This is a genomic window from Acidimicrobiales bacterium, from assembly GCA_041394265.1.
Lineage (GTDB): Bacteria > Actinomycetota > Acidimicrobiia > Acidimicrobiales > SZUA-35 > JBBQUN01.
Window position 1 is genome coordinate 461373 of sequence record JAWKIO010000006.1, and the last position, 57671, is coordinate 519043.

Genomic DNA, 57671 nt, shown 5'->3' on the forward strand with positions numbered 1-57671 from the left:
CGAGCTCGCCATGCGCATCCGTGAGCGCGCCAAGGCCAAGGGCGTGCCGATCGTCGAGGCCCGCCCGCTCGCCCGGATCCTCCACGACCGGGTCGAGGTCGGCGAGACCATCCCGAACGAACTGTTCCGAGCCATCGCGATCGTGCTGGCGTTCGTCATGCGCAACCCCAACACCTCGTTCTCCGACACGATCCGCCGAGTGAAGATCCCGGCCTCGGCGATGCGCATGCCCGACGAAGACCCAGTCGAGGCCCAGAAGCGCCGACGACGCCGAGCCGCCTGAGCCGGTGAACCCTCACAACCTCCGGGGTAGCGCGCGCTGAGCGCAACGCAGGTCCGGAGGTTGCGAGGTGGTGTGCTGAGAAATCCTCGCCGGCGGGCTCATACCGGCGAGCGAGCGGTCGACGCTGCGCGTTGACATTGATGTCAACCAGGACCGCCATGGACGGCCGGCCCACGGGTTGTTCGTGAAATCTCGCAGTTCCGGCGGTGCATTCCTCTCCGCCATGATGATGGGCGTTGTTGCGCTGATGGTGATCCCGCTCCCGGGATTCATCCTCGACATGCTCATCTCGGTCAACATCGCCATCGGCGTCATGCTCCTGCTGGCCACGATGCTGACCTCGAAGGCGCTCGAACTGAGTGCCTTCCCCTCGTTGCTGCTGATGGCGACCCTGTTCCGGCTGGCGCTCAATGTCTCGTCGACCCGTCTGATCCTGACCACCGGTGAAGCCGGCGGAGTCATCACCGCCTTCGGCACCTTCGTGGTTGGCGGATCGGTCGTCGTCGGCCTCGTGGTCTTCATGATCCTCGTGGTCATCCAGTTCGTCGTGATCACCAACGGTGCGTCCCGCGTGGCCGAGGTGGGTGCCCGCTTCACGCTCGACGCCATGCCCGGCAAGCAGATGGCGATCGATGCCGACCTCGGCGCCGGTGTCATCGACGAGGAGACCGCCCGCAAGCGACGCAGCGAGATCACGTCCGAGGCCGACTTCTACGGCGCGATGGACGGTGCGTCGAAGTTCGTCAAGGGCGACGCCGTCGCCGGCGTGCTGATCACGCTCATCAACCTCATCGGCGGCCTCGTCATCGGCGTCGTGCAGATGGGGATGCCATTCGGCGACGCCGTCAAGAACTACTCGGCGCTGACCGTCGGCGACGGGCTCGTCTCCCAGATCCCGGCACTGTTGATCTCGATCGCCTCCGGCATCATCGTCACCCGGGCCTCGAACGACCAGGACCTCGGCTCCGACATCGGTTCGCAATTCCGCGGGCAGGCCACGGCATTCTTCTACGCCGGCATCGCCATCGTCGCCCTCGGCCTTGCGCCGGGACTCCCCAAGATCCCCTTCTTCGCCACGGGCGGTGCGCTCATTGCGCTCAGCCGACGCTTCGAGTCCGACGCCGAGACCGCAGCGCTGGCGGCTGGCGGCACAACCGCCGCCGTCGAGGAGGAGACACCGAACGAGGACGATCCTCGACAGATCGCCATGGACATCCGGCCCGAACCACTCGGTCTGGAGCTTGCGGTCGACATGGTCGACCTCGTCGACCCGACCATGGGCGGCGATCTCCTCGACCGGGTGCGGGCTCTCCGGCGCAAGATCGCCATGGAAATGGGCCTGATCATCCCGCCGGTGCGCACCCGCGACAACATCGACCTCGGCTCGGGCGACTACCTCATCACCATGCACGGCGTGGAGCTCGCTCGTGGCAACGCCCCGCCGGGCCATGTGCTGGTCATCGCCGACCAGCTCGACCGATTGCCCGGGATCGAGACCACCGAACCCGTCTTCGGTCTGCCGGCGAAGTGGATCCGGTCGGAACAGCGAGCCCTCGCCGACGCGATCGACGGCACCGTGGTCGACCGGCCGTCGGTCATCGCCACCCACCTGGCCGAGATCGTCCGCCAGCACGCAGCCAAGCTTCTCAGCCGCCAGGAAGTCAAGGACCTGGTCGATCTGGTCCGCCAGTCCGACCCAGCGGTCGTCGACGAGCTCGCTGCCAACGACCTCACGATCGCCGAAGTCCAGCGAGTCCTCCAGGATCTCCTCGACGAACGTGTCCCCATTCGCGACATCGTGCGCATTCTCGACGTGCTCGGCGAACGGGCCCGACTCACACGGAACCAGTTCGATCTCTCCGAGGCCGTCCGCACCGCGCTCGGCTCGTCGATCTCGGCGAGCAGCGCCACTCCGCAAGGCGTGCTCCCGGTCATCACCTTGGCCCCGCAGCTCGAGCAGGCCCTGCTCGGCAGCCTGCGTGAGGGCCCGAACGGCTACGAGTTCGTGCTGGCCCCAGACGAGATCGGACGGCTGGTCAACAACTTCCGCACGCAGATGCACGCCGCCGAACAGTCCGGGCTGATGCCCGTGATCCTCACCTCGAAACCCCTGCGTCGGCCCCTGCGTCGACTGCTCGCCCTGACCGACCTCGACCCGACCGTGCTGGCCATCGACGAACTCGGCAGCCATCTCCGCATCGAAACCCTGGGAACCGTGAACCATGACAACACAGCAGCGCTACACCGGGCCTGAGCTGAGCGCCCTCCTTCGCGAGGTGCGCGCCGAACTCGGCGATCAGGCCACCATCCACGAAGCCAACCGGATTCGCACCGGTGGCATCGGCGGGTTCTTCCGCAAGGAAGGGTTCGAGGTGCTGGCTTCACCTCCGGCCTCGGGGCGTCGCAGCGAGAGCTCCAGTGCCGGGTTTGTCGGCCGTCCGCGGACCAGTGGCGAGGGAGCGATCGCGATGGGCGCCGGCACCGGACACCTCGCGGTGAGCGAATCGCTCGAAGCCGACGAGGAACTGATCGCCAAGCTGACCGCGGCCATGGCGTCCGAGCAGGCCTGGATCGACGCCATCGGGGCGAGCGCCACGCTTCCTCCCCCGGTGATCGAGAAGCGGCCGGTGCGCCGGTTCGGACCCGAGGACCTTGCTCCCATCAGCGACGAACTCGATCGCATCGCACCGGCCACGACCCTGCTCGACGACCCACAGCCACAAGTGGGCTGGAGCCCCGAGGCTGCGACCCCTGGCCAGGCCCTCCTCGAGCGAGCCGACGCCGTCTCGGCACACGAGCGTGTCGGTCAACTGTTGGAAGGTGCACGCGGCTTGATCGATGACGCGACGATCAGCGACCGCACTCGCACCTTCCACCGTGCGGCGCAACCGCTTGCCGCCGAACGGCCGAAGCCGACGACCTCGACACTGCCGGTCACCCAGCCGATTGCTCCGACGGTCAACCCGCCGGCTGCAGCGAATGCCAGCGAGTCGGCGACACCGCCGAAACGATCAACCGCCATGGTCAGCGAGACTGCCGCTACCGACACCACGGACGACGCCACCGATTTCTGGGCCGACCTCGCCCGCCTCGAGACCATGCTTCCGATCCGCCCGACGACCCAGGCCAGCGTGCAACTGCTGGTCGGTCCGCTCGACCTCGCCCTCCCGCTCGCGACCCGCTTTGCGAGCGACGCATCGATCGAACTGTCGGTCTTCACCGAAGAGGTCGAACTCCCCGGACTCGAGGAGCACCAGCTGGCCGACAGCAGCCACGATCTCCATCGACGGTTGCTCGATCGCGCCGACACCGACGCTCGGGCCATCGGTGTCATCGAGGCCGACGACGCCCGCCGCTCGCCGGGTGCCTCATTGGACACCATGCTGACGCCACGACTGCTCGCCATGATCGATCGGGTGTGCGATGCGGGCGCGGTACACCTCGTGCGACTCACCCTGCGCTCGTTGGGTCCCATCGACGAACTGCAGCAGCTGCTCGGCTCCTTCGCCGTTCCGTGCGCCATCGATCTCGGGACGGCACCGAGCGCGGCCGACCTCGACGCCGCCCTCGATGCCCAGCTCCCGATCATCTCGGTGGCCGGACGCCAGCTCACGCCGTCGCTCGCCATGGCGCTGAAGCAGCGCTGAGTCGACCATGGCTGCCGACTCGTCCTCCGGACTGCCCGACGGCGCCGCCGAAGGCGTCGTCTCGACCAATCTTCGCCAGCGCGCCACGGCGATCCAGGTCATCGGCGCGCCCGAGGTCGACCGGTCGGCGCAGCGCCAGCAACGCCTCGGAGCCTCGCTCCTCCTGGCGTTGGCGCTCGGCTGGGATTCCCTGATGGTCGCCGCTAACTCGACCGGCCCATTCCATCTGGCCATCGGCCGGTTCCTGCTGATCTTCGCCGTCACGGTCGGGACGATCCGCGCCCTCGGCAACATGTATGACCGGTACCTCGATGATGCCGACCTCCAGGACAAACTTGCCCGCGCCGCCCGCCACCGCGCCGACGCTTCGACAAACCTCGACACCGACCAACCCGCAACCTGAGCTGACGAAGGACTAGGGTCACAGCGATGCAGATCTCCTCCACCCGATTCGGCGACTTCGAGGTCCCCGACGACCGGGCCATCTCGATTCCCGACGGTCTCCTCGGTCTTCCCGACTCCACGAACTACGTCGTGGTCGAGATCGACGACGAATCGCCGTACTTCTGGGTACAGAGCGCCGACCAGGCCGAGCTGGCGTTCCTTGCCACCACGCCGTGGCTGTTCTACCCCGACTACGAGTTCGAGATCGATGATGCCGTCCAGGCCGAGCTCGAGGTCGAGACCATCGAAGACGTCCAGGTCGTCGTACTGCTCACCGTCCACCGTGACGGCGACGACGTCACTGCCCTCACCGCCAACCTGCTCGGTCCGATCGTGGTGAACACCGAGTCGCGGATCGGCAAGCAGCTCGTGCTGGACTCGTCCCCCTATTCCACCCAGGAAGCGCTGGTCTCGTAGATGCTCGTCCTCAGCCGTCGCCAGAACCAGTCCATCGTCATCGGGTCCAACATCGTCGTACGCGTCATCGAGATCCGCGGCGACCACGTCCGTCTCGGTATCGAGGCCCCCCGGTCCATCACGGTGCACCGCGAAGAGGTGGCGCGCGAAATCGCCGCTGCCAACCTGGCGGCGGCCGCGAACACGGGCGCCGTCGACTTCGGCAAGCTGCCACTGCCCAAGCCTCGCAGCTGACGTTCCCGCCCCTGGTCCGCCCTCGCGGGATCGGACCGATCAGGTGGTGTGCGCTCGAAGCCGACCCAGGGTGTTGAGGCACACGGTGGCGATGCCGAGCATCGAGTCGGGATCGATCGGCCCGAAGCTACGAGAGTCGGTGCCGACATCGGCGTTGTCGCTCCTCACCACGAGCTGACCCGAGGGCAGGACCGAATCGAGCCGCTTCACGAGCACCGTGTCGCGCACCGGATCCGGGTGGGCGACCACCACGATGTCGCCGTACGATGGTCGGCCGGCAACGATCAGGAGATGGTCGCCGTCGCTCAGCGTCGGCTCCATCGAACGGCCCGTGACGCGAACTCGCCGCCGGTTCCCTCGGGCCCAGGCCACGAGTTCACCGACGGCGAAGACGGATCCCATTCGGACCGAGCGGGAGGTGACCGCTCGAACGATGATCAGGAGGCGGTGTACCACGGGACCTCGCGTCCCTTGCTCTCCCAGAACATGTTGTGGATGTTCTCGATCTGCTTCAGCAGCTCTTCGGCTGCCGCGACGTCGATGGTGGTCTTGCAGGTTGAGCACTGCTTCTCGACGTTCCAGAAGGTGGTGTGGAGGTCGGGGTAGGCCTCGAGGTGGTTCGGCTTGAAGTAGTCGGTCCACAGCACGGCGAGCTCGTGCTTGGCCAGCTCGGCCTGCTCTTCCTTGATGGCGATGTAGCGGGACTTGGTGTTCTCGGCGGCCAGGTCGCCACCGTCGCCGAGGTCGACGAGCTTCTTGGTCATGGACAGGACGGCTTCGGCCGCGATGCGGGCCGAAGCGGGGTCGTACACACCGCAAGGGCCATCGCAGTGAGCCTCGACGGTGAGAGCGGCAGATCGACGATCGAGGAGGTCGAGGAGGCGACTGAACATGGTGGATGCTCCTAAGGAGGTAGGCGGTGTTGTGGGCCGAGGCTAGCCGGTCCGGCTCGCGGACCGGAAGCCAAGGACAGACTAGGGTCTGCCCATGTCCGACGGTCGCGAAACGCCTGATGCCGACACCAGAGGCGATTCCGACCCGCACGCCCGCTCGGTGGTCGACGCCGCCCATTCGATGCTCGCCGCCGATGCCGCCGCGATGTCGTTGGGCATCACGATCGACGAGGTGTCGGTCGGCCACGCCGTCCTCACCATGACCGTCACCGCTGGCATGGTGAACGGGCTCGAGGTCTGCCACGGCGGCGTCATCTTCACGCTCGCCGACACGGCCATGGCCGTCGCCTCGAACGCCTGCGGCCGCCGCACCCTCGCATCGTCCGCCGCCATCGAGTTCCTGGCGCCGGCCCGCGTCGGCGACGTACTCACCGCCACCTGCGACGAGCGGATCAAGCCGGGCCGCAGTGCGCTCAACGACACCACGGTCGTGAATCACGAGGGCGTGACCATCGCCGAGTTCCGCGGCCGCACCGTCACCGTCGGCGACCGCTGACCTCGAGATCATGCCCACTCCCGACGACGCGGCGACCAACGCCACCGCCGAAACCTTCGAGGCAACGGCGCGAGCACGCGTGAGCGAGCTCGCCGACGACATCGATCTGGGCACCTTCGCCGCTGCCTTCAACCTGTTCCGGGCAGCGAGCCAACTCGTGCAGGACCTCGAGCCCCAGGTGCATCGACCCCTCGGGTTGTCGATCGCCGGGTTCAGGATTCTCTTCACCGTCTGGACGCTCGGTGAGCTGCAGCCTCGGCAGCTCGCCCGACTCGCCGGTGTTTCTCGAGCTGCAATCTCAGGGGCGCTCAAGACGCTCGAGCGAGACGGATTGGTCGAGCGCCACCGAGACGACCTCGACGGACGACTCGTCAACGTGCGCCTCACCCCGCTCGGAGCGACGACGGTCGAAACCGCCTACATCGAGCAGAACCGCCGCGAGCGACTGCTGTTCGAGTCGCTCGACCACGACGAGCTCGAGGCGCTCGCCTCGATGATTCGACGTGTGCTTGCCTCCCCCGTGATCGCCAACGACAACGCCGCGTCCTGACGGCACAACGGCGCGCCACCAGATCATTAAGGCCTTGACGATCTCGTCGACCGTCCCTAGGGTCTGTGACATGCGTAACATCGCCGCCGGGTTCCATCGGCCAGAGGTCGAGACGATGCCGCGAACCGAGCTGGAGGCCCTCCAGCTCGAACGTCTCCGGGCCACGATCACCCGGCTGCGGGACCATGTGCCGGTGATGGCCGAACGCCTCGACGGCATCGCCGACCCGACGTCACTCGACGACCTCGCCCACTTCCCGTTCCTCCGCAAGAGCGACTTGCGCGACCACTACCCGTTCGGGCTCTTCGCCTCACCCCGCTCCGAGCTCGCCCGTATCCACGCCAGCTCGGGCACCACCGGCAAGCCCACGGTCGTCGGCTACACGGCCGACGATCTCGACATCTGGCACGAGTGTGTCGCCCGGTGCCTGCGAGGCGCCGGTGTCGAGCCGGGATGGATGCTGCACAATGCTTACGGCTACGGGCTGTTCACCGGTGGGCTCGGCCTCCACGGAGGCGCCGAGGCTGCGGGCATCAACGTCGTGCCGGTGTCGGGCGGCAACACCGAGCGCCAGCTCATGCTCATCGAGGACTTCGAGCCCGAGGCCATCTGCTGCACGCCGTCGTATGCGCTGACGCTCGCCGAACTGCTCGGTCCCGACGGTGGTCCGGCCTCCTCGATGCAGGTCGCCATCCTCGGGGCCGAGCCGTGGACCGAGAAGATGCGGGTGGCCATCGAGGCCGGCCTCGGACTCCGAGCGGTCAACATCTACGGGCTCTCCGAGGTCATCGGCCCCGGTGTGTCGTGCGAGACCGCCGACCGTGACGGACTCGTCATCATGGAAGACCACTTCCTGCCCGAGATCGTCGATCCGGACAGCGGCGAACGGCTCCCCGACGGCGAGGTCGGCGTGCTCGTGCTCACCAGCCTGACCAAGCAGGCGTTCCCGGTCCTGCGCTACTGGACGGGCGACCTGTGCTCGCTCACCCGCGAGCCCGCGCCCTGCGGCCGCACCCACGCCCGGATGTCGGCGATCGTCGGCCGAGCCGACGACATGCTGGTGATCCGAGGCGTCAACGTCTACCCGAGCCAGGTCGAGCACACACTCCTCGGCGTCGACGGGGTCAGTGCCCACTTCCAGCTCGTCGTCCGCCGCGAGGGCACACTCGATCAGCTCCACCTCCGGGTCGAATCGGCGTCGCCCCTCGGAGCCGACGACTCCGACCGCCTCGAGCGCACGATCGTCGAACGGTTGCGCTCGAGCCTCGGGCTCGGCGTCACCGTCGACGTCGAACCGGCGGGCTCGGTCCCCCGGTCCGAGGGCGGCAAGCTGTCCCGCACGCTCGACCTCCGAGATCTCTAGCGATTCCCTCCCCCACCACACCCCAACCAAAGGACCCCCGATGACCTCCTGGTCCGACATGGCCGAGTTCGAAGCCTTCGTCGCCGGCGGCGGCATGGTCGAAGCGACCGACGACATCCCTGCCCCCTACCGCGACGAGGTGTTCCGCTTCATCGAGTTCCACGCGAACTCCGAGCTCATGGGTGGGCTCACCGAACGTGACTGGATCCCGAAGGCTCCCGGCCTCCGACTCAAGCAGGTGTTCCTGGCCAAGACCCAGGACGAGATCGGCCACGCCCACCTGCTGTACATGGTCGCCGCCGACATGGGGGTGAAGACCCGCGACGAGATGATCGACCAGCTCTTCCGGGGCGAGTCCCGCTTCCACAACGTCTTCCACTACCAGGCCGTCACCTGGGCCGATCAGGTGGCGATCGCCTTCCTGGTCGACGCCGCTGCCTTCGCCAGCCAACGTGCGGTGTTCGCGGAGTGCAGCTACGGCCCCTACAAGCGCATCCTCAAGCGAATCGTTGCCGAGGAGGGCTTCCACATGCGTCACGGCGAGGAGATGTTGCTGCGCCTGGCCGAGGGCACGCCCATCCAACACACCATGTTCCAGGAGGCGCTCGAGCGCTGGTGGTGGCCGGCCGTGCAGCTCTTCGGCCCCGACTCCGCGCCCGACGATCCCCTGCTGCGTTGGAAGATCAAGTCGGAGCGCAACGAGACACTCCGCGACGCCTATGTCCAGAAGTACGTGCCACTGCTCCAGGGCTACGGCTTCGACATCCCCGACCCCGACCTTCGCTTCGACGAGGCGACCGGTCGCTGGATCATGGGCGAGATCGACTGGGAGCCGTTGAAGGCCACCATGCGCAACGGGGGGCCCGATTCTCGTCGCCGGATCGAGAACGCCGCCCGCCACTGGAACGACACTGCCTGGGTCCGCGAAGCGCTCGACCGCGTGGCGGTGCCGGCATGAGTCGTCGTGGAGGCATCCCGCCCCTCGTCGGTGGCCACGACATCGGTGCTGCCATCGAGCTGTCCCGCCGCATCGACGACGCCCTCGAAACGGTCGACGACCCGGAGTATCCGGGCGTGTCGATCGTGGCGCTCGGGATGTTCGAGTCGATGTCGGTGCAGCACGACGACACGACCGGCAAGCCTCATGTCACCATCTCGCTCGTTCCGACGTTCGCCGGCTGCCCGGCACTCGGGATGATCGCCGACGACGTGCGCCAGGCCGTTGCCGGTGCCGTCGATGCCGAGTCGGTGGCGGTCGAGTGGCGCAGCGATGTCGCCTGGAGCACCGACCGCATCAGCGCCGATGCCGAGCAGGCGCTCGCCCAGGAGTTCACGGTGGTGCTGCGAGGAGCCGACGGCACCCTGCGCTGCCCGGTCTGTGGGCACGACGCGGTGACCGATCAATCGATGGCCGGACCGACCCGCTGCCGAAGCGTGGCCTGGTGCCCTGACTGCCGCAACCCCGTGGAGGTGTTTCGAGCGTGAAGACCTACGAAGTTTTCATCAAGAAGACCGGCAAGGACGAGTTCCGCCACGCCGGTGCGCTTTCGGCTCCCGACCCGGACATGGCCCGCCTCTACGCCCGCGAGGCGTATGTACGCCGGGCCGAAGGCGCCGAGTTCTGGCTGGTCGATCGCAACGACCTCATCCTCGGGGACGAGACCTTCGTCGCCCCGAACGCCGACAAGCCCCACCGACACAACGACGGCGCCGAGGTGGCGGCCCGACGCAAGCGGATCCGAGCCGAGCAGGAGGCCGCTCGATGACCATCATCACCGACCCCGAGGTCGCCGAGTTCGTGCTGGCCTTCGCCGACGACGAGCACATGGTGGGCGCCCGCCACGCCGAATGGATCGGCACGGCACCCTTCCTCGAAGAAGACCTCGCCTTCTGCTCGATCGCCCAGGACGAGCTCGGTCACGCCCTCGGGTTGTACGCGTTGCTGACCGACGACATCGATCGCTTCGCCCTGCTGCGCGACCCCGCTGACTACCGCTCGTGCCACCTCGCCGAGCGAGATGCTGCCAGTTGGGACGACGCCCTGGTTCGCCACTGGCTCTACGACACCGCCGAGGCACTGCGGTGGGCCGCCCTCGAGTCGTCGTCGATTCCCGAACTGGCGGCGCTGGCTCGGCGCCCCCTGCGCGAGGAGGCCTTCCACACGACCCACGCAACGATGTTCCTCGAGCGGGTGGTGAACGCCGCCACCCGTCCGGCGATCGTCGCCGCCGTCGAACGTCTGCTCCCGGATGCGCTCGCCCTGTTCGAGCCGGTCGCCGGTGAACAACGAGCCCTCGAACTCGGCGTGGGCAGCCGGTCGTCGGGCGAGCTGGCAGACGAGTGGACCGCTTCGATCCAGGCAGCGCTGGCCGACCTCGGCCTGATCGTGGCCTGGCCGCCCGACAGCGCTGCGGCGTCGCACAGCGCGCAGGCCGGTCGAACGGTGCGGAGCGCAGGCTTCGCCGAGTTCCTCGACTCGCTACAAAGCGTCATCTCTCTCGACCCCGCCGCCGTCTGGTAGCAACCCCCGGCGCGCGTGGATCAGATCGCCGACGGCGGGACCGCGTGGTGCGCGCGCAACGAAGTGAGCACGCCCTGAGCGTCTGGGTCAGATCGCCGACGGCGGGACCGCGTGGTGCGCGTGCGCAACGAAGTGAGCACGCCCTGAGCGTCTGGGTCAGATCGCCGACGGCGGGACCGCGAAGCGGTCCAAAGGTGATCGCGACAGATACTGCATGGCGATGGCTTGGTCGTCCATCGGGCGGCACAGGTGGTAGCCCTGGGCCAGGGGGATCTTGGCGCCGCGGACGGCACGCAGCTCCTCGTCGGTCTCGATTCCTTCGACCATGACGGCCAGATCGAGGGCCGAGCCCATCTTGGCCATGGCGTTGAGGAGTGACTGCTGGCGGATCGAGGGCGACCGTACGAAGGAGCGGTCGATCTTGAGGAGGTCGAACTCGAGTGACGGCACTTCCGACAGCGACACCGCACCCGTCCCGAAGTGGTCGATGGCGATCCGCACCCCGGCGCTACGAAGGGCCCTCGTCGCCACGACCGCAACGGGCGGCTGGTGCATGAAACCGCTCTCGGCCCGCTCGAGGATGACCTGGTGCGGGTCGAGCGACGACTTCGCGATGGCAGCCAGGAGTTCGTCGGCGAAGGGGCGGTGGTGGAAGTTGATCGTGGCCAGGTTGAAGCTGATGAACCAGTCGCGAACGATGTCGTCCACCTCGGTCCACTCGGCCATGGCCGCCAGCCCCTTGGACACCACGATCATGTCGATCTGCGAAATGAGGCCGCTCTTCTCGGCCGGACGCAGGAAGTCCGACGGCATCACCAGACCGCGACGTGGGTGTTCGAGGCGCACGAGCGCCTCGACACCGACGATCCGGTCGCGGTCGTTGGCGTCGAACACCGGCTGGTAGTGCACGACGAAGCGATCGGCCTCGATCGCCTCGAGCAGTTCGTCCTCGGAACACTCGGTGTTCTTCGGCTCTGACGGCAGGCGATCCTCGGCGACGGTTTCGAACTTCACCAGTCGATTCCGGCCGGTGGTCTTGGCCTGGTACATCGCCTGGTCGGCTTCACGCAGGACCTGCTCGGGGCTCGTCACCCCCGACGTGATCGCGAGGCCGATCGATGCCTGGACCGGCACGTCGACGTTGCCGATCACCATCGGCACGCTCAGGGCCTCGTAGAACCGTTGGGCGCAGCGCTCGGCGTCCTCTTCGTTCTCGAGCCCTTCGCAGATCACGACGAACTCGTCGCCGCCCAAGCGAGCGACGGTGTCGGACGAGCGGGAGACGCGACGGAGTCGTTCGGCCACCTCGATGAGGAGGAGGTCACCGGCTTCGTGGCCGTGGGTGTCGTTGACCTCTTTGAACTTGTCGAGGTCGACGAACATGACGGCGAGGACGTCGCCGTTTGCCTGCTCCGCTTCGAGCGCCCGGTTGAGACGGGCGGTGAGGTTGGCCCGGTTGGGCAGGCCGGTGAGATCGTCGAAGAGCGCCTTGCGGTGCAGTTCGGCCCGGGAGCGACGTTCGTCGGAGATGTCCTCGGCCTGGATCAGCACGTGGCGGCGATGCTCACCGAGCTCGAGCACACTGGCGGATTCTCGAACCCAGACCGCTCCGCCGTTGCGTTCGCGGTATCGGCGTTCGGACTGGTCGGCGACCCGTTCACCGTTGAGCAGGTGCTGAAGGCGACCTCGGGCGGCTGGTCGGTCTTCGCCATCGATCAGGTCGAGGAGTTCGGTCCCGTCGAGCTCGTCGACGTTGTAGCCGAGCTGTGAGGCGAAGCGGGGGTTGACCGCCACGATGCGACCGCTGCTGTCGACCTCGACCACGCCGATCGGGGCATTGGCGAAACTGGTGCGGAAGCGCTGGGCCGCCTGGTCACGAGCAGCGTCGGCTTCGTCGCGTTCCTCGATGACACGGAACAGCGAGCGGCTCCCGCCCATCGCCAGGGCGGCGAGCGAGACCGTCAGTCCCAGACCGACCACGAGCAGGAGCGTCGTCGAACCGCGGTCGTCGGTGACGAGTTGGCTGGGTGTCGCCATCGTGCGCAAGACCACGTCCTCACCGAGGAGCACCTTGTTGCGGGTCGAGGTCAGATCGCCGGTGACCTCGTCGATCGACAGACCGCCGCCGACATCCGAGGAGGTGATCGGCAACGGTTCCGCTTCGTCGCCGCCCGGCAGTCCGAACAGCGCCACTTCGAGCGGCAGATTGCGCTGCACCCGAACGAACAACATGTCTCGGTCGATGATCAGCACCGACGCCACGGCGCGAGTCGACGGGTTGACAGCGGCGTAGGCCAGCTTGTCCTTCAGCTGGCCGCGATCGATCACCTGGAAGCCTGGCTCCTCGATCGGCATCGGCCCCTGGTCGATGGTGCCGTTGAAGGTTTCGCAGCTCAGCTCGCCCGCCACAGGCACGCAGATGGCTTCGACGAGCGAGCTCGACTCGAGCAGGCCGGTGGCGTCGATCTGCGCTCCGACATCGTCGACGGTGGCGGCGGCGACGTTCTTGCCGGCTGCGGTCAGGCGATCCGAGATGCCGTCGAGCCGGCTTTCGGCGGCGGACGCAACAGCGGCGACATACGCCCGATTCCCGGTGGCGGTGGCGCGCTCGCTGTCGGCGGCGTCGGCACGCGCCGAGGAGACCATGCCGGCGGTCAGGGCCAGACCGGCAAGCAAGATGACGACCGGGAGCAGTCGAATGAGAGTGGAACGCCGCACGTTCTCTCAGTCGGCAGGAACGTGGCGATCATGAGACGAAGATGCGGGATCTGCCCACGTCGTGCCCTTGCTTGTCGCCCTCTCGGGTGTTGCGCCGTCGCCTGTCGGAGCCTGACGCTCGGTGCCTCAGTAGCCGGCGTCGATGTCGACCACGCCGTTGAGCGCCGTTCGAGCGGCGAATCGACGAACGTTGTCGGTGATGTGATCGGCGAGGAGCGGGATGCCCATCTCGGGGGTGTTCCCGACGTGCGGTGTGATGATGGCCCGCGGTTCGCTCCACAAGGGGTGGCCCGGAGGGAGCGGCTCGGGGTCGGTGACGTCGAGGGCGGCGCCGCCGATCGACTCGTTGCGCAGGGCGTCGACCAGGGCGTCGGTGTCGATGTGGCCACCTCGAGCGACGTTCACGATCCACGCCGTCGGCTTCATCGCCGACAGTTCGGCGCGGCCGATCACACCCTTCGTCTGACTCGTGAGCGCAAGGGCCAACACGACCAGGTCGGCGTCGGCGAGCACCGATAGACGGTCATCGAGCGTGACCACGTCGTGGACCCCGGCGACCGGTTCGACCTGGCGGCGCACCACCGTGATGCGGCACCCGAACGGTTCCAGCATCGGGACGAGCGCCTCGGTGATCCCCCCGGCGCCGAAGATGACGACGTTCGCACCTACGAGGTTCGTACCCTGCGGCGGCGACCACGAGGCGGCGCGGGCGTAGGTCGCGAGCCCGCGCATGCCGGCCAGGCCGAGCATCAGGGCGTGCTCGGCCACCGGCGTGGCGTACACCCCCTTGGCCGCCGTCCAGATCCGCCGCTCCCCGTTGGCATTGTGATCGTCGAGGTACGGCACGAAGGGCTCGATACCGGCGAAGGGCAGGCCGATCCAGCGAACACCTGGGCCGTTTGCGATCACGTCGGGCAGTTGTGCGGCCGCATGTGGGTCGGCCCACACCAGCGCTTCGGCCTGGTCGATGGAAACGACCTCGCCGCCACCTTGGGTGACGGCGAGTTCGAGTGATTCGTAGCGACCACTCTTCGGCTCGACTGCGACCCTGGGCGTGTGCCGAGGATCGGACGGTGGCGACGGGTCGGATGCGGGTGAGGCGCTCACCCGAGTGTTCTTAGCCGGTTCAGACCGAGAGTGCGAGGTGTGCGGGTGCAATCGACACGTCGGCGGTCACGGGATCGGCCGCAGTGCCGAGGTCGACCGCCTCGGCGATGCGGTAGCGACCCGACGGGTCCTGGGCCAGCCAGAGCATGCCTTCACGGCGCTCAGGGCGACGCACGCCGAGCAGGCGCCCGTCGCGGTCCATGAGTCGACGTTCGGGGTGATCGACGGTGATGGCAATCGTGACCGGCGACGACGAGTCGACCGCCTGGACCTTCACCAGTCGGGGGCCCTTGCCGACGACTCGGAAGCCGTTGGTTCGCAGCGCCAGGTTGTGCTCCACGAGCTCGCTGTACACCGGGGTGTCCTCGACGAAGACGGTCGAGAGCTCGGCATCGGCCGGGTCGTTCTGGAAGCTGAACTCCGCACGGAGCAGACCCTGCACGATGCGCCGCCACTGCGGATCGATGAGCGGACGAGGCTCACTCGCCGCGAGCTCGCCTTCCGGGCGGTCGGTCGAACGACGATTGTGGAGCATTTGCGAACCTCCGATGGAGTCCATCATCTGTGCGTTGCTGCTCCCATCGGACGACAGGACCAGATCGTGAACGTTTGCGAGCGACGAGGCGGCGGCCGCATTGGCCGCACCCGCGGCCAGCACCGCACTCGGCGCGCCCTGCCCGATGGAGCCGCCCGATGGCAGAGCCGTCGGATCGAGCGAACGCTGTGCGGCGTCGGCGTCGAGGAACGAGACATAGAACAGGCGATCACCGAGAAGGGCGGGTCGCAGCAGCCACGTGCCGATCAACAGCTCCACGATCATCACGGCGGCAAGACCGATGCCGAGGCGACGAGCGATCTCGAGATCGCTCGCCAGGAGGCCCATCCCGCAGACGGCAACGATCGCCATGCCCAGGACCGCAGCACGCCCCTCGCTGCGGATGGCGTCGGTCATGCGGTCCTGCTCGATGTCGGCGTAGTCGAAGCCCGACTCCTCGGCCGAGGCCATGGCGTCGGGATCGCCGGCGAGGGCATCGGGAATGCTCGACTGCTGCACGGCCAGCCGTCGCAGCACGCCCAACTCGAACAGACCGACGCCGAGTGACACCACCAGAGCCACCAGCTGGAGTTCGCCCATGGTCGCGTCACCGACCACGACGTTGTAGACGCCGAGCGCACTACCGACGCCCATGATCCGCATGGCAGCCACGATCGCTGCGGTCTTCGGCGAACGGACGATGACGAAGGCGGCGATCGCGCCGCCGGCCGCAAGGGCAAGCACCAGCAGGATCAGCAGGCCGGCACCGTCGCCGGCCGCTCCGACGGCGTCGGCGGGAACGCCCGACAGCGAAACGGAGATGCCGGGCACGTCGACCCGCTGCACCAGCTCGGCGAGCTCCCGGGCGCCCTGTGAGCGAGCGGCGACCGCCGGGGTCACCACGGCGAGCACATCGTCGTCCTGCATGAATCGATCGCCACGAGCGGCAACGACGAGCGAGCCGTCGACATAACGACCCGAGGCACTCTCGACCCATCCGACGCTCGGCATCGCCGAGACGGCTCGGGCCCACGCCGACACCTGCTCTTGCCCGACGCTGCCGTCGTCACTGCCGATGGTCGCGAGCAGTGCCGACGTGGGATCGCCACCGGTGGAGCGGAGGGTGTCGGCCACCGTGCGGGAGGTGACGCCGGACGGAAGGGCCGATTCATCGAGCAGCTCACCGCTGGGCAACCGGGTGGCGAAGGCACCGAGGCAGAGCAGGAAGATGGCAAAGTCGGCGAGGATCGCCGTGGGAACGTCGCGACCGTCAGGAAGGTGCAGTCGGAAAAGGCGGTAGTCGTCCTCGTCGGGCACCTGCGGCAGGGTGGCGAGCATGGCGGGAAGGACGGCGAAGGTGACGACGGCAGCGACGATCGACCCGGTCGCCACGCCGATGGCGGGCGTGCGGGAGGCGCCGACGACCTCGAGCAGGATGGCGGCGCCGATGAGACCACCGACGAGGAGCGAGAGCTCGGGGAGCAGCGAGCGAATCGCCGAGCGGATCGACTCGGCCTGGTCATCACCTTGCGGATGCTTGAACCATTCGAGGAGGCGGAAGCCGAGCACGGACGACACGAGAACACCCGCCAGTACGGACGGGACGCCGGTGGTGGCGAGCGAGCCGTCGAAGTGACCGACCGACTGGGCGCCGAGCAGGCCACCGGTGAGGGTGGCAAGGGCGACCGAGGCGGAGACGGCCAGACCGTAGCGGCCGCCGACCGACACGGTCACCATCACCGCCAGCAGGATCATGACCGGGGCAATGGCCACCAGCAACGACCGGTTGAGCCGGTCGAGCAGGTCGCGGTCGGCCACGGCTCGACCACCGACGAGCGCCGGAGTACCGGGGAGGACGTCGGCGACGGTGGTCGAGATCGTGCTGAGGAGCTCACCGTCGGCGGTGTCGTCGATCGAGATGTAGACGGCCTGACGGCCGCTCGACACCGCTTCGGTGGCGACCGAGTGGACCCCGTCGAGTTCCGCCAGCGCCGGGAGCAGCTCACCTCGCACCGAGGCGGCAACGTCGCTCGAACCCCTCGACCCGACGAGCAGGGTGACGTCGGGAAGATCGCCGGGCTCCACGCCCGACATGCCCAGCTGCTGGGTGGACATCATCGGGCGGGCCGTGCCGATCGATGCCAATGCCGTACCGGCCAGCAGCAGCAACACGATCGAGGACAGCACGATGAAGGCGAAGCGCCGCAGATAGGCAGGACTCGCCGGGAAGGTCAAAACACGAGCTGGGGCCACAGAACATCCTCGTCGGCACCAACTCCGCCCGCTGGGTAGCGTAGTCGGCACGTTCCGTGGTGGTCTCGCTTCCGCGCAAAGATGGCTCCGACCAGGACAAAGACTGCGGAGAGCGGTGACACCAACGCCCCAGGTGAGACCTCGGTGGCAGGCACCGAAGCTGGACTACCATCGGGCCCGGCTCACGCCGCCCGGGTGTGGGTCCGCGGCGAACCCGCTCACCGCAGCGAATCAGGGAGCCGCGATCCGCTGGTATCCCTGGAAAGGCAACTGATCATGTCCAATCTCACCGACGGTCTGCTCTCCCAGCTCGGGTCGGGCGGTATCGCACAGATCGCGCAGGCACTCGGCACCGACGAGTCCAAGGCCCAGGGGGCGATCGGCTCGGCCCTGCCCGCCATCCTCGCCGGCCTGGCCAACAACACCCAGAAGCCCCAGGGCGCCGAAGCACTCGCCTCGGCGCTCGAGGACCACAGCCCGAGCGTGTTCGACCAGCTCGGCAATGTGGTCAAGAGCGCCGGCGGTGCCGACGGCAACGCCATCCTGGCCCACGTCCTCGGGCAGAAGCGTGGCGGCGTCGAGCAGCAGCTCGCCGGCCAGACCGGGCTCGACCTCGGCGCCATCTCGAAGCTCCTGCCCATGCTCGCTCCCCTGGTGCTCGGCTACCTCTCGAAGCAGAAGAGCGAACGGGGCCTCGACGCCGGCGCGCTCGGATCGATGCTCGGCGAGGAGCGACGGGCGAGCGAGGCGAAGAGCCCCGGTCTCGGCGGCCTGGCCTCGATCCTCGACGCCGACGGCGATGGCTCGATGATGGACGACCTCATCGACCTGACCAAGGGCGGCGGTGCGAGCAAGGGAGGCCTCGGCGGCCTGCTGTCCAAGGTGCTCGGACGCCGCTAGCACTGCCCAACGGGCAGCACTGGCACTGCCCAACGGGCAGCACTGGCACTGCCCAACGGGCAGCACTGACACCGCCCAACGGGCAACACTGCTGAGACTGCTCGGGGCAGTACGGTGTCGCCGTGCTTTCCGTCTCGATCGACCACCTCCGACTGTTCGTCCACGTCCTTGCCGCCTCGGTCTGGGTTGGCGGCCAGGTGATCCTGGCCGGACTCGTGCCCCGGCTCCGCCCGTTCGGACCCGAGGCCATCAAGACCGCGGCGAACGGCTTTGCGATCGTCGCCTGGCCGGCATTCGTCATCGCCTTCGTCACCGGCATCTGGAACATGTTGGCCGTGGACTACTCCAACGTTCCCGGCTGGAACGCCACCCTCGGGATCAAGATCCTGCTGGTGGTGGCGGCCGGGGCGTCGGCAGCGCTGCACTCGACATCGCAGAGGCGGGCGATCATGGCGATCACCGGGGCCGCCGGTGGCATCTTGGCCCTGGTCATCTTGTTCATGGGCATCATGCTGGCCAACCCGACCTCCTGACGCTCCGAGCGTCGGAGCCGTTGGGCTCTACCGTCGGAGCCGTTGGCTCGTGACCGGCAGACCGCGCTAGACATCGAGCCATGACGCTCTCACCTTCCACGCCCGTCATCGTCGGTGTCGCCCAGCAGGGCCACCGCCTCACCGATCCCGCCGATTCGGTCGAGCCGGCCCAGCTGATGATCGATCTGACCCGCGCCGCCGCCGACGACGCCGGGTCCGCCGACCTGCTGCGCCGGATCGACGCCGTGGCCGTGGTCGATGGCGCGTGGAAGTACCCCGATCCCGGGCGGATCGTCGCCGAGGCCGTCGGTTCACCCGAGGCCACCACGATCCAGTCCTACGGCGGCGGCAACACTCCCCAGTCGTTCGTCAACTCGCTGGCGGCGAGGATCCAGGCCGGCGAGTTCGAGGTCGCCGTGCTCACGGGAGCCGAAACCATCTGGAGCCGTCGCCGCCGCAAGTCCCTCGGTCTCGACAAGAACACGCCGCTCCTCGACGCGGCGCTCGCCCAGTCGACCGATGCCGAACCCGACGAGCGCTTCGCCGGCGACATTCCGATGTCGAGCGACTTCGAGCTGCGACGCGGCATGGAAGCGCCGATCAACTACTACCCGGTGTTCGAGTCGGCGATCCGCCACGCCAACGGCGAGTCCATCGACGACCACCGCACCCGGGTCGCCGGCCTCTGGGCCCGATTCAACGCCGTCGCCGCCAACAACCCCGAAGCCTGGTCGCCCGACCCCATGACCGCCGAGCAGATTCGTGAGGCGACACCCGACAACCGGATGGTCGGCTTCCCGTACACCAAGGCGATGAACTCCAACTGGGACCTCGACCAGGGCACGTCGATCATCCTGTGCTCGGTCGCCGCTGCGGAGGCCGCCGCCGTGCCGCGCGATCGCTGGGTCTTCCCGCTCGCCGGCACCGACGGCCACGACACCTACGCCGTGTCGGAACGCCGCGACCTCCACTCCTCCCCCGCCATCGCCGCCTGCGGCCGCGGGCTCCGCGAACTCACCGGCATCGACCCGGCCGACGCCGACCACGTCGACCTCTACTCCTGCTTCCCTTCGGCGGTGCAGATCGGCGCCACCGAACTCGGCCTGGGTCTCGACCGAGACCTCACCGTCACCGGCGGTCTGCCGTTCGCCGGTGGCCCGCTGAACAACTACGTCAGTCACTCCATCGTCACGATGGTGCAACGCCTCCGGGCCCATCCCGGCGATCTGGGATTGGTCACCGCCAACGGCGGCTACACCACCAAGCACGCTGCGGGCTACTACTCGACCGAGCCCCGAGACGGCGGCTTCGTGTCGGCCGACATGCAAGCCGAGATCGACACCGTGCCACCTCGCCCGGTGGCCGAAGATCACGTCGGCCCCGCCACGATCGAGGGCTACACCGTCATGCACGATCGCGAGGGACCGTCGGTGGCGCTGGCCGCCCTGTTGACGAGCGACGGCGCACGCACCTGGGGCTCGTCGAAGGACCCGGCGGTGATGAGTGAGCTGATGGCCTCGGAGGGGATCGGCCGCACGGTCACACTCGACCCCGACGGCGTCTTCGTGCTCGCTTCGGACTGATCGCTCACGCCACACTGGCGCCGGCCTGCCAGGTGACGACTCCTCAGCTTTGCCGCTGAACATCCGACCAGGTGGAGGTGGATTCCGCTTCTCCCCTCGCACCGCTGACGGCCTCGCCGGCCGAGCACCGCCTTCGCCGTCTACTCTCCGCCGTCGCACTCGCCGCCGGCACCCTGCTCTTTGCGTTCGGCGTCGACCCGGCCGGCGCTGAGCTCGCCTCCGACGCCGAGCCCACCTGGGGCGTGTCGGGCCAACTCGACTCCGCGTCGAACAATTTCGCCGCCGAAGTCTGGGACTTCGCCCAGCGGGGCGACGTCATGTACGCCGGCGGCAAGTTCACCACCGCCGTCTCGGGACCGGGCGGCCGCACCGTGCCCCGCAACGCGCTCGCCGCGTTCGACTCGCGCAACGGCACGCTGATCGAGTCGTTCGACCCCGACGTGCGGGGCGGCGCCGTCTACGCCGTCGAGCTCTCGCCCGACGGCAGCCGGCTCTTCATCGCCGGCGAGTTCACCTCGGTCGAGGGCGTCGACAACACCGCCGGGCTCGCCGCACTCGACCCGGTGACCGGCGCGCTCGATCCCACCTGGCGAGCCGGGCTCGAACGCCCGTGGACCGACGCACCCCCGGTCGGCCGCGCCCTCGACGTGTCGGGGCCGTGGCTCTATGTCGGCGGCAACTTCACCCACATCGACGCCGGGACCGTCCGGCGCCAGCTCAGTCGCGTCGGCCGGGTATCGCTCGCCACCGGCGAGCCCGATGCGGCCTTCGCTCCCCAGGTCGCGGGCGGCGGGGTGTGGGACATCGAGCCGAGCGTCGACGGCAGCCGTCTCTACCTCGCCGGCTTCTTCAGCACGGTCAACGGCGACGCCACCTACGGCGATCGATTCGCGGCGGTCCAGACCTCGAACGGCCAGCTCGTCCCCGGCGTGGCGCCGTTCGAGCCCAACCTCGACCGCACCGGCCGGCAGTACGCCATCGCCGTCACCAACGACCTGGTCTTCGTCGGCGGGGAGGAGCACATGCTCCAGGTCCTCGACGGCCAGACCCTCGAACGTCGCCAGCTCTACTTCGGTGGCTCGCCGTCGTTCCTTGCCGCATCGCCGCTCTACGGCGGCGGTGACTTCCAGGTCCTCGAGACCGTGGGCGATCGGGTCTATGCCGGCTGCCACTGCTGGAACTACCTGCTCGAATCGTCGCAGGGCCCGACGCTCTTCCCGACGAACGTCTTCTCCCCGGGCACCTGGACCCCGATTCGTTCGGTCGCCGCCTTCGATGGCGCATCGGGGGATCGCCTCGACGACGTCCAGTTCGACCTCTCCGGTGCGGGCGGGGCCTGGGCCCTGCGGGGCGCAACCGACGGCTGCCTCTGGGTCGGCGGCGACATCACCCAGTCGGGCGGCAAGTGGCTGAGCGGCATCGGCCGATTCTGCGACGAGTCGGTCGCCACCGACACCGAGCGGCCCACCACGCCGAAGGGCTTGAAGGCGACCGCAACCGCCGAGGGCATCGAGCTGAGCTGGACCACATCGTCGGACAACATCGGCGTGACCGGCTACGAAGTTCGCCGTTCGACCGACGGCACCGTCGGCCCCGTCATCGCCACCGTCGCACTCCCCTCCTACCTCGACGCATCGACCGTGGCGACCGAGATCTACACCTACGCCATCACGGCGATCGACAACGGCGGCAACCGGAGCTGGCGAAGCAACTTCGCCACGATCCAGGAGACGACATCGGTGGACACCGAGCGTCCTTCGCCGCCGCAGGGCCTCGTCGTGGACAGCGTCGCGGCCGCCGAGGTGGTCCTGTCGTGGAAGCCGTCGACCGACAACGTCGGTGTGAGCCGCTACATCGTCTTCCGGTCCGAAGCCGGCGCAACGGCGGTCGAAGTCGGGCGATCATCGACCACGGCGTTCAGCGACGCCACCGTGGTCGCCGGCAAGAACTACACCTACACCGTGAAAGCCATCGACGCCGCCGCCAACACCAGCTGGCGGAGCAACACGGCAGTGGCGTCCACCAAGGCGGCCTCGACCGACGCCGAGCGACCGAGCACCCCGAAGGGACTCAACGGGCTCGCCACGGGCGGCACGGTCGTGCTCACCTGGACCAGCGCCACCGACAATGTCGGTGTGACCGGCTACGAGATCTACCGCTCGACCGACGGCACCGTGGGCTCGTTCCTCGCCACCTCGCCGACCTCGTCGTTCACCGACGTCGGGGTCGAGGTGGGGGTCGCCTACACCTACACGGTCAAGGCATTCGACGAAGCAGGAAACGTGTCCTGGCGGTCCAACCTCACGACCATCAACAGTTGATCGTCTGATCGACGGCCCCATCCCACAATCCGACGGCGACGCGGCTTTACTGGAGGGATGTCGCAGCTCGCCGACCTCGTGATCGTCGCCAACCGTCTCCCCGTGAGTCGAGTCGACGGCGAAGAACGCCGCTCCAGCTGGGAGATCTCACCGGGCGGACTCGTCTCGGCTCTCACCCCCGCCATGGCCGAATACGACGGGGTGGCCTGGCTCGGCTGGGCGGGCTCCGAGGTCGAGAGCGATCTCCAACCCTTCGATCATGGTGGGCTTCGGCTGGTCCCGATCACGCTCAGTGAGGAGGAGCGGGAGAACCACTACGAGGGGATGTCGAACGGCACCCTGTGGCCGCTCTATCACGACAAGGTCGAGCCCGCGGTCTTCCACCGCCACTGGTTCAACAGCTACCGCAAGGTGAATCGACGCTTCGCCGAGGCGGCGGCCGCCGTGGCCAACGAGGGCGCCTCGGTCTGGATCCACGACTACCAGCTCCACCTGGTGCCCGGCATGCTGCGGGAGCTGCGGCCCGATCTGCGGATCGGCTTCTTCCTCCACATCCCGTTCCCTCCCCCCGAGCTGTTCCTCCAGATCCCGTGGCGCAACACGCTGACCAATGGTCTCCTCGGCGCCGATCTGGTCGGGTTCCAGTCGCCGGCCGACGCCGCCAACTTCCACCGGTTGGCCCTCATGCTCGGCGCGGTCGACGAGATCGACCCAACCACGGTGTCGCTCGACGGGCGCCAGATCGGCATCAAGGCGTTCCCGATCGGGATCGACGCCCAGCGGTTCGAGACCAAGGCCTCGGAGCACACCGTCACAGAAGCCGCTCGTGATCTGCGGGCCCGTCTCGGCAACCCCCAGTTCGTCCTGCTCGGCGTCGACCGCCTCGACTACACCAAGGGCATCGACGTCAGGCTGCGGGCGTTCAAGGAGCTGTTCGAGGAGGAGCGACTCCACCCGTCACAGATCGCCATGATCCAGATCGCGCAACCGAGTCGAGACAACGTCGAGGCCTACGTTTCGCTCCGTGAGCGGGTCGAGCGGCTGGTCGGCGAGATCAACGGTGACTACGGCCGCCTCGGGGTCCCGGTCATTCACTACCTCCACCAAACCCGCTCGTTCGACGAGCTCCTCGCCATGTACCGAGCGGCCGATGTCATGCTCGTCACCCCGTTCCGCGACGGTATGAACCTCGTCGCCAAGGAATACGTGGCCTGCCGCATCGAGGACTCCGGCGCCTTGGTGCTGTCGGAGTTCGCCGGCGCCGCTCACCAGATGCACGAGGCGTTGCTCGTGAATCCGTACGACATCGATGGCGTGAAGTCGGCCATCATGGCGGCGGTCGAGATGTCGCCCGACGACGCACGGCGTCGCATGGTCGCCCTTCGTGAGAACGTTCGGGCCACCGACGCGATCGCGTGGGCCCGAGACTTCCTGGGCGAACTCACAGGCTGAGCAACATCTTTCCGGAGCCGCAGGTTCGGGTCACAGGTTCGGCGCCACCAGGCGCTTCGATCGCCCGAGCGGCGCCTCTTCGTATTCGGCGAGGGTCGGCCCGACGGCATCGAGCGGGACCGGTTCGGGATCGATCATCGATCCGAGGCGCAGGCGGTCGTCGGCCATGAGGTCGAGCACCCGGCGCATGTCGCCGATGTTGTAGCCCAGTGACGCTCGCACGGTGATCTCACGCTCGTGGGTCTTGGTGGTCCACGGCAGGTGTGACCCGACGCCGACACCGATCACGACCACACCTCCGCCCCGCCGCACCAGGTCGACGGTCGAGGCGAGTGAGTCGGCGGTGCCTGCACAGTCGTAGACGAGGTCGGCGCCGAGCCCGTGGCTGCGCTCGGCCAGCCATCGCCACGCGCCGGCTCCCGGAGCGAAGGCGGCATCGGCCCCCAGATCGCAGGCAATCTCTCGCCGCATCGGATCCGGCTCGATGACCACGACTCCGGCTGCGCCCGAGGCCCGGACGATCTCGGCCACCAGCATGCCGATGGTGCCGGCCCCGATCACGACGGCGAGATCGCCAAGTCGCACCGGGTGGCGACCGACGGCGTGAGCAGCGACCGCTGCCGGCTCGGCCAGGGCAACGGTCGCGTCGTCGAGGGCTTCGGGGGCACGCACGAGGCGCCGAGCGTCGACGCGGAGGCGCTCGGCAAACGCGCCGTGCCCGCTGGCGAGCGGATCGACACCGACGATCATCTCCAACACGAGGTCGCAGTGCTCGGCCAACCCGGCCCGGCAGGGTCGACAACGCCCGCACGGAGCCGGCACGCCGCCGAGCACTCGCTCGCCGATGAAGTGGCCGGTCACGTCGTCGCCGAGGGCGACGACCCTCCCAACCCATTCATGACCGAACCACGCCGGTCCCGGCAGCTCACCGGTGATCCACGCGACAAGATCGGACCCACCGATCCCGCAACGATCGATCTCGACGACGACACTGCCGGGTGCCGCTTCGGGTTCGGGGAGCGACACCAGTTCGACGGATCGAGGCCCCCTGAGCAGCACGGCTTGCATGAGATCGAGACTACTGCGCTGCCGGGCGCCGGACGTCAGCGCAGCTGATCGAGCTCGGCGAAGAAGTGGGGGAACGTCTTGGCCACGCACCCGGGGTCGGCGATCACGATGCCGGGATGGATCAGACCGAGAAGGGCAAAGCTCATGGCCATCCGGTGGTCGTCGTAGGTCTCGACGACACCGGGCTGGGGCACGCCGGGATGGATCGTCATACCGTCGGCGTCTTCGGCGGCATCGATACCTCGACGCGCCAACTCGGCGACGACGGCCGCGATCCGGTCGGTTTCCTTCCGGCGGATGAAGTCGATGCCGGTGATCACGGTCGGCGAATCGGCGAAGGTGGCGACCACCGCCAGGGTCTGTGCGGTATCGGAGAAGTCGGCCATGTCGACGGTGACACCGTGGAGTGAACCGGTGCCGCTGACCTCGGTCCAGTCGGGGCCCTGTGTGACCTCGGCACCCATGGATGCCAGGACATCGACGAAGGCCAGGTCGCCCTGGATCGAGTGCGATCCGAGGCCCTCGACCCGAACTCGCCCACCGGTGATCGCAGCAGCGGCGAAGAAGTACGAGGCGGCCGACGCATCGGGCTCGAGATCGATCGTGGTGCCGACGTAGCCGGTGTTCGCGATGGCAAAGGAGCGGTGGTCGTCGGCTTCGACCTCGGCGCCGAAGTGACGCATCGTCGCAATCGTGAGGTCGATGTAGGGCGCCGAGACCAGCTCGCCGTCGACATCGATCACCGTTGTTTCGTTGGCGCACGGCGCCGACAGCAGCAGACCGGACAGGAACTGGCTCGATACCGAACCCCCAACGTGCACGTGACCGCCGGCCCAGCCCCCGCCCTGCACGGTGATCGGGAGGGCGTCGCCCTCGCACCGAACGCCGAGCGTGGCGAGCGCCTCGGTCAGCTCACCGAAGGGCCGCGCCCGGAGTTGGTGGTGACCGTCGATGACGATCGAACCGGTGCCGTGGGCCAGCATCGGGAGGAGGAACCGGCCGGTGGTGCCGGACTGGCGGACGTCGATCGTGACATCGGAGCGAGGCACGACGCCGGCACAACCGACGACCCGCATGGTCTGGCCGGCCTCGTCGACGTCGATGACGATGCCGAGCGTTCGCAGCGCCTCGACCATGGCTTCGGTGTCGTCGGCGAACAGCGCACCCCGCAGGGTCGAGGTGCCGGTGGCGAGGGCCGCGCAGACGAGCGCCCGGTTGGTGTGGCTCTTCGAGCCCGGGATCGCGGCCTGGCGATCCGGGGGCGCGACCAGGGGCTCGATCGCGACCTGCAACCGTTGTTCCTCGACAGCCATCGGCTCAGAGTACGGCGTCGGCACCCTGGTCTGGCACGGCGGGCGGCCGCTCGGCCGCGACCCGCTCACGGAACGTCTCGAGTTCGGCCACGATGTCGGCCAGTTCGGCATCGAGCTGGCGGCGGTAGTCGATCCGGCTCCGGATGTCGTCGTTGGCAACGGCGGTGTCGGCCAGTCGGGCTCGGAGGTCGGCAACTTCCTGCTCGAGCATCTGGGCGGAGGCGACTCGGCCCTCGAGGAACCGGAGACGGTCGGCCGCATCGCTCGACAGCGCCGCCGGCGCGTGGTTGGTGGACACCGAGGGTGGGGTCGGCGCCGGGTCACACAAATCGATCACGGCCGGGTCGGTGCGAACATCGATGGTGGGCTCCGGGTCGTTGGAAGGGGTCGAGCGACTGGCGGAGGGTTCGTTCACCGGCGCGACAACGGGTTGCGGGCGGCGCCGGTCGACGACCACGCCAGCTCCGATCGGCGCGGCCGACGCAGTGCGGTGGGTCCCGGCCATGGCGAGCGATTCGACGTCGGCCCGGATGCGGTGGATCTGTTCCCGAGCCTCGGCGAGTTGGGCGTCTTTGGCTCGTACCAACCGCTGGAGCGAGGCGACTTCGGCCTCGGCGGCCGTGTTGGTACCGAAGTCGAAGTCGACCAGGCTGGCTGGCGACACCACGAGTTCCCGACCGAGGTATTCACGCGAGATCGTCTTGCGGAAGGCCTCGGGTTCGACCCCCGAGGCGTGGGCGACACCATCGAGCAGCTGGCGTTCCGACCGTAGCGCAGCACGAAGGGTGAGCACGGTGGCGCGGTCGTTGTCGCGTTCGACCACGACCGATCGCAGTCGGCGCTCGGCCCGCTGCGCCCGTTCGTCGTAGTCGATGAGGTCACGCCGGCTCGGTGAGACGCGGCTGCGCAGGAACCAGCCCAATGCCAGTCCGAGAACGCCTACGACCACGAGCCACGCCATGCCACTCCACCTTTCTGCCGACAAACTACTTCGTCGGCGAGGTGAGACGCACTCTGCGTGGGCGATCAGACGAAATTGATGCGGATTCCGACGTGCTCGACGGCGGTACCGGCGCGTGAGCGGTCGGTCGCGACGACGTCGATCGCGGTGACGCCCGGTCCCCGGTCGTCACCGGGCGAAGTGAAACGGATCGTTGCGTCGTCGAGCGTGATGGTGGCGACACCGTCGTCGCCGACGGCGACGGGCCGGGCGAGTGCTTCGCCCCACCGCTGTGCCGTGGCCACCGGGTCGTCGGCCTGCAGCTCGACCCCGACCAGGTCGGTGACGACGTCGGTGCGCTGATGATCACGCCACGACGGCCCGCCCCACGGCCATTCGGCCGGCTCGTCGGTACGGTCGATCGACACGATCGCCGAACCGAGGTCTCGAGGGTGCAGATGTAGGCCGACGATGCCGTCGGTGACCGCCTCGTAGACGACCCGCACGCCCATGGTGTCGAACCGCTCACGGAACGGTGCGAGATCATCGGTCTGGAGGATCACCATGTAGCCGCCATCGCCCTGGCGACGTTCGAGGAGCCGACCGGCGGTCGTGTTCTCCTGCGTGGGTGACACGATCTCGAGGAAGCGATCACCGATCAGGAACAGCGCGTTGTGCAGACCGAACGCGCCGACCCCGGGGTCGCGGAAGCAGATGTCGAGACCCAGGGCATCGCCGAGTTCGGTTTCGGACGTGGCGAGGTCGCTGGCGACGAGCGCCACTTGACGGAGTCGGAGCATCGGCGGTTCTTCGGCGCGTGCTCAGTCGCGGATGGCGAGGCCGGTCGCCTTGTCGAAGAAATGCATCCGACTGGTGTCCACTGCGATCTCGATGTCCTGACCGATCCGAGCCATCGACCGCGGCGAGAACCGACCCGAATACACCGCGTTGCCATCCGCATCACGCTGCTTCTCGATCGCATCCTCCCCCTCGAACTCCGCATCCATGATGCTGAACGGCTCCGCACCCAACGGGAAATGCACGATCACTTCCGCCCCCAACGACTCCAACAACAACACCTTCGACCGCAACCGACGATCCTCCGGCGTGTCCGGCACCAACGACACATCTTCCATGTCTTCCGGACGGATCCCGACCACCACCTCCTGCCCCATGAACGCCGCCAACCCCGGACGAGCCGCCACCACGTCTGCCGGCACCGACAACGTCTGATCCCCCACCGACACCGTCGGGGCATCCGCCGTCCCACCAAGGCGCGACACCATGATGTTCATCGACGGCGAACCAATGAACCCGGCAACAAACACATTGTCCGGCGAGTCATACAGATTCTGCGGCGTGTCCACCTGCTGCAAAAACCCGCGCTTGAGGACACACACCCGGTCCCCCATCGTCATCGCCTCCACCTGATCATGAGTGACATACACGGTGGTGACGCCAAGATCACGCTGCAACCCGGCGATCTCGGCCCGCATCTGCACCCGCAACTTCGCATCCAGGTTCGACAACGGCTCATCCATCAAGAACGCCTTCGGCTGGCGAACAATCGCCCGACCCATCGCCACCCGCTGCCGCTGACCACCCGACAACTGCCCCGGCTTGCGTTCCAAATTCTCGGTCAAATCCAGAATCGCCGCTGCTTTCGCCACCCGCTCCGCGATCTCCGCCTTCGGCACCTTCGCCAACTTGAGCGCGAACCCGATGTTCTCCGCCACCGTCATATGCGGATACAGGGCGTAATTCTGGAACACCATCGCGATGTCACGATCCTTCGGATGCACATCGTTCACCACCCGATCACCGATCAACATCTCACCCGTCGAGATCTCCTCCAGACCGGCGACCATCCGCAACGCCGTGGACTTGCCACAACCCGACGGACCCACCAACACCAAAAACTCGCCGTCCGCGATCTCCAAATTCAGATCATGAATCGCGTGATACCCATTCGGATACACCTTGTTGACGTCCTTGAGCACCACCGAGGCCATTGAGGCTCCATTCACGAGAGGGATGAGAGTCGACGGCGCACCTTAGCAGTGACGTATGTCTCGATGCGCTGCCGGGCCGCAGTAACTGCGGCACCAGCCAACCAGCCCAGCAGCCGGCCAGAACCAGGGCCAGGGTCCATGGACCCGATCGGCCACCGAGGACACGGTGGCGATCAGCGGCCGGTTCGTCGACGCCAGGCGATCAGTCCGCCGACGGCCCCGAGCCCCAACACCCCGGCGGCGCCGAGCGGGCCGAGGCTGCGCCCGCCGGTCGTATCGATCGGGGCAGCCGCCGACTCGGACTCGGTCGCTGCGACCGTGGGTCCGGTGGTCGATGTCGTGGTGGTGGGAGCGGCGGTCGTGGTTGGTTCGGCCGTCGTGGTGGGAGCAGCGGTCGTGGTCGCCGCCTCGGTGGTGCTGGTGGCTCGGGCGGCAGACCCCGCCGCGGTCGCTGCGGCCGGGATGATCGTTCGACCGATCAGCTCGAACGCGTGGTCGCCAGGGCACGTGGTCAGCGACATCTCTCGGTGACCGCTGATGGTCGACGTCGTGACCTCGACCCCGGCGTCCCAACGATTCGACCCTCGCGACACGAAGGTGGCGGTCTCGCCCGGGCCGAGGGCGATCCCGTAGCGGTCGGCGAGCCAGCCGAGCAAACGACTCAACGAGTCGACGGCCGCAGAGGTCGGCGCTTCCTCGTCGTGATTGCCGATCAGGCAGCACAGCAAGGCGAAGCCCTGGCTGCCACCGGTCGCCGAACCCTTGATCGGCTGATCGATCGAACCGGCCCGGGCCTCCCACACCCCACCGAAGCGGTCGACCATGAAGTTGTAGGCGATGTCGGGCCACCCCTTCTCGGGTCCGGTGTGGAAGGCGTAGAACGAGCGCAACTGCGGCACCACATCGGCCGGCTCGTAGTCGTTCGTCGATGCCGTGTGGTGCACGAGCAGGAACCGCACGTCGCCAGGAGCCTCGGCCTCGAGCGGGCCGGTCGGCTCGGCGTCGGCCCAGGAACTGCGAGGCGCAATCTCGAGCCCGGGGGCGACCGTGACGAACTCGACCTGACCGGAGTGGAGCATCGCGACCCAGCCTAGAGGATCGGAGATGTCGCCCGGGGTCCGAGTCCTCGGGTCGGCGTCGGCCGAGCCTCGCTCGCCTACGATGGCCGAGTGAGCTCGAACGACGACCACTTCGCCCTCGATGGATCCATCGCCTTTGCCGAGGTGCCCGCCGACCAGGTGCACCGCTGCCCTCGGTGCGACACCGAGGTGACCGAGCGGTTCTACGGTCCGTGCACCAGCTGCCGGGCCGAGCTCCGGGCGTCGCAGGGCAACGAGCAGATCGAGCGGGTCTCGGCCGAGTACGAACCGAAGATGAACGTCACGCCCAACGCCGTGGCGCTGAAGGACGACTGAAGGCGCCGTTCAGGCGGCGGTGACCCGCTGGACCCAGTCGTCGATCAGCCAACCGGCGATCGACATGCCGCCACGGGGTGCCGGCGGCAGTTCATCGGGGCCGTACCAGCCGGCTTCGACGATCTCCTCTTCCTGGATCGTGATCTCGCCACCGGCATAGCGTGCCGTGAAGCCGATCATGACCGAGTGCGGGAACGGCCAGGGCTGGCTTCCGAAGTAGGTGATGTCGCTGACCTCGATGCCCACCTCTTCACGCACCTCGCGGGCGACGCATTCCTCGAGGCTCTCACCCGGCTCGACGAAGCCGGCCAGGGCGCTGAAGAACCGCCCGGGGAAGCGGGCGCCCCAGGCCAGCAGCGCCTTGCCGTCGTCTCGCTCGACCAGCATGATCACCGCCGGGGTGAGTCGTGGGAACGCCTGCATCCCACACGACGGACACTCCTTGGCCCGGTCGATCGGATGCGGCTCGTTCTTGGTCCCGCACCGGCCGCAGTACTGATGATCCCGTTCCCAGGTGAGCACCTGGGAGGCCCGACCGGCCATGGCCCACTGCTCGTCGGGCACCGTGCCAAAGAGCGAGCGCAGGTTGACCCAGGTCGCGGTCTCGGCGTACTCGTCGGGCAGCTCGGGGTACTTCTCGGCGGCGACGGCGTAGATCGGCACCCCGTCGTCGAGCCCGAGCAGGTGGGTGACACCCGACGTCGGCGATTCGGCGGCGCTCGGGATGGCACCATCGACGACCAGCACCTGTTGCCGCTGGTCGAGGACGTACCAACGTGCGTCGAGGGCGGGCAGATGTTCAGGCAGGCTCACGCGGGGAACGAACACGGCGCCGAACCTAGCCGTCGATGCCCAACGCGACGAAATGGCCGCTTCGGCGGCCGATCGCCCGGGGCTATCGTGGCTCCATGACGACGCCTTCGGTCGAGACGCTGATCGAGACGATCCGTTCGTCGGTGATCGGTGCCGACGACGTGGTCGATGGACCGTTCGGCCCTCGGCCGGTCGTCTACGCCGACTACACCGCCTCGGGTCGCTCGCTGTCGTTCGTCGAGGACTACCTGCGCTCGGCGGTCCTGCCGCTCTACGCCAATACCCACACCGAGTCGTCGGGCACCGGACTGCAGACCACGAGGTATCGCGAAGAGGCCCGGTCGATCATCGCCTCGTGTACGGGCGCCACCGACGACCACGTCGTGTTGTTCTGCGGCAGCGGCTCCACCTATGCGATCGACAAGCTGATCGGTGTGCTCGGCCTGCGGGTGCCGTCGAATCTCGAGGATCGCTGGCACGTCACGGCCACCATTCCGCCCGAGGAGCGCCCGGTCGTGTTCATCGGCCCGTTCGAGCACCACTCCAACGAGGTCCCTTGGCGCGAGTCGATCGCCGATGTGGTGACGATCGCCGAGACCGCCGACGGGCACGTCGACATCGACCATCTCACGCAAGAGCTCGAACGTCATGCCGAGCGACCGCTGAAGATCGGCTCGTTTTCGGCAGCATCGAACGTCACCGGCATCCTCACCGACACCGCCGCCGTGTCGGCCACGCTGCACCAGCACGGGGCGCTCGCCTTCTGGGACTTCGCAGCGGCCGCGCCCTACGTCGACATCGACATGGGTCCGGCCGACCTCGATACCAGCTACGACGCCGTGTTCCTGTCGAGCCACAAGCTGATCGGCGGCCCCGGCACACCGGGCATCCTCGTCGCCAAGCGATCCCTGTTCGACAACCGGGTGCCGGTCGTGCCCGGCGGCGGCACGGTTGCCTACGTCAATCCCGAGGAGCACGACTACCTCACCGACATCGCCCATCGTGAGGAGGGCGGCACGCCGGCCATCGTCGAGTCGATCCGGGCCGGCCTCGTCTTCCAGCTGAAAGCGGCGGTTGGCGTCGACGAGATCCGTCGACGCGAGGAGCGCTTCGTGGCCAAGGCCATTGAGGCGTGGGACGCCACCCCGAACATCGAGATCCTCGGCAGCCACGACGCTGAACGACTGTCGATCGTGTCGTTCGTCATCCGTCATGGCGACCGCTACCTCCACCACAACTTCGTGGTGGCGGTCCTCAATGACCTGTTCGGGATCCAGGCCCGGGGTGGCTGTTCGTGTGCCGGACCCTACGGTCACCGCCTGCTCGGCATCGACCTCGACCGGTCCCATGCCTTCGAGCGTGAGATCACGAGCGGGTGCGAGGGCATCAAGCCCGGCTGGGTCCGTGTCAACTTCAACTACTTCATCGACGACGAGACCTTCGACTACCTCATCTCGGCCGTCCGCCTGGTGGCGACCAAGGGGGCCGGGCTGCTGCCGTGCTACACGTTCGAACCCGGCTCGGGTCTGTGGCGCCACTGCGACGCCGACCAGCGATCACCGTTGATGTCCTTGCGCGAGATCGACTACGGCAGCGGGGCGATGTCGTATCCCGACCGGCGACGTCAGATGCACGACCGCAGTCTCGCCCATTTCACCGAGCTGGCCGAGGCCGAACTTGACCAGGTCCGCTGCCGACCCGGCGCTCCGCAACCGGCGCCGCAGACCACCGCCGACTTCGAATCGCTGCGCTGGTTCCCCTACCCCCACGAAGCCTGAACTCTCGGCTCCTGAGCTCACCCAAGCACAACTCTCGGCTCACCAGCCCACTTCCGGGCTCGGGAGCCGAAGGTTCGCTCATCGTGGGCTCGGGAGCCGAGCGTTCGCGCACCTGTCGCTCGCTGCTCACCCTTGGGCGAAGGGCGAGGGTTTGCTGATCAGAGGGCCTGGGCGATCTGGCGGAGCAGATAGAGGATGCCCAACCACATCGGTGCGCTGAGGGCAGCACCCATTGCGATGCCTCGAGCCGGTCCTGCGGTGACGGGCGTGGCGGCGGCCTCTTGGGCTCCCGTCGAGGTCGATGGCTGGGCAAGTGGAGTGATGGTGCTGGTCATGCGTACCTTTCACAACGAACGGAGTCCCGCCAAGGACCCCGGCACACCCTCATATGCCGAGCCACCACCGAGGTGGTAGGTAAATCAACCTAGCTGAGACGTTCGTCACCCGTCAACGCGCCCCGCCATCCTTGACCGAGCCTTTGCCACTTCGTGGTCCGCCCGTTGCGTTTCCGCCCAGCTCAGAGCATGCGACGCCGAGCGGCCCAGCTGGTCAGTTCATGCCTCGATGACAGCTGCAGCTTCCGCAGCACCGCCGACGCGTGGGTCTCGACCGTCTTGATCGAGATGGAGAGCCGCCGGGCGATCTCTTTGTAGGCATAGCCCCGGGCCAACAGACGCATGACCTCTTGTTCACGTGGAGACAATCGGTCGAGTTCGGGGTCGACCGGTTCCGGAACCTCGGCCGAGAAGGCGTCGATCACGAAACCGGCAAGCCGAGGTGAGAAGACGGCGTCGCCCTCGGCCACCCGGCGAACGGCGTCGATGAGCTCGGGTCCCTTGATCGACTTCGTGACATAGCCCCGAGCACCGGCTCGGATGACGGCGATCACGTCGTCGGGTGCGTCGGACACCGAGAGCGCCAGGAACGCCGTTTCGACGTTGCGACCGGCGACCGCTCGGATGACGTCGCTTCCCGTCCCCGACGGGAGGTGGACGTCGAGCAGCACGACATCGGGCGGACGGTCACAGATCACGTCGACCGCCTCGGCAACATCGCCTGCCTCACCGACGACGTAGACGGCGTCTCCCAGCTGGGCCCGCACGCCGGCCCGCACCAGATCGTGGTCATCGACCAGGACGACGGTCGGTTGGAAACTCATGGCTGGCTCCTCATGGGGTGGGCGTCCGAGCTACCGGCGCTCGAGGTGTCGGATCGACGGGGTAGGCGGAGTTCGACCTCGGTCCCCTCGCCCGGCGCCGTGACGATGATCGCCGATCCACCGATGCGTTGCATGCGTTGCTGGATCGAGTGGCGAACCCCCTGGCGATCATCGGGAATGGCGCTGAGCTCGAACCCGGTGCCGGCATCTCGTACGAACGCTTCGATGGCGTCGGGCTGCACCTCGACGTAGATGTCGATCCGCTCGACGCCGGCGTGCTTGGCGCTGTTCACGGCCGCCTCGCGCACCGCCGACAGCATCGATCCGACCCGGGCGTCGATGAGGCAATCGCCTACCACGACCGCATCGATCGTGATGCCGTGGAGATCCTCGAGGTCGCTGATCAGGTCGTCGAGTTGACCCCGGACACTTCCACCCTCGCGATGGACCCGATCGGGATCGAGCCAGTTCCGTAGCTCGCGCTCCTGGCGGCGGGCGAGTCCGACCATCTTCTGGGGGTCGTCGGAGTGGCGTTGGATCAGCGACAGGGTCTGCAACACCGAGTCGTGGATGTGGGCGGCCACCTCGGCCCGCTCCTCGGATCGGACCCGAGCCTGACGTTCGGCGTCGAGGTCGGCCAGGAGTCGCCACCACCAGGGCGCCGACAACGCAAGGAGCGCGCCCCCGATGCCGACACCGATCGCGAGTCCGGCCGACGCCTGGGCCCAGTCGGAGAACGGCCGGACGAGGAGGAGGACGGCGGTGCCGATGAGCACGAGTCCGCCGACGGTCTGGGCGACCTGGATCGGCCGGGCAATCGGCTTGGCCGAAGCGTTCGGACGACGTCGCTGCCACAGCACGATGATGCCGAGGGCCAACAGGCCGAGCGGCCACACGAGCCAGTTGGGCAGGCCGAAGAGCCGCTCGAACAGGGCGTAGCCACCGAGGGTGGCCAGCGCGAAACCGACCAGGCGCTCTCGACCGTTGCGGGCCTTCGGGATTCGAGCGACCTCTGGACGCTGGTGGACGTACTGGTCGATCGCCAGCCAGCCCCACACCACGGCGTAGAGGAGTGCTCCCCATCCGCCGGCGGTGAACAGCGCAACGAAGGCGAGACGAACCCAGAAGACGTCGAGGCCGAGCTCGCTGGCGATGCCGGCCGAGACCCCGCCGACCAGACGGTCACGGCGTTCGATGGCAGGCACCTGCCAATAGCGATCGCTGGGTACGGCTCTCATGACCGTTGCATGATCGCACGACCGAGGATCGATCCAAATCAGGGCAAACCCTGAGTGCACCCGAGACGCATTCAGGGAAGAGTGGGGTGGCCCACCGATGGTTGGCCGAGCCGGCCCGATCGACACTCGAACCATGACCGACCTCCACTCCCCCCAACCCGACGACGATTCCCCCTCCAACGACGAGACCTCGACCGAGTCGAGCACCGGTCTCGATCACCGCGATGCCCCCGAGCCCGCAGCGACCGACGAGACGCCGGCCACTGGCGCCTTGGACGTCGATGGTGCCGCCCTGCTCGAGGCTGCCGCCCGACTGGATGATCCGCTCGCCGAGGAGCCGACCGACGCCGGGGCCGAGTCCGTCACCGGCGAAATCGGCATCGACAGCGAAGCTGATGCCGACCCGATCGAAGATGCCACCTCGGGCGGCAACGACCCCGCCGGCAGCGATCCGTTCGATGGCGAGTCGGCAGGAGCCGAACCGGGCGAGCCCACCGCAACCACACCGCCCCCAATGGATCCGCCGCCGATGGATCCGCCGCCACCGCTTCCTCCGGTCCGCCGCCTTCGTCGGGCCGAGGGCAGTTCCGGCCCCGGCGTCGCCGCCGGCATCGCTCGCTACTTCGGCGTCGAGACCGGCCTGGTCAAGGCGGCGTTCGTCGTCGCCAGCTTCTTCGGCGGCCTCGGCATCTTCGTGTACATCGCCGGTTGGGCCCTCATCCCTCGTGACCGACACCCCGACCCGCGTCCAGTCGTGCTGAACGGCAGCGTCGCCGGCATCGTGATCGGCACGCTCGCCATGGTGGGTGCCGTCTCGGTGGCCTTCGGTGCCGGTGGAGCCGCCGGGAGCCTGCTCGCTCCGGCCCTGCTCATCGGCATCGGCTTCTACCTGCTCGATCAGCGGTCCACGCCACAGGTGATCACCGACGCTCCCACGCAACCGGCCAGCCGCCCGTCGTGGATCCCACCGCTCACCACCACCCCGCTGCCGCCGTCGACCACCCACGCCTACGCAGCAACCGCGGCTCCCGCGCCGCAGTGGGGCACGGTGCACACCGATCCCGCACCGCCGGTCGCGACCAAGCCGAAACCGCCGGTTACTGCGGTGACCATGGCCATCACCGCCGTCGTCGTGGCCGCCATGATCGCCCTCGACCAGTTCACCGGGGTCGACATCAGCGTGCCACAGATGTTCGGCACCGCCCTCGCCATCATCGTCACCGGCATCATCGTCAGCCTGTTCGTCGGCCGAGCGCTGGGCCTGTGGTTCGCCGGCATCATCGCTCTGATCGGTCTTGGCGTGTCGCCGATCGCCGTCGCCATCACCGTCGACGGTGTCGGCTCTCGTGAGTACCGAGTGCTCGACGGCGAGTCGCTCCTGCCGAGCTACGTCCTCGGCACCGGCGAGCTGATCATCGACCTGCGCGATGCCGAGTTCACCTCCGACGCCGCCACGACGATCGACCTCGATGCCGGCTCGATCGTGGTGTACCTCCCCGACGATGTCACGATCGATCTCGACGCCACCGCTCGCTTTGGCGTCGTGACGGCCCCGATCAAGACCACCGACGGGGGCTTCGGCATCACGCTCGAAGAGGTCTCCGGCTCAAGCTCGGAGATCCAGCGGATCTACAGCGCACGCGAGGGTGCCCCCACCGTCTCCATCGACGCCGACGTCCGCTTCGGGTCGATCGAGATCCGACAGGGCTGACCCTGGTCTCGCCCGGCCCGCCGGTCGGGACTAGGTTCGCTGCCGGGAACGCCACCACCCGGGGCGTTCGACCGATCGGGACCACCATGTCGATCACGCAGCACACCCGAGCAGTCGTCGATCACCAGGCGTTGACCGCAGTCGCGGTCGACGCCGGTCGTCGTTCGGGCGAGATCGAGTCGTTGCGACGACTGCCCGCCGACATCGTCGACGGACTGATCGACTCCTGTGTCATGCGACTCTGGGTGCCGGCCCGCTACGGCGGTGTCGAGGGATCGGTCGCCGACCTGATCGACGTGCTCGACGCCGTCAGCTACCACGACGGTGCGACCGGCTGGTGCATCATGATCGCCAACACCACCGCCCTGAACGGCGGTTTCCTCGATCCGGTCTTTGCCGAGGAGATCTACGGCGATCCTCGTGCGGTGACCGGAGGCTTCGGCATGCCCGCCGGCACCGGAGTGGCCGTCGACGGCGGTATCCGGGTCACCGGTCAATGGGCATGGGGCTCAGGCTCGCATCACTGCACCTGGGTCGGGGGCGGGGTCCGCATCGTCGACGACACCGGCACGCCGACGAAACTGGCCGACGGCACCGCCGCCCCGTTCGTGTACTTCGACCGCAGCGACGTCGAACTCCTCGACACCTGGCACGTGATGGGACTCAAGGGCACCGGCTCGACCGACTACCAGGTCGACGACGCCTTCGTTCCCACCGGTCGTTGGGTGTCGTTCGCCGCCGGACCCGAGCCTGTGGTCGACAGCCCGCTCTATCGCTTCTCGTTCCTCGGCGCTCTCGGGGTGGGCGTCGCCAGTGTGACCCTCGGACTCGCTCGTCGAGCCATCGACGAGTTGGTGCTATTGGGCGACAAGAAGCCTCAGGGGTCGTCTCGGTCGCTGTCCGAACGAGCCACCGTGCAGGCCGATCTGGCGGCGGCGGAGGCCGCGGTCCGCTCGGCCTCGGCGTTCATCCACGAGGTGGTCGCCGAGTGCTGGGACGCCGCCGAACACCAGGGCGAGATGTCGGGCGAACAAAAGCGCCTGCTGCGACTGGCAGCCAACAACGCGGCCGAACGGAGCGCCCACGCCGTTGGGCTGTGCTACCGAGCAGGCGGTGGGTCGGCGCTGTATGAGACCTCGCCGCTCCAGCGGGTGTTTCGCGACGTCAATGTCGCCACTCAGCACGGCATGATCGCGCCTCGACTCCTCGAACCGCTCGGTCGCATGCGGTTCGGTTTGCCGACCGACACCCGCCAGTTCTGACCGACCCAACGACCCTCCAGCGGAACCACCTGCATGAACGCACGACGCCACATCCCGACCGGCGACGACGGCAGCCTCCCCGAACGGCTCGCTCGTCACCTCGACGAATGGCTCGGTCAGTGGCGTCCACCGGGTGAGGGCGAGCTGATCGTCGTCGGCTCCGAGAAGCGCACGCAGCCCGGCTGGGATGGCACGATTCGGCCCTTCGTCGGCATCGAAACCCTGAGCGGTGCGGTGCTGAGCGTGCCGCCGGAGCGGGTCGCCGCCGTCCGGGCGCTGGGCGACGATCTCGACACCGTTGGTGCTCGCCTCGGCGATGCCCTCGGCCTGATCGATCACCGCTTCGGTCGTGGGATCTACCGCTGGTCGACCAACCCCGCTCCACCCGACCCGAATCGACTCGGCCTGTGGCTCCCGACGACCGACCCGCGAGTGCTGCCGTGGCTTCGCCCGTTCAATGGCGATGTGCTGGTCGGCTTCGACGCCCCCGACCTCGCCTCGGGCACGAGCCAGGTCGCGGCCGGCGTGGGCCGCAAACAGCATGACCAGCACGGTCACGAGCTCGCCGTGGTGACCGAGGAGGGCCACCGGGGCAAGGGTTGGGCTGCCAGCCTGGTCTCCCAGGCCGCCCGGCGGGTGCTCGACGACAGGGCGATCCCGATCTACCTGCACGCTCCCGACAACCGTGCCTCGGCCAAGACCGCCGACGCCTGCGGCTTCCCCGACCGAGGCTGGCGCATCCTCGGCCTCTTCCGCACCTGACCCACACTCCACACCCCAAACCCGAACCCCAAAACCCACCGCAACTTTGGAGAGTTGATGCCGCTCAGAGGTACGAAAACGCCAAAGTTGCTGGGGTTTGGTGGGGTTTGGGGTCAGACCACGGCGCGGAGGCGGGCGAGTTCGGCGGCCGAGCCGAGGGCGATGATCACGTCGCCACCGTGGAGTTCGGTCGTCGGCGCCGGATTGGTGTGGTAGCGGCCGTCGCCCTGACGGATGGCGATGATCAGCGAACGGCGACCGTCTTCGGCCCGCAGGTCCATCAACGACCGGCCCCGCATCGGCGAATCATCGGGGACGACGACCTCGTGCACCGCCACGTCGTGACCCTCGTCGTGCAGCACCTCGTCGAGGAACTCCGCCACATGGGGCTGGAGCGCCAGTGCGGCCATGCGAGATCCGCCGATCTCGTGCGGGTTGATCACCCGGTCGGCGCCGGCCTGCAGCATCTTCGACTCGTTCTTCTGGTCGTTGGTCCGGGCGACGATGAAGATGTCGGACCGGAGGGCCCGGGCGCTGAGGCAGACGAAGAGGTTGTCGGCGTCGTGGTCGAGAGCGGCGATGATGGTCTTGGCCCGCCCGATGCCGGCCGCCCGCAGGACATCGTCGTCGGTGGCCTCGCCGATCACGATCGCCACGTCCGCCTGGTCTTCTTGCGGCTCGCGGTCGATGATGACCACCTCGCCGCCCGAGCGGCGCACGAACGTGGCGACCGAGTTCCCGACCCGGCCCCAGCCGCAGATGATCACATGGTTCTCGAGCGTGTCGATCGACTTGAGCATGCGTCGTCTCCTGAGTTCGTCGTTGAGGCTGCCCTCGATGAGGGTGTCGACCAGGACACCGAGGGTGTAGAGCACACTCGCCGTTCCGACCACGGCGATGAAGATGGTGAAGGTTCGGTAGCGGGCGATGTTGGTGTCGGTCATCCCCAGCTCGGTGAAGCCGACCGTCGTGATCGTGATGACGGTCTGGTAGATCGCATCGAGCCACGACAAGCCGAGGAGGCGATACCCCACCCAACCGATGATCACCACGAGGTTCACGGCGAGGACGCCGTACACCACCCGCTGCCACGGATCGCGAGACGACGGTCGCTTCCACACCGGGGCGTCGTCGGAGGCGAGCGGCCGCCGCTGGCCGACCCGCAGCCGACCGAGCAGGATGCGGGTGGGGTAGGTCGGCACGACGCTGATCGTAGAGCCAATCGGGCGCTGACCTGAGGAATCCACCCGAGTGGGTGCCACTCACCCCGCCGGAACGGTCGACCAGAGGGCGAGCGCCGTGAGGGTGCCTGCCGGGATCTCGGTGAACCCTCCATCGTGGATCGAGACATCGGCGAGCGGTCGCAGTTCCTCCCACAGCGCCGGGGTGGCGTGAATGACTCGGACGGGACGACCGGCGTCGTTCCACGCAGACACGAGACCAGGGTCGGCCTGTTGCCACGCCAGCTGGCCGGCGTGAGCGCACTGAGCTGCCCGCTTGCCCCAGCTCATGGTCACCTCCGGGGTCAGCACCACCCACAGCATCGGCGAACCCTCGACCTCACCCTCAGGTCGAGGTAGAGCGTCGAGGCGGGCTGGTTCGTCGAGATCGGTCGACTGGATCTGGAGTTTGGCCAATGCCGCGGGAGCCTGGTCGAGCGGCCCGGGAACGAAGGCACGCACCTCGGCGCTGCGGTGCCGCACCGTGACACCGTCGGGTTCTTGAGCCCGCTCCCACGCCGACGCTCTCCCCCGGCGCATGATCTTGCGGATCCGAGCGCCGTTCCACGCGGCCACGGCGTCGTGCCAAATGCCTCCGGGACGACTGCGCTCGTCGTCGAGCAGCTCGACGGTGGCGAGGACCGCCGCCTCGCAGATGTCGCTCACCGTGGGTGGTGTCGACTTCTCGACGCGCGCGAGTTGGAGGGCGAGCGGTGAACTCGTCGGGTCCTCGTCGGTCATGGTCGATCACCCTACGATGCGGTGATCGATCCCACCGCACCATCGTCGACGACCGAGCCGGCCGCCGCTCCGGCCCCCCACATCGGGACGCTCAACGAAGGCTCGCTCCACGCCGCGCTCAAGACCCACTACGCCCGCCCCGGCGATCGTTTCGAGGTCCCGCTTCGCGGCTTCGTGATCGACATCGAGCGGGGCGATCAGCTGATCGAGATCCAGACGGGGTCGTTCGGGGCCATGGGCAACAAGCTCGACCGCCTACTCGGCGACCACCGGGTCCTGCTCGTGTATCCGGTTGCCGTCGAGACCCGGTTGGTCCGACCCGACACGCGGCCTCGCCGCTCCCCCAAACGAGGCTCGGTGTATCAACTGTTCGACGAACTGGTGTCGATCCCGACCCTCATCGATCACCCGAACCTCACGCTCGACGTGGCGCTCGTGAAGATCGATCGGGTCCAGCGACACGACCCTCGGGCTCGACGGGGTCGCGGTGGCTACCGGACGGTCGACAAGGTGCTCACCGAGCTGGTCGGCGTCGAGCGGTTCGACACCGTCGACGACCTGCGTCGGCTTCTCCCGCTCGACCTACCCGAGGAGTTCACCACCGCCGACCTTGCGGCCGGCGGTGGCTTCGATCGGGCGAGCGCTCAGAAGATGGCGTACTGCTTCGTCCCCCTCGGGGTCTTCGAGCAGATCGGACGCACCCGGGCCGGCTACCACTACCGCCTGCGCTGAACGCCGACGGTCGTGGCGCCGGCCACGTCGCCGATCAGGGTAGCTCGATGATGGTGACCGCTCCCGAGTCGCCGTCGACCTCGATGAGGGCACCGTCGGGAATGCGCTTGGTGGCGTCGGTGGCCGACACCACGCACGGGATGCCCAGCTCACGGCTCACGATGATGGCGTGCGACAGCGCGGCGCCGACGTCGACGACCACGCCGGCGGCCGGAACGAACAGCGGGGTCCACGACGGATCGGTGAGCGGTGCCACCAGGATGTCGCCGGGGGCGAGCGCCGAAGGATCGTGGGAGTTGGTGACCACCCGAGCGATGCCCCGCGACTTGCCGGGGCAGCCGGGCATGCCCTGGACCACCTCGCCGGCGGTGGTGAGGTCGTAGACCACATCACTCCGTCGGGGGTACTCGCTCATCGGACCGGGCCGGCCGACGAAGAGGAACGGCTCCTGGAGTCCGGACACCTCTTGAAGGAGTGCGTCGCGCTCGTTGAGGGTGTCGAGCCAGCCTTCGGGGCTGTCGATGAACTGGTCGAGCTCGGGCCGGGTGAGGAGGCCGTAGGAGTTGACCTTCGGGAAGTGGCCGGCCTCGACGGCACGGCGGCCGATCTCGACCAGTGCCATCCGCAACTCGTGGACGAGCTTGATGCAGTTGGTCTTGGTGCGCTCCCGGCCGGGCATGAACACCTTGGCCGAGCTGAGGGCTGCCATGAACTGGCCGTGGGTCTCGGGATCGCCCTCGACCATGGCCGCGATCTCGGCACTGAGCCGTTCGCGGTCGGCCGCCAGCTCGCTGTTGTGCCCTTGGGGTGAGGCCGATTCCGGCGAGAGCCGCATGCGGTCGATGGCCGCGAGGGCGAGGTCGGGGTCGGTCTCCCACGTGGGGGAACGGGTCTCCCACTCGTTCGGGCCACGGCAGCCGTAGGCGAAGCTGAAGTCGCCGAACTCCGACAGGAAGTTGTCGACATCCGGATCGCCGGCCGCAGCCTGCAGCCGTGCGTGCAACCCGGTCACGCCCTGGTCGAACATCGCCGACAGCGTGGGTGACGCGGCAGCGGTACGACCCAGGTTCCGCATCGCCATGGAGGGAGCGGCCGACTCGACGTCGCCGACACCGGCGATGAGCCGGAGCGTGTCCTCGGGGCGACCGACGGCGGCGCAGACGGCGGTGATGATGCCGATCGGCACCGAGGCGAGGAAGGTGATGTAGATGTGCTGGGCGAACAGGTTCTCGAAGTGGGTGTCGGCGAGGTCCATCGCATAGTCGAACAGCTCGCGATTGCTCATGGTCGAGAAGTCGGGACGGTTGGCCCGTAGGCCGTTGACGATCTGCTCCTCGGCCAGCACCTCGGGCAGGTTCGGGGTGGTGAGCACCCAACCGAACGTCTCGCCGATCTTGGCGGTGAGCTCCTCGCGATCGAAGCCGGGCTTCACCACGAACTCGGGGACACCGGGCGCATCGCCGAAGAACGCATCGTCGATGTCGGAGGCGGTCATCCCCGGCGCCCGGTGACCGAGCATGCGCAGCGCCGAGGCGTTGAGATAGCAATAGCCGTTGACCACGCCGAGGAAGACGCATTCGTCGTCGGGCAGCTCGTCGGGCGTCATCACCCCGATCTTGTAGTAGGCTCGGCGGAAGCCCATCTCGGAGCCGCCCAGGCCGTTCTCGTTCTCGAAGTAGAAGAACGACAGCGGGGCGACCGGATCGGGGAACACCTCACCGACATTCGCCCGGGTGTAGAAATCGAATTCCTCGCTCAGGTCGGTCTCGACCAGCCAACTGTCAACCACGTGGGGGCTCCCCTTCTCGATGTGAACACCGAGAAGTTAGCGCCCGTTGTGACTGTCGTCACGTTCAGTCGTGGATGACCACCGGCGATCCGACCGGCACGAGCGAGGCAACGATCGTGATGTCGTCGTTCGAGAGTCGCACACAGCCCAGGGAAACGGCCGATCCGAGCTTGTCTGGCTGGGAGGTGCCGTGGAGCGCCACCACGGCCTGACCACCGTTGATCTCGTCGATCTGCTCGCTGAACGCCGAGAGCGCGAGCACCCACGGTCCGTAGACCGACTGCTCGTCCCACGGGATGGCGTCGCGCAGGAACCACTCGCCCACCGGTGTCGGGTACTCGTCGCGCCCAACCGCGCCGATGGTCTGGAAGACCAGGTCGTCGCCGTCGTAGATCGACACGAGACGATCCGAGACATCGATGTCAACGTGGATCGTGGTGGTCGAGAAGGTGACGTCGGCTTTGCGGACCCATCCGGTGGAACCGTTCGGACGGACCGGGACCTTCACGTGCACCCAGTCCTCGGACTCGCCGATCACGAGGAAGGTGCGGGGACCGCCGAACTCGGTGGGGATGCCGAGTCGCCATGCGGGCACAGCCGTGTCGTCGGGGGCGGCGTAGATGTCGATCACCGTGGCGTGATCGAGCGACGTGGCGATGAGCACCCCGTCGCCCTCGGCCGGCATGAGCGGTTGCCACGCCGGAGCGACGACCGTCGAGGTGGTGGTGGCCACGGTCGTCGGGGTGGTCGTGGTCGAGGGCTGGTCGGCAAAGAACGTGGCGTTGTCGAGCGACTCTTCGAGCGGTTGGTCTCGGGTGACGGTGAAGGCAGCCAACAGCGCAACCGCAGCTGCGGCCAACATGGTGGCCACGAGGGTCGGCCGACGATTCGACGATGTCATGCTCGTCCCTCGGTCCGACGATGTCACGCTCGTCCCTCGGTCCGACGTTGCCACGCTCACCTCCCTCCCGCGATCCGAATCCGAACCACCCAGGCATCGGACGGAAACGACCCGATCATAAGCCCGACGTCACCGAGACCGCCCTTCGGCGTGACAATCGACGGAACAGGCGCAAGAGTGTGCCATCGACCCCCATCGCCCGAGACGCTCATGATCTTCCCCGCCCTCTGCGATATCGCAGCGCAGGCGCCAGACCGAACCGCCGTGATCGACCAACGAGGGCGACACCTCACCTTCGGCGAGCTGTGCGAGTCGGTCGAGCGGGTGGCGACCTCCCTGCGAGGCCTGGGTCTCGGGCCACAGTCGAGCGTCGCCCTGTTCGCACCGAACCGGGTCGAGTGGCTGGTCACCTCGCTCGCCACCGCCGCCATCGGCAGCCTGTCGATCGGGCTGAACACCCGGTTCCGCACGGCCGAACTCGACTATCTGCTCCATGTCGGCCGGTGCGATGCGGTGCTCGTACCCGACCGATTCCTCGGCGTTCGTCCCGCCGAACTCCTCCTGGGCATTCGAGACACGCCCCGGGTGCTGGTCGATGGCGATCCGTCGGCGTTCGACGCCCGATTCAGTCCAATCGCCTGGACCGACCTCGATCAAGCAGCGGCCCCGGCATCGACGTCACCCGAGCGGCCGACGGTGACGGGCGACGAGCGGTGGTGCGGCTTCACCACCTCGGGAACCACCGGCCACCCCAAACTCGCCGTCCATACTCAGGCCGGCACCCTCCACCACCTCCGTGCAGTCATCGACGCCTTCGACCTCGATCACGACACCGTCGCCTACGTGCCGCTGCCACTGTGCGGGGTGTTCGGCTTCACCGTCGCCTACGCCACCCTCCTCGCCGGCGGCACCACGGTGCTGCACGAGACCTTCGACCCCGCAGCCGGTGCCGCCGCCATCGCCGAGCACCGGGTCACCTTCGCCAATGGGTCCGACGACATGCTCACCGCCATCTTCGAACAACCGGCCTTCGACGGCGCCACCACGACCTGGACCAACGGCGTCTACGCCGACTTCACCAACAGCGGCCGCCAGGTCGCCGAACTCGCCGACCGGCTCACCGACGGCCGCCTCCGGTTGTCGGGGGTCTACGGATCGTCGGAAGGGTTCGCGCTCATGTCGCGCTGGCCTGCCGCCGCGCCGCTCGAGGAGCGTGCGGTCAACGGCGGTCGCCTCGTCTCCGACCAGCTCGAGGTGCGTTGTGTCGATCCGGCGACCGGCGCGGTCCTCCCCCACGGCGAGCCGGGCGAGATCCAGTTCCGGGGTCCAGGCATGATCGACGGCTACCTCGAGCACCCCGACGCACCAGAGACCACGGCCGCCACCGTTGCCGCCTTCACCGACGACCGCTGGTTCCGCACCGGCGATCTCGGCCACACGGTCGATGGCCGTGCCTTCGTCTACCGCTCCCGGCTCGGCGACTCGCTGCGACTGCGAGGCTTCCTGTGCGATCCCACCGAGATCGAGCATCACCTCGAACGCCACGAGGCAGTCGAGCTGGCCCAGGTGGTCGGCGTCGACCGACCGGGCGGCGAGGTCGCGGTCGCGTTCGTACGTCTCGCCCCCGGCGGCACCGCCACACCCGACGACCTCATCGCCCACTGCGCGAACGGTCTGGCCAACTACAAGACGCCCGATCGCGTGGTCATCGTCGATGAGTTCCCCGTCACCGACGGCCCCAACGGCGTCAAGATCCGCAAGGTCGACCTCCGGTCGGCGGCGATTGCCTGGTACACCGAACACGACCAGCTCGACCCGACGCTGTCCTCCTCGACCTGATCACCACCGCGATCAGCTCGCTCACACCGCCTTATTCACACTGCCTCATTCACACCGCCTCGCTCCCCATCCGAAAGCACACACCATGACGACACTGCCCGCACCCGGCCAACGCATCGACCTCGAAGGCGCCCTGAACCTGCGTGACCTCGGCGGTTGGCCGACGCTCGACGGCTCGGCGATCCGCCGCGGGGTCGCGTTCCGCTGCGACCGGCTCAGCCAGCTGACCGACAGCGATCACGAGATCTTCGCCGAGCTCGGCATCGTCACCGTGATCGACTTCCGCTACCCGGTCGAGGTGGCCGAAGACCCGTCGCGACTGTGGTCCGGGGTCGCCAACCACATCGAGATCCCCATGGCGGGGAAGCTGGCGCAGGAGAAGTCGTTCCTCGAGCGAGCCTTCGACGGCGAGATGGAGGGCATCAACGACGACTGGGTGTTCCAGACCTACGTCGACATGCTCGAGGCGCACGCCGACGGGTTCGCCACCGCCATCCGCCACGTGGCCAACGACGGTCCATCGCTGTTCCACTGCACGGCCGGCAAGGACCGCACCGGGATCATGGCGATGCTGCTCCTCAGCATCGCGAACGTCGACCGGGAACGGATCCTCGACGACTTCGAGTTGTCGAACCCCTACCGGGCCGAGCCTCGGATGGCGGCCCTCGCGCCGATCTTCGCCGAGCGCGGTCTCGACGTCGAGGACTTCCGCCCGGCCCTCGGCGCGCCACGACCGGCCATGGCGAAGACGCTCACCTGGCTCGACGAGACCCACGGTGGGCCACTCGGCTACCTGCGATCCGAGGCGGGACTCACCGACGCCGAACTCGGCGCGGTGCGATCCCTCCTCGTCGCCGACTGACGGAACGGATCAGACGCCGTAGGCCGCGGCCATGGCATTGATGCCATCGACCAGGGCTTGCCCCTGCTCCTCGCTCAGCTGCGAATACGCCGGCAGCAACAGCTGGTCGGTGAGCGCCTCGGCCGCTTCGAGCTTGGCGGCATCGGTCTCGCTGCTCTCGGGTGCCGACTCGTAACCGAAGGCGGCGACCATCTCCGGGCGCTTGATCGCATGGGCGACTGCGGGGTCGAGACCCGACGCCAACACGGCGAGGAGGTGAGCGCTGCCCCGCAGTTCACGCAGCACGGCCGCAAGCTGGGCGGCTCGACCGGGCAGGTCCTCGGCCCGAGGCTCGGCCGCGATGCCGGCGAACAGGGCGAGCGCCGCCGGATGAGCGGCGGCCACCACGGCCTCGGCGGCGTCGCAGTACGCCTCGAGTCCCTCGACGTCGGCCAGCTTGGCCCGGCCGACGTTCGCACAACACTCGTGGTAGACCCGACCAGCCTCACGAGGATCGAGGGTCTCCTTCGCCGTGTTCCACAGCTTGGCGATCAACGCCGGGCTGAAGTAGCCGAACGCGCTGGCCACCACGTCGGACTCGGCGTCACCGAGCACGCCACCCCGGCCGAGGATGTAGAACCGCATGCCATCGAGGCCGAGTTCCTTCCCCTTGGCCAAGGTGTCCGGGTGGAAGTAGAACGCGGCACCAACGTTGCCCGTCGGTCCGGCAGTGGCAGAGATCACAGCTTCTGGAGTCATGGCGTGAGCCTGCCATCTGGGTGACGGCGGTGCCAGTTGCCCACGCAGTCGGTGCCTGTTGCCGACGTTGTCGGTGCCAGTTGCCCGCGCAGTTGGGGCCAGTTGTCGACGCGGTCGGTGGCTCTCGGGGCGCCGTCCCGGCGGGGCGGCTGCGTATTTACCCCTTCCCTCCAAGGGGCACATACGCAGCCAGCACCAGGCCCAGTCCCCCGCCGCAGAGACCGACTGCGCAGCAGGATACGAAGGCCTCGTAAACGAGCCGTTAACGCTGTTTCCCCTGTTGAGGCCTACCGCCAAGCGTCCCGTCGGCGAGCTCACGACCACCACGACACACCCTGCGCCGCCCCACTACCATCGGCCCACCGACGGCGTCGGCGTCGGTGCCGGCAACGAACCACGAGGGGGCACGCCACGGTGAGACACGCGACGGCCACGTCGGTCTGGCGACCCGACCTGAGCGCTCGCCACTACGGTCGCGAGCGCATCGAACACGTCGCCTTCGTGCCCATGCCGGCCGCGCTCCGCAACGAGCTGATCACCGAGGCCTACGGCGATCTCGCCGATGCGATGCGCATGGTGTTGGGGTCCGATGACGCCACCTGGTGCACCTTCGGTCAGTGGGCGTCCCATGCCGTCGGCGACGTCCTTCGGCTCCCGGGTGCGAGTGTCGGCCGACTCATCGCCGCGGCGTTCGGCGACGGCAATCGGTCGGTCTTCGCCGACGTCGGTCGAGCCCACGCGATCTTCCTCGAGACCGTCGGCGTGGCGGCCGGGGTGGGGGCCGACCTCGACGCCGCCTGGGATCGCTGCGCCACCCAACTTCTCGAACGCTCACCAGCACCGCCGAGCCATCCCATGCAGGCGGCACCGCCGTCGCTGGTCGATCTGCTCCTCGGCAACGCGGGCGGCCCCGACGCAACCGGCCGCGTGCTGCTCCTGCGCGGCTTCCAGGCCTACCGCGACGCACTCGATTGCCACGATCCCGCCCAGCGATCCCGCACGATCCTGCTCGGCAACGCGCTCCTCGCCGTCCACGAGCAGCAGCGGCTGGGTGAGGCCATCACGATCGGTTTCCGTAGCTGGCTCCGCACCCTCACCACCGCCCATGTGCCCCTGCGCACTCGGTACCGCTGGCGCAACACCGACCCGCGCCACTGGCGGCTCCGCCTGGAAGACCGTTGGATCGATCTCGCCACTCGCCGGCTCGTCGGCATCGACCTTCCCGACCGTCGCATCGATGTCGGCCGGCCGCTGCCGCTGACCACCGACAGCGTCGAGATCCCGCCCCTCCCCGCTGGCATCGATCCAGCCGCTCCAGCTCCCCCGCTCGACGAGATCGCCACCGACGACCTCCTCGCGATTGTCTACGACACCTTCCGCGTCGATGGCCGAGCGTCGAGCTGCTGGGCCGATCTGGCCGACCGGATGGCCTACATCCTGCGCATGTTCGCCAACGAGCAGCGGTCCCGTGCGCTCCTCACCGACGGTGGCCTCCTCCGCCGACCGGTACCTCGAGCCGAGCTCGTCGAAGAGCTCGACCGGTTCGAGCAGCGCCTGAACTCGAACGACCCGGCCATCACCGGCGCCCCGACCGCGGTGTTCTCGAACGAACGGCTCGACGAACTCCGATCGCTCGCCACGCACCACTTCGCCGACCAGGTCGCCAACCTCACCTTCCAACAGGTCGCCGAGCGCACGCAGGTGCGACACCGACGTGGCTCGGATGCTCCCGATCCGCTCGAGGTGCTCGACCGCGAGTTCACCGAGCGGATCGCTGCGGTGTCGGGCCCCGAAGGGATCCTGTCACCAGCCGACATCCGCGCCTGTCTCGACCTCTACGCCGAGTCGAGCACGGTGATCTACATGGGCTTGCTGTTCCGCAGCCTCCCCGATGGCTATGCGGCCGCGAAGGGGGTGAAGGTGCTCGGCACCATCTCCGACCTCGCCACCGACCCCGTCCGCCGCATCGGTGAGACCGCCCAGTTCCTGCGTGACATCTTCGCCACCGATGCGAGCTGGACCCGCAACGGCACCGACCGCCGGATGACCCCCGACGGTCCGGCCGCCGAGTCGATCTTCGGCGTCCGCCTCCTCCATGCGCTCGTGAGCCGGAAGCTGCTCGACGCCGGGTGGGACACCGAAACCGACGGGCCCCCGATCAACGGCGAAGACCTCCTGGGAACGGCGTTGAGCTTCGTCGTTCCGGTCTTCGAGATGGTCGACGACCTCGGGATCGACATCAGCGACGAGCAACGCGAGGCCTATACCCACGTGTGGTGCGCCATCGGCCACCTCCTCGGTCTCCCGCTCGACGCCGTCACGGTCGACGACCCCAACGGGCGGCGTCCCTTCACCTACGCCGAGGCCCGAGACCTTGCCCGCCTCATCCGCTGGCGACACCACAATCGCTCGCTCGACGGGGTGCGGTTGGGCGAGGCGCTCGTCGCCGGTGTGGCCGATGGTTTTCCTCGGTTCTTCGATTGGGTGGGCACGGGGCTGTTCCAGGCGGTCGGCAACCCGGCGGTGAACCGCCTCCTGCTCGTCACCGAGCGTCGCGGGCGAGCCCGGTCCGAGGTCGTTGCCACCCTGGTGTCGGCCAGCTTGCGACACGAACGCACCAAGGTGTTCGCTCGCTCGTTCGTGCGTGTGGCCGGCCGCTTCTGGCTCGCGCCGTTCCTGGCCGAGGGATCGTCGCGACCCTACCGACGCCCCCTCACCGAGGCCGAGGCCGGGCGCCTCCAACCGGATCCGATGGTGTTGAACACCGACTACTGGCCACTCGGATTCAGCAGCTGACGCAGCAGCGAGCGGATCTCGCTCACGACCGCGTCGGTGGCCGCCGCCGGCGCCAATCGCCGGGCCGCACCGTGGGGCGGTGCGGTCGGCGGGGACACGACGCCGCAACGTTCGGCGAGCGCCTGGTAGGCAGCGACGTCAAAGTCGAGCATCGACGGGGGCGCGTCGAAGTCGTGGAGCGCCGATACGGCGGCATGGGCAGCGTCATCGAGGCCGGCGGCATCGAGGATCAGGGCGGCCCGATGACCGGCCTCGACGATCATCCCGTCGATCCCGACGCTTCGCCACAGTTCGAGCAGCGGGTCGAGGAGACGTGCCGCCTCGCGCAGCTCGCCGAGCGCAGCGTGCGCCCGGATCAGTCCGGACGTGGCCATGCCCTCGACCCAGAGGTTGGCAACCCCCCGGGCGACGCGGACACTCTCGGCGAAGTCGCGGCGCGCGGCGAGCGGGTCTCGGTCGAACTCCGCCACGCCTCTCCCGCATCGGGCCCACGCAATCAGCGAGGCGTTCTGTGACTCGGTGGCGGTCGCCAGACACTGTTCGGCGATGTCTCGGGCGACATCGACCATGCCCATCTTGACCAACCCGAGCACGACCCCGACCAGGATGTCGGCTTCACGGCTCGCATCGCCCTTCGCCTTGGCCGCCTTGAGCGCCGACATGATGGCCTCCTGCGCCATGTCGTCGTCGCCGCTCATGGAGGCGATGTTGGCCCGGGCCTGGAAGGCTCGGATCGGTGGGATGGCGTCGATCGCCGTGGCCGCTCGTTCGGCCCGGGCCGCCAGCGCGAGGCCCTCGGTCGTCAACCCCATGGCCCACGAGGCGAACGCCGCCGTGCCGAGCAGCTCGGGCGACGGCGTTCGCTGCTGACGCTCCATCGCTGCGACCACGGTCGGAGCGAACGACACGAGGCCGAAGTCGAGCCGCAGGAACGAGTACTCCCACAGATCGACGGCGAGGGTCTCGGCAGTGTCGAGGTCGTGGTCGATCGCCCACTGGAACGCCGCCCGGATCTGACCGGTTGCCGACCGGACCGTCGCCACCGCCACCTCTTCGTCAGGTCCGCGCAGATCGACCGCCGCCCGGCGCATCACGCTGGCATACACCCGGGCGTGGCGTTCGGTGAGCCGCCCCAGTGAGCCCTGGTCGACCAGACGCCTTCGGGCGTGCACGGTCACGGTCTGCATCGCTCGATACGCAGGGAGATCGCCGATCGCCGCCGACCCGACGAGCGACAGGGCCGCAAGCGCCTGGAGTTGCTGGGCCACGTCATCGAGCGGCAGCTCGAGCAATGCCGCCATGTCACGGGCCCGGAAGGGACCGACCATGACGCCGAGAGCCTCGTAGACCGGCAGCGCCGCCTCGTCGAGCAGGGCGATCGACCAGTCCAAGGCCTCGTTGAGACCGACGTGGCGCTGGTCGCTGTGGCGCGATCCGCTCAGAGAATCGAGGCTCTCCTCGAGTTCTCGCATGACGATCTCGATCGGCCGGTTGCGCAACCGGCTGGCGACCAGTTCGAGGGCAAGCGGCATCCGGTCGACTGCGTCGACGAGTTGGTCGAGCGAGGCGTCGGAGATCGTGCCCCTGGCGTCGAACCCGGCGAGTCGGTCGAGGACCAGGTGGCGGGCCGCGTCGTGGTCGAGCGCCGCCAGATCGACGCTCATCTCCGACTCGGAATCGAACGCCACCCGACTGGTCGCCACGACCCGCAGCGCCGGACAGTGGCGGACCATGGCCTCGGCCAAGGGGGCGATGGTGTCGATCACGTGCTCACAGTTGTCGAACACGAGCATGGCCGGCGCCATCGACAGCGCTCGGAGCACCGCTTCGATCACCTCGCCGCCGTGGCCACCGACGCCCAGCTGGGACGCCAACTCGGCGATGATCGAGTCGGGATCGCGGACGAGGAGATCGAGCCAGATCACCTGGCCGTGCGCGGTGCCCTGCGCGAGCTGGGTGGCCAGGCGGGTCTTGCCGACACCCGCCGGGCCGACGATCGTCAGGAGGCGGTGACGCTCCAACAGATCGGATACACGCTGCAGGTCGTCGTCGCGACCGACGAGCGGCGAGGCGATCGCCGGTACCGCCGGCTTGCTCTTGATGGCATCGAGGATGCTGGTGAGTCGGAGTGGCGCATCGGCGGTGGCCACCTGCGCCAGACGCTCGTCGAGCAGCAGGGTGGCATCCTGTTCGAGGATCCGAAGTTCGAGCTCGGCCAGCTGTGGCCCGGGTTGGAGGCCGTATTCCTCGGCCAGCATCCGCTCGGCCCGGCGGTAGGCCCGCAGCGCCTCGGCCTGTCGACCTGCTCGATAGAGCGCGAGCACGAGGAGTTCCCAGCGCCGTTCGCGGAGCTCGAAGTCGCGCATGATCGACGAGGCGGTGACCACGGCGTCGTCATTGCGGCCGGCGAACATCAGGGTTTCGGTGAGGCGCTCCTCGGCATCGGCGCGTGATTCATCGAGTCGGGTCTGGACACCGATCAGCGGTCCCAGGTCGCCCGTCGACTGGAAGGACTCGCCGTGCCAGAGCGCCAACGCCCGCTCGAACTGGGTGATGGCCTCGTCGTAGCGGCCGCCATCGACGAGTCCACGAGCAAGCTGCACTCGAGCGTCGAACTGGTGCATGTCGATCTGCATCGGGTCGACGACCAGCCGGTAGTGCCCCGCCTCGTTCACGATGGCATCCGCATGTACGTGGCCGAGCCGGTCTCGGAGCCGATTGACCACGACGCGTAGACCGGTGGCGGCCGTCCGCGGCGCCCGCTCGCCCCACAGGACCTCATACAGCACGTCGGTCCGTACCCCGGCCGGGTGCATGGCGGCCAACAGCGCCAACACATCGCCCTGCTGACCGGCGACCGCGGAGCGGGTGCCATCGCCGTTGACCACGGCCGTGGGGCCGAGCACACAGACGACCGGCGGTGGTGCCGAGTCGATGTCGTCAACCGTGTGGCCGGATGTCACAGGGTCACCCTACGTCAACGCGACCCTCGGTTCGTAACTCTGCTGCGACGGGTGTAGCGGCTCGATTCGCCGGTCAGACCGTCGGCGTCGGGGCGGGCCGGGCGCTGGTGAGCTGCTGCATGGACTCCACCAAACCGGTGGGGCGCCACCCATGGTCGATGACGACGAATGGTGGGGCGACGCCGCGATCGATCAGGCTCGACAGCGGCTCGCTGGCAAAGGCCGCTCGATGTTCGTCGACCGGCTCCATGATGTCGGCGACCGGGTTGGTGCCATCGTGATCGGCCGCCACCCACAGCGCTCGCAGGTCGATCAGCCCCCGCACGACGCGGTCGTCGTCGATGGCGATCGCGTACCGAGCGGTGGAGGGGTGTGGCAACAGGGCCCGCGCCGAGGCGGTGTTCGTGTCGAGGTGGATGCTCGGTGGCGCCGGACGGGCGACGTCGGCGACCGAGACGTGATCGAGCTGCCTCGACAGTGACAGCGACGCCAGCTCGGCGTCGCCGCCGCGGAGGAACATCATGGCGATGAAGATCGTCCAGATCGGGAGGCCCGAGTTCCAGACGAACAGCTCGACAGCAGCGAACCCGAAGGCGAGGTAGGCCATGACCTTGCTGACCGACGACACCCACCGGGTGGCCTGGAGGCGATCACCTCGCAACTTCCAGAGGGCGCCGGTGAGCACACGACCGCCATCGAGCGGAAGCGCAGGGAGCAGGTTGAAGAAGCCGAGGACGAGGTTGATCGTGCCCAGCCAGAACAGTGCTTCGGCGGCGATGGCGCCCGCAGTGACCCCGCTCACCGGGTCGAGGTAGGGAACGACGAGGCTCCCCGACACGGTCCGGCCGAGACCGAAGAAGCCGGCACCGAGCGCCAGGGTGGAAAGCGGGCCGGCAACCGAAATCAGCATCTCCGACGCGGGGTCGGGGGTGCGGCGGCTCATGGCGGCGGAACCACCGAGCAGCCAGAGGCGGATCTCGTCGACCCCGACGCCACGACGGCGGGCGACCAGGGCGTGGGCCGACTCGTGCACCAGGATCGAGGCCATGAAGCCGAGCCCGGTGAGGGCGGCCACCGACCAGGCCAACCCCGGGGCGACCCGGTCGGCCCACGAGGCGCCCAACTGGATGGCGAAGTAGGCGGCGAGGATCAGCGCGCCCGGGCCGATCTTCACCGGCGCACCGGCGATCCGACCCACGGTGATGGCGTAGTCAGATCTCCCGAACATGATCCAAGGTTAGACCTCGCCGGATAAGGCCCACCGAAAGTTCCTGGGTCGGGTCGGCCGAGTGCGCCAGCTCGATTTGGCCGACCGCTCGATCCGTCGCTCAACCGATGGGGCGTTCGGTGAGGCGGGCCACCAGCACGATGGCGACCACCAGACGTGCGGTCCAGCCGATGGCACGCACAGCATCGAACCGCATGAGCCGCCGATGGAGTTCGGGCTCGAACCCATTGGTCAGCCGCCCGTGGATCGGCGCCGCGCCGAGTCCGGTCACGGCGACCACTCCGGCGAGGAGGACGAGTCCGGCAAGTGACCAGCGACGATCGGTGCCGTCGGTGAGTGCCACCAGGGCCAGACTCGACAGGCCTTCGACTCCCCAAGGGACGAGCAGCACCCGGGTGATCCGGCGCATGTGTTCACGCTGGAACTCGGCGTAGCGCTCCGGGCCGACCAGCCCGAAGAGCGGGTAGTGCACGGCGTGGATCGTCCAGATGAGCCCGACCATCGCCGCCGTGGCGGCGAGATGGACGACAGCGAGCCAGGCCTCGGTGGTCACGGCTCGCCCTCGCCGCCGGAGTCGTCGCCGGTGTCGTTGGCAGTGGTGACCGTCGTGTTGCCGGTGTCGTCGGCGGTGGTGGTCGTCGTGTCCTCGGGCGTCGTGTCGGTGATCGTCGATTCGGTCGTCGTGTCCTCGGTCGCCGTGGTGTCGGCCGGACCGGGCTCGGGCGGGATCGGCGCCGGGCCGACCGGCAGCCCCAGTGCCGCCTTGAGCCGCAACACCCGCAGCACCGACTGGTCGATGCGCTCCTCGGTGAGTCGACCGTCGGCCACAGCGGCCAGCAAGCCGGCGGCCGCAGCCTCGACGTCAGTCGGCGCCAACAACAGGTCGACGCCAGCGAGGATCGATCGCACGGCGAGCTCGCCCGACCCGAGCGTGTCGACGGCGCCCATGTCGAGCGCGTCGGTCATCACCACGCCGTCGAACCCGAGGACGTCACGCAATTCCTGCTGCACGACGATCGGCGAGATGGTGGCCGGATCGCCGCTGGGGTCGAGCGCCGGGAAGGCGAGGTGACCGACCATCACGGCGTCGACGCCGGCGTCGAGGGCCGCAACGAACGGGACTCGATCGACCGCTCGCCATTGTTCGACGCTGATCCCGAGCGTGGGTAGTGACTGGTGACTGTCGACCTCGGTCGGTCCATGCCCGGGCCAATGCTTCACCACCGACGCCGCACCCGCCGCCTGATACCCGTCGACCACGGCCGACACCATCGCCGAGGCCACGAGCGGATCGACGCTGTAGGACCGGTTGCCGATCACGCTCGTCGTGCTGTCGGTCAGGTCGGCAACGGGTGCGAGCACCATGTTGATGCCCTGGAGCCGGAGCTCACTGCCGCTCAGCGTGGCGTCGGCGGCGGCGGCAGCCACATCGCCGTCGTACGACCGGGCCGATGGCAGCACGGTCACCTGGTCGCGCACCCGCACCACCCGGCCACCTTCCTGATCGACCGCCACCAGCAGGCCGACGCCGGTGTCGGCCACTGCACGGTCCTGGAGTCCGGCTGACAGCGCGGTCAGCTGGTCGGCGTCGGTGATGTTGTTGCCCAGATAGATCACGCCTCCGGCGTGGACGGCGGCGAGGGACGACCCGCTGTCGTCGGCGGTCGTGCCCCCGATCACCGGCATGAGGAGCTGACCGACCTTCTGTTCGAGCGTCATGGTCGCCAGCGTGGCGACGGCCGGCTCGATGGTCGTGGTCGTGGTCGGCTCGGTCGTGGTGGTGGTCGGCACCGTGGTCGTGGTGGTCGATGTCGGCGCTGCTGTCGTGGACGTGCTGCTCGGCGGTGCGGTCAGCTCGCTCTGCCCGCCGGTACACCCGGCGAGGACCGCCCCGACGGCGAGCAGGGTGAGCATCCGGGTACGCCGGCGATGGAGTGGCGCCGCCACGACCGTGGTCGAATGGCTCATTGGCCTTCCGGTTGCAGTGCCCGGCGCAGCGACTCGAACAACGGCGTTCCGAGCAGAGCGGCGAGCTCGTCGGCCAACGAGTCGATGACCATCCGCTCGCCGACGTACGCGCT

At 68.2% G+C, this 57671-nt stretch carries 52 protein-coding genes (2 of these 52 cut by a window edge); 27 read left to right on the plus strand and 25 right to left on the minus strand.

The genetic code is table 11. From position 1 onward, the window contains the following. From R2733_26385 to csrA, 6 genes are all read left to right on the plus strand, one after another. Positions 1–283, plus strand: partial view of an EscU/YscU/HrcU family type III secretion system export apparatus switch protein gene (locus tag R2733_26385; GenBank protein MEZ5380051.1) — the end only. 872 nt of this gene lie to the left of the window's left edge; 283 of the gene's 1155 nt are visible here — the last part of the coding sequence; its start codon lies beyond the left edge, outside the window; the stop codon is at positions 281–283. A 184-nt stretch (positions 284–467) separates the two neighbouring features. Beyond that, complete coding sequence (gene flhA / locus R2733_26390) at positions 468–2537, plus strand: flagellar biosynthesis protein FlhA (protein ID MEZ5380052.1); 2070 nt, start codon at positions 468–470, stop codon at positions 2535–2537. Continuing rightward, positions 2506–3930, plus strand: coding sequence for a hypothetical protein (locus R2733_26395; GenBank protein ID MEZ5380053.1), 1425 nt, complete (start codon positions 2506–2508; stop codon positions 3928–3930). Before flhA ends, R2733_26395 begins: the two co-directional genes overlap by 32 nt. Before the next feature lie 7 nt (positions 3931–3937). Next, positions 3938–4333: a hypothetical protein gene (locus R2733_26400; GenBank protein ID MEZ5380054.1), complete on the plus strand. Its 396-nt coding sequence runs from the start codon at positions 3938–3940 to the stop codon at positions 4331–4333. Positions 4334–4359: 26 nt separating this feature from the next. Continuing rightward, positions 4360–4791 carry a flagellar assembly protein FliW gene (locus tag R2733_26405; protein ID MEZ5380055.1) on the plus strand — a complete coding sequence of 144 codons (432 nt, stop codon included), beginning with the start codon at positions 4360–4362 and terminating at the stop codon, positions 4789–4791. Next, on the plus strand, positions 4792–5025 hold the full coding sequence (gene csrA, locus R2733_26410) for a carbon storage regulator CsrA (GenBank protein ID MEZ5380056.1): 234 nt from the start codon (positions 4792–4794) through the stop codon (positions 5023–5025). Between the two features lie 39 nt (positions 5026–5064). Here the strand turns inward: csrA and R2733_26415 are convergent, their stop codons facing one another. Both R2733_26415 and sodN read right to left on the minus strand, forming a co-directional pair. Continuing rightward, positions 5065–5481: a S26 family signal peptidase gene (locus R2733_26415; protein MEZ5380057.1), complete on the minus strand. Its 417-nt coding sequence runs from the start codon at positions 5479–5481 to the stop codon at positions 5065–5067. Beyond that, a complete protein-coding gene (sodN, locus tag R2733_26420) occupies positions 5463–5918 on the minus strand; it encodes a superoxide dismutase, Ni (GenBank protein MEZ5380058.1) in 456 nt (151 codons plus the stop codon). The genes R2733_26415 and sodN overlap by 19 nt, the downstream gene beginning before the upstream one ends. Before the next feature lie 94 nt (positions 5919–6012). On the opposite strand from sodN, the gene R2733_26425 reads away from it, so the two are divergent. The 7 genes from R2733_26425 to paaC all read left to right on the plus strand — a co-directional run bounded on the left by R2733_26425 (position 6013) and on the right by paaC (position 10908). Beyond that, on the plus strand, positions 6013–6474 hold the full coding sequence (locus R2733_26425) for a hotdog fold thioesterase (GenBank protein ID MEZ5380059.1): 462 nt from the start codon (positions 6013–6015) through the stop codon (positions 6472–6474). 10 nt (positions 6475–6484) lie between these two features. Continuing rightward, a complete protein-coding gene (locus R2733_26430; GenBank protein ID MEZ5380060.1) occupies positions 6485–7024 on the plus strand; it encodes a MarR family transcriptional regulator in 540 nt (179 codons plus the stop codon). A gap of 70 nt (positions 7025–7094) precedes the next feature. Then, positions 7095–8387, plus strand: a complete 1293-nt coding sequence (locus R2733_26435) for a phenylacetate--CoA ligase (protein MEZ5380061.1) — start codon at positions 7095–7097, stop codon at positions 8385–8387. Between the two features lie 40 nt (positions 8388–8427). After that, the gene (paaA, locus tag R2733_26440) at positions 8428–9345 is read left to right on the plus strand and encodes a 1,2-phenylacetyl-CoA epoxidase subunit PaaA (GenBank protein ID MEZ5380062.1); all 918 of its coding nucleotides are present in this window, start codon (positions 8428–8430) and stop codon (positions 9343–9345) included. Then, a complete protein-coding gene (locus R2733_26445) occupies positions 9342–9872 on the plus strand; it encodes an iron-sulfur cluster assembly protein (GenBank protein ID MEZ5380063.1) in 531 nt (176 codons plus the stop codon). The genes paaA and R2733_26445 overlap by 4 nt, the downstream gene beginning before the upstream one ends. Continuing rightward, entirely contained in the window at positions 9869–10153 is a 285-nt protein-coding gene (locus tag R2733_26450) for a hypothetical protein (GenBank protein MEZ5380064.1), read from the plus strand. Before R2733_26445 ends, R2733_26450 begins: the two co-directional genes overlap by 4 nt. Continuing rightward, positions 10150–10908, plus strand: coding sequence for a 1,2-phenylacetyl-CoA epoxidase subunit PaaC (gene paaC, locus R2733_26455; GenBank protein MEZ5380065.1), 759 nt, complete (start codon positions 10150–10152; stop codon positions 10906–10908). The genes R2733_26450 and paaC overlap by 4 nt, the downstream gene beginning before the upstream one ends. A gap of 156 nt (positions 10909–11064) precedes the next feature. Here paaC and R2733_26460 read toward each other — a convergent pair whose 3' ends face one another. The 3 genes from R2733_26460 to R2733_26470 all read right to left on the minus strand — a co-directional run bounded on the left by R2733_26460 (position 11065) and on the right by R2733_26470 (position 17521). Then, complete coding sequence (locus R2733_26460) at positions 11065–13626, minus strand: EAL domain-containing protein (protein ID MEZ5380066.1); 2562 nt, start codon at positions 13624–13626, stop codon at positions 11065–11067. Positions 13627–13752: 126 nt separating this feature from the next. Beyond that, positions 13753–14733: a D-isomer specific 2-hydroxyacid dehydrogenase family protein gene (locus R2733_26465; protein ID MEZ5380067.1), complete on the minus strand. Its 981-nt coding sequence runs from the start codon at positions 14731–14733 to the stop codon at positions 13753–13755. A gap of 19 nt (positions 14734–14752) precedes the next feature. Continuing rightward, positions 14753–17521 carry a hypothetical protein gene (locus R2733_26470; protein MEZ5380068.1) on the minus strand — a complete coding sequence of 923 codons (2769 nt, stop codon included), beginning with the start codon at positions 17519–17521 and terminating at the stop codon, positions 14753–14755. Positions 17522–17797: 276 nt separating this feature from the next. On the opposite strand from R2733_26470, the gene R2733_26475 reads away from it, so the two are divergent. The 5 genes from R2733_26475 (at position 17798) to R2733_26495 (ending at position 24310) form a co-directional block, all read left to right on the plus strand. Continuing rightward, on the plus strand, positions 17798–18421 hold the full coding sequence (locus R2733_26475) for a DUF937 domain-containing protein (protein MEZ5380069.1): 624 nt from the start codon (positions 17798–17800) through the stop codon (positions 18419–18421). A 122-nt stretch (positions 18422–18543) separates the two neighbouring features. Further along, entirely contained in the window at positions 18544–18954 is a 411-nt protein-coding gene (locus tag R2733_26480) for a hypothetical protein (GenBank protein MEZ5380070.1), read from the plus strand. Positions 18955–19034: 80 nt separating this feature from the next. After that, positions 19035–20537, plus strand: coding sequence for an acetyl-CoA acetyltransferase (locus tag R2733_26485; GenBank protein ID MEZ5380071.1), 1503 nt, complete (start codon positions 19035–19037; stop codon positions 20535–20537). Positions 20538–20608: 71 nt separating this feature from the next. Then, the gene (locus R2733_26490; GenBank protein MEZ5380072.1) at positions 20609–22858 is read left to right on the plus strand and encodes a hypothetical protein; all 2250 of its coding nucleotides are present in this window, start codon (positions 20609–20611) and stop codon (positions 22856–22858) included. Between the two features lie 57 nt (positions 22859–22915). Next, positions 22916–24310, plus strand: a complete 1395-nt coding sequence (locus R2733_26495) for a trehalose-6-phosphate synthase (GenBank protein MEZ5380073.1) — start codon at positions 22916–22918, stop codon at positions 24308–24310. Positions 24311–24340: 30 nt separating this feature from the next. Here the strand turns inward: R2733_26495 and R2733_26500 are convergent, their stop codons facing one another. The 6 genes from R2733_26500 to R2733_26525 all read right to left on the minus strand — a co-directional run bounded on the left by R2733_26500 (position 24341) and on the right by R2733_26525 (position 30722). Next, a complete protein-coding gene (locus tag R2733_26500) occupies positions 24341–25378 on the minus strand; it encodes a zinc-binding dehydrogenase (GenBank protein ID MEZ5380074.1) in 1038 nt (345 codons plus the stop codon). Between the two features lie 35 nt (positions 25379–25413). Then, positions 25414–26691: a 3-phosphoshikimate 1-carboxyvinyltransferase gene (aroA, locus tag R2733_26505; GenBank protein ID MEZ5380075.1), complete on the minus strand. Its 1278-nt coding sequence runs from the start codon at positions 26689–26691 to the stop codon at positions 25414–25416. A 4-nt stretch (positions 26692–26695) separates the two neighbouring features. Beyond that, complete coding sequence (locus tag R2733_26510) at positions 26696–27652, minus strand: ABC transporter C-terminal domain-containing protein (GenBank protein ID MEZ5380076.1); 957 nt, start codon at positions 27650–27652, stop codon at positions 26696–26698. Between the two features lie 65 nt (positions 27653–27717). Further along, complete coding sequence (locus R2733_26515; protein MEZ5380077.1) at positions 27718–28431, minus strand: VOC family protein; 714 nt, start codon at positions 28429–28431, stop codon at positions 27718–27720. Between the two features lie 21 nt (positions 28432–28452). Continuing rightward, on the minus strand, positions 28453–29643 hold the full coding sequence (gene ugpC / locus R2733_26520) for a sn-glycerol-3-phosphate ABC transporter ATP-binding protein UgpC (protein ID MEZ5380078.1): 1191 nt from the start codon (positions 29641–29643) through the stop codon (positions 28453–28455). A gap of 173 nt (positions 29644–29816) precedes the next feature. Then, positions 29817–30722: an N-acetylmuramoyl-L-alanine amidase gene (locus R2733_26525; GenBank protein ID MEZ5380079.1), complete on the minus strand. Its 906-nt coding sequence runs from the start codon at positions 30720–30722 to the stop codon at positions 29817–29819. Between the two features lie 90 nt (positions 30723–30812). On the opposite strand from R2733_26525, the gene R2733_26530 reads away from it, so the two are divergent. Beyond that, positions 30813–31058 (plus strand): hypothetical protein, encoded by a 246-nt coding sequence (locus R2733_26530; GenBank protein ID MEZ5380080.1) that lies wholly within the window; start codon positions 30813–30815, stop codon positions 31056–31058. A 9-nt stretch (positions 31059–31067) separates the two neighbouring features. Here the strand turns inward: R2733_26530 and nudC are convergent, their stop codons facing one another. After that, on the minus strand, positions 31068–31886 hold the full coding sequence (nudC, locus tag R2733_26535) for an NAD(+) diphosphatase (GenBank protein ID MEZ5380081.1): 819 nt from the start codon (positions 31884–31886) through the stop codon (positions 31068–31070). Positions 31887–31966: 80 nt separating this feature from the next. On the opposite strand from nudC, the gene R2733_26540 reads away from it, so the two are divergent. Further along, on the plus strand, positions 31967–33649 hold the full coding sequence (locus R2733_26540) for an aminotransferase class V-fold PLP-dependent enzyme (GenBank protein MEZ5380082.1): 1683 nt from the start codon (positions 31967–31969) through the stop codon (positions 33647–33649). A 158-nt stretch (positions 33650–33807) separates the two neighbouring features. Here R2733_26540 and R2733_26545 read toward each other — a convergent pair whose 3' ends face one another. The 3 genes from R2733_26545 to R2733_26555 all read right to left on the minus strand — a co-directional run bounded on the left by R2733_26545 (position 33808) and on the right by R2733_26555 (position 36046). Further along, positions 33808–33984, minus strand: a complete 177-nt coding sequence (locus R2733_26545; protein MEZ5380083.1) for a hypothetical protein — start codon at positions 33982–33984, stop codon at positions 33808–33810. A 182-nt stretch (positions 33985–34166) separates the two neighbouring features. Then, the gene (locus tag R2733_26550; protein ID MEZ5380084.1) at positions 34167–34808 is read right to left on the minus strand and encodes a response regulator transcription factor; all 642 of its coding nucleotides are present in this window, start codon (positions 34806–34808) and stop codon (positions 34167–34169) included. Next, positions 34805–36046, minus strand: a complete 1242-nt coding sequence (locus tag R2733_26555) for a PspC domain-containing protein (protein ID MEZ5380085.1) — start codon at positions 36044–36046, stop codon at positions 34805–34807. Before R2733_26555 ends, R2733_26550 begins: the two co-directional genes overlap by 4 nt. A 133-nt stretch (positions 36047–36179) precedes the next feature. Here R2733_26555 and R2733_26560 point away from each other — a divergent pair, with 133 nt between their 5' ends. The 3 genes from R2733_26560 to R2733_26570 all read left to right on the plus strand — a co-directional run bounded on the left by R2733_26560 (position 36180) and on the right by R2733_26570 (position 39781). Further along, a complete protein-coding gene (locus R2733_26560; GenBank protein ID MEZ5380086.1) occupies positions 36180–37757 on the plus strand; it encodes a PspC domain-containing protein in 1578 nt (525 codons plus the stop codon). Positions 37758–37843: 86 nt separating this feature from the next. Next, the gene (locus R2733_26565; protein ID MEZ5380087.1) at positions 37844–39019 is read left to right on the plus strand and encodes an acyl-CoA dehydrogenase family protein; all 1176 of its coding nucleotides are present in this window, start codon (positions 37844–37846) and stop codon (positions 39017–39019) included. A 33-nt stretch (positions 39020–39052) separates the two neighbouring features. Then, on the plus strand, positions 39053–39781 hold the full coding sequence (locus R2733_26570; protein MEZ5380088.1) for a GNAT family N-acetyltransferase: 729 nt from the start codon (positions 39053–39055) through the stop codon (positions 39779–39781). A 113-nt stretch (positions 39782–39894) separates the two neighbouring features. Here R2733_26570 and R2733_26575 read toward each other — a convergent pair whose 3' ends face one another. Beyond that, complete coding sequence (locus R2733_26575; protein MEZ5380089.1) at positions 39895–40983, minus strand: potassium channel protein; 1089 nt, start codon at positions 40981–40983, stop codon at positions 39895–39897. A gap of 60 nt (positions 40984–41043) precedes the next feature. Continuing rightward, a complete protein-coding gene (locus tag R2733_26580; GenBank protein MEZ5380090.1) occupies positions 41044–41742 on the minus strand; it encodes a hypothetical protein in 699 nt (232 codons plus the stop codon). A 21-nt stretch (positions 41743–41763) separates the two neighbouring features. On the opposite strand from R2733_26580, the gene R2733_26585 reads away from it, so the two are divergent. Further along, entirely contained in the window at positions 41764–42474 is a 711-nt protein-coding gene (locus R2733_26585; protein ID MEZ5380091.1) for a hypothetical protein, read from the plus strand. A gap of 34 nt (positions 42475–42508) precedes the next feature. Here R2733_26585 and R2733_26590 read toward each other — a convergent pair whose 3' ends face one another. Both R2733_26590 and R2733_26595 read right to left on the minus strand, forming a co-directional pair. After that, positions 42509–44263: a PEP-utilizing enzyme gene (locus R2733_26590; protein MEZ5380092.1), complete on the minus strand. Its 1755-nt coding sequence runs from the start codon at positions 44261–44263 to the stop codon at positions 42509–42511. Between the two features lie 64 nt (positions 44264–44327). Beyond that, the gene (locus R2733_26595; GenBank protein MEZ5380093.1) at positions 44328–45164 is read right to left on the minus strand and encodes a L,D-transpeptidase; all 837 of its coding nucleotides are present in this window, start codon (positions 45162–45164) and stop codon (positions 44328–44330) included. Between the two features lie 210 nt (positions 45165–45374). Between R2733_26595 and R2733_26600 the strand changes: the two genes are divergently transcribed. Continuing rightward, a complete protein-coding gene (locus R2733_26600; GenBank protein MEZ5380094.1) occupies positions 45375–47003 on the plus strand; it encodes an AMP-binding protein in 1629 nt (542 codons plus the stop codon). Positions 47004–47088: 85 nt separating this feature from the next. Beyond that, positions 47089–47865, plus strand: coding sequence for a tyrosine-protein phosphatase (locus R2733_26605; protein ID MEZ5380095.1), 777 nt, complete (start codon positions 47089–47091; stop codon positions 47863–47865). Positions 47866–47874: 9 nt separating this feature from the next. Here the strand turns inward: R2733_26605 and R2733_26610 are convergent, their stop codons facing one another. Continuing rightward, a complete protein-coding gene (locus R2733_26610) occupies positions 47875–48603 on the minus strand; it encodes a hypothetical protein (GenBank protein MEZ5380096.1) in 729 nt (242 codons plus the stop codon). A 414-nt stretch (positions 48604–49017) separates the two neighbouring features. Here R2733_26610 and R2733_26615 point away from each other — a divergent pair, with 414 nt between their 5' ends. Next, complete coding sequence (locus R2733_26615; GenBank protein ID MEZ5380097.1) at positions 49018–51399, plus strand: oxygenase MpaB family protein; 2382 nt, start codon at positions 49018–49020, stop codon at positions 51397–51399. Here R2733_26615 and R2733_26620 read toward each other — a convergent pair. The 5 genes from R2733_26620 to R2733_26640 form a co-directional block, all read right to left on the minus strand. Further along, positions 51372–54362 (minus strand): BTAD domain-containing putative transcriptional regulator, encoded by a 2991-nt coding sequence (locus R2733_26620; protein MEZ5380098.1) that lies wholly within the window; start codon positions 54360–54362, stop codon positions 51372–51374. The genes R2733_26615 and R2733_26620 overlap by 28 nt on opposite strands. A 73-nt stretch (positions 54363–54435) precedes the next feature. Then, positions 54436–55590: a site-2 protease family protein gene (locus R2733_26625; GenBank protein ID MEZ5380099.1), complete on the minus strand. Its 1155-nt coding sequence runs from the start codon at positions 55588–55590 to the stop codon at positions 54436–54438. 100 nt (positions 55591–55690) lie between these two features. Further along, positions 55691–56143: a hypothetical protein gene (locus tag R2733_26630; protein MEZ5380100.1), complete on the minus strand. Its 453-nt coding sequence runs from the start codon at positions 56141–56143 to the stop codon at positions 55691–55693. Next, positions 56140–57558, minus strand: a complete 1419-nt coding sequence (locus R2733_26635; protein MEZ5380101.1) for a glycoside hydrolase family 3 protein — start codon at positions 57556–57558, stop codon at positions 56140–56142. Before R2733_26635 ends, R2733_26630 begins: the two co-directional genes overlap by 4 nt. Continuing rightward, positions 57555–57671, minus strand: partial view of a hypothetical protein gene (locus R2733_26640; GenBank protein ID MEZ5380102.1) — the final stretch only. Its footprint extends 552 nt past the window's final position; 117 of the gene's 669 nt are visible here — the last part of the coding sequence; its start codon lies off the right edge, out of view; its stop codon occupies positions 57555–57557. Before R2733_26640 ends, R2733_26635 begins: the two co-directional genes overlap by 4 nt.

Bases quoted from the DNA above. Each gene is read 5' to 3' on its own strand.
- R2733_26635 (MEZ5380101.1), bottom strand. From the start codon at position 57,558: ATGAGCCATTCGACCACGGTCGTGGCGGCGCCACTCCATCGCCGGCGT.
- R2733_26570 (MEZ5380088.1), top strand. From the start codon at position 39,053: ATGAACGCACGACGCCACATCCCGACCGGCGACGACGGCAGCCTCCCC.
- R2733_26395 (MEZ5380053.1), top strand. From the start codon at position 2,506: ATGACAACACAGCAGCGCTACACCGGGCCTGAGCTGAGCGCCCTCCTT.
- R2733_26560 (MEZ5380086.1), top strand. From the start codon at position 36,180: ATGACCGACCTCCACTCCCCCCAACCCGACGACGATTCCCCCTCCAAC.
- ugpC (MEZ5380078.1), bottom strand. From the start codon at position 29,643: ATGGCCTCGGTGGTGCTCAAGGACGTCAACAAGGTGTATCCGAATGGG.
- R2733_26500 (MEZ5380074.1), bottom strand. From the start codon at position 25,378: ATGCAAGCCGTGCTGCTCAGGGGGCCTCGATCCGTCGAACTGGTGTCG.
- aroA (MEZ5380075.1), bottom strand. From the start codon at position 26,691: ATGGCTGTCGAGGAACAACGGTTGCAGGTCGCGATCGAGCCCCTGGTC.
- R2733_26445 (MEZ5380063.1), top strand. From the start codon at position 9,342: ATGAGTCGTCGTGGAGGCATCCCGCCCCTCGTCGGTGGCCACGACATC.
- R2733_26625 (MEZ5380099.1), bottom strand. From the start codon at position 55,590: ATGTTCGGGAGATCTGACTACGCCATCACCGTGGGTCGGATCGCCGGT.
- R2733_26495 (MEZ5380073.1), top strand. From the start codon at position 22,916: ATGTCGCAGCTCGCCGACCTCGTGATCGTCGCCAACCGTCTCCCCGTG.
- R2733_26405 (MEZ5380055.1), top strand. From the start codon at position 4,360: ATGCAGATCTCCTCCACCCGATTCGGCGACTTCGAGGTCCCCGACGAC.
- paaA (MEZ5380062.1), top strand. From the start codon at position 8,428: ATGACCTCCTGGTCCGACATGGCCGAGTTCGAAGCCTTCGTCGCCGGC.
- R2733_26605 (MEZ5380095.1), top strand. From the start codon at position 47,089: ATGACGACACTGCCCGCACCCGGCCAACGCATCGACCTCGAAGGCGCC.
- R2733_26580 (MEZ5380090.1), bottom strand. From the start codon at position 41,742: ATGACCGACGAGGACCCGACGAGTTCACCGCTCGCCCTCCAACTCGCG.
- R2733_26525 (MEZ5380079.1), bottom strand. From the start codon at position 30,722: ATGCTCCACTCCGGTCAGGTCGAGTTCGTCACGGTCGCCCCCGGGCTC.
- R2733_26400 (MEZ5380054.1), top strand. From the start codon at position 3,938: ATGGCTGCCGACTCGTCCTCCGGACTGCCCGACGGCGCCGCCGAAGGC.
- R2733_26475 (MEZ5380069.1), top strand. From the start codon at position 17,798: ATGTCCAATCTCACCGACGGTCTGCTCTCCCAGCTCGGGTCGGGCGGT.
- R2733_26610 (MEZ5380096.1), bottom strand. From the start codon at position 48,603: ATGACTCCAGAAGCTGTGATCTCTGCCACTGCCGGACCGACGGGCAAC.
- R2733_26595 (MEZ5380093.1), bottom strand. From the start codon at position 45,164: ATGACATCGTCGAATCGTCGGCCGACCCTCGTGGCCACCATGTTGGCC.
- R2733_26565 (MEZ5380087.1), top strand. From the start codon at position 37,844: ATGTCGATCACGCAGCACACCCGAGCAGTCGTCGATCACCAGGCGTTG.
- R2733_26510 (MEZ5380076.1), bottom strand. From the start codon at position 27,652: ATGGCGTGGCTCGTGGTCGTAGGCGTTCTCGGACTGGCATTGGGCTGG.
- R2733_26550 (MEZ5380084.1), bottom strand. From the start codon at position 34,808: ATGAGTTTCCAACCGACCGTCGTCCTGGTCGATGACCACGATCTGGTG.
- R2733_26600 (MEZ5380094.1), top strand. From the start codon at position 45,375: ATGATCTTCCCCGCCCTCTGCGATATCGCAGCGCAGGCGCCAGACCGA.
- R2733_26555 (MEZ5380085.1), bottom strand. From the start codon at position 36,046: ATGAGAGCCGTACCCAGCGATCGCTATTGGCAGGTGCCTGCCATCGAA.
- R2733_26430 (MEZ5380060.1), top strand. From the start codon at position 6,485: ATGCCCACTCCCGACGACGCGGCGACCAACGCCACCGCCGAAACCTTC.
- R2733_26425 (MEZ5380059.1), top strand. From the start codon at position 6,013: ATGTCCGACGGTCGCGAAACGCCTGATGCCGACACCAGAGGCGATTCC.
- R2733_26545 (MEZ5380083.1), bottom strand. From the start codon at position 33,984: ATGACCAGCACCATCACTCCACTTGCCCAGCCATCGACCTCGACGGGA.
- R2733_26540 (MEZ5380082.1), top strand. From the start codon at position 31,967: ATGACGACGCCTTCGGTCGAGACGCTGATCGAGACGATCCGTTCGTCG.
- R2733_26485 (MEZ5380071.1), top strand. From the start codon at position 19,035: ATGACGCTCTCACCTTCCACGCCCGTCATCGTCGGTGTCGCCCAGCAG.
- R2733_26435 (MEZ5380061.1), top strand. From the start codon at position 7,095: ATGCGTAACATCGCCGCCGGGTTCCATCGGCCAGAGGTCGAGACGATG.
- R2733_26515 (MEZ5380077.1), bottom strand. From the start codon at position 28,431: ATGCTCCGACTCCGTCAAGTGGCGCTCGTCGCCAGCGACCTCGCCACG.
- sodN (MEZ5380058.1), bottom strand. From the start codon at position 5,918: ATGTTCAGTCGCCTCCTCGACCTCCTCGATCGTCGATCTGCCGCTCTC.
- paaC (MEZ5380065.1), top strand. From the start codon at position 10,150: ATGACCATCATCACCGACCCCGAGGTCGCCGAGTTCGTGCTGGCCTTC.
- csrA (MEZ5380056.1), top strand. From the start codon at position 4,792: ATGCTCGTCCTCAGCCGTCGCCAGAACCAGTCCATCGTCATCGGGTCC.